This window comes from Flavobacterium sp. YO64, assembly GCF_004119505.1.
GTDB classification, from domain to species: Bacteria; Bacteroidota; Bacteroidia; order Flavobacteriales; family Flavobacteriaceae; genus Flavobacterium; species Flavobacterium oncorhynchi.
In genome coordinates this window covers 57,672-115,342 of sequence record NZ_NRQV01000009.1, presented here as the reverse complement: position 1 = coordinate 115,342, position 57,671 = coordinate 57,672, and the positions used below count along the sequence as shown (strand labels likewise).

Annotated in this window: 52 protein-coding genes (2 of these 52 cut by a window edge); 20 read left to right on the top strand and 32 right to left on the bottom strand. The window is 32.6% G+C overall.

Translation table 11 applies throughout. The annotated features are described in order from the left end of the window. Positions 1–1,800, bottom strand: the 5' portion of a protein-coding gene (gene clpB, locus BOW57_RS08560; protein WP_089055806.1) for an ATP-dependent chaperone ClpB. Its footprint begins 804 nt before the window's first position; the window shows 1,800 of its 2,604 coding nt (coding positions 1–1,800); the start codon lies at positions 1,798–1,800; its stop codon lies beyond the left edge, outside the window. Between the two features lie 204 nt (positions 1,801–2,004). On the opposite strand from clpB, the gene ytxJ reads away from it, so the two are divergent. Next, positions 2,005–2,394: a bacillithiol system redox-active protein YtxJ gene (gene ytxJ, locus BOW57_RS08555; RefSeq protein WP_129053773.1), complete on the top strand. Its 390-nt coding sequence runs from the start codon at positions 2,005–2,007 to the stop codon at positions 2,392–2,394. Positions 2,395–2,496: 102 nt separating this feature from the next. Here ytxJ and BOW57_RS08550 read toward each other — a convergent pair whose 3' ends face one another. The 13 genes from BOW57_RS08550 to BOW57_RS08490 all read right to left on the bottom strand — a co-directional run bounded on the left by BOW57_RS08550 (position 2,497) and on the right by BOW57_RS08490 (position 18,540). Next, positions 2,497–3,660, bottom strand: coding sequence for a hypothetical protein (locus BOW57_RS08550; protein WP_129053772.1), 1,164 nt, complete (start codon positions 3,658–3,660; stop codon positions 2,497–2,499). Next, positions 3,657–4,655 (bottom strand): DUF2157 domain-containing protein, encoded by a 999-nt coding sequence (locus BOW57_RS08545; protein WP_129053771.1) that lies wholly within the window; start codon positions 4,653–4,655, stop codon positions 3,657–3,659. The genes BOW57_RS08550 and BOW57_RS08545 overlap by 4 nt, the downstream gene beginning before the upstream one ends. A 143-nt stretch (positions 4,656–4,798) precedes the next feature. Continuing rightward, on the bottom strand, positions 4,799–6,079 hold the full coding sequence (argH, locus tag BOW57_RS08540; RefSeq protein WP_129053770.1) for an argininosuccinate lyase: 1,281 nt from the start codon (positions 6,077–6,079) through the stop codon (positions 4,799–4,801). A gap of 176 nt (positions 6,080–6,255) precedes the next feature. Further along, positions 6,256–7,326, bottom strand: coding sequence for a M20 family metallo-hydrolase (locus tag BOW57_RS08535; protein WP_129053769.1), 1,071 nt, complete (start codon positions 7,324–7,326; stop codon positions 6,256–6,258). 258 nt (positions 7,327–7,584) lie between these two features. Then, positions 7,585–8,358: an acetylglutamate kinase gene (gene argB / locus BOW57_RS08530; RefSeq protein ID WP_129053768.1), complete on the bottom strand. Its 774-nt coding sequence runs from the start codon at positions 8,356–8,358 to the stop codon at positions 7,585–7,587. A 102-nt stretch (positions 8,359–8,460) separates the two neighbouring features. After that, positions 8,461–9,408, bottom strand: coding sequence for an N-acetylornithine carbamoyltransferase (locus tag BOW57_RS08525; RefSeq protein WP_129053767.1), 948 nt, complete (start codon positions 9,406–9,408; stop codon positions 8,461–8,463). Positions 9,409–9,549: 141 nt separating this feature from the next. Then, positions 9,550–10,311, bottom strand: coding sequence for a glutamate 5-kinase (gene proB, locus BOW57_RS08520; RefSeq protein WP_129053766.1), 762 nt, complete (start codon positions 10,309–10,311; stop codon positions 9,550–9,552). 177 nt (positions 10,312–10,488) lie between these two features. Next, positions 10,489–11,682, bottom strand: coding sequence for a glutamate-5-semialdehyde dehydrogenase (locus BOW57_RS08515; protein ID WP_241687418.1), 1,194 nt, complete (start codon positions 11,680–11,682; stop codon positions 10,489–10,491). A gap of 104 nt (positions 11,683–11,786) precedes the next feature. Beyond that, on the bottom strand, positions 11,787–12,926 hold the full coding sequence (locus tag BOW57_RS08510; RefSeq protein WP_129053764.1) for an aspartate aminotransferase family protein: 1,140 nt from the start codon (positions 12,924–12,926) through the stop codon (positions 11,787–11,789). An 88-nt stretch (positions 12,927–13,014) separates the two neighbouring features. Next, the gene (argC, locus tag BOW57_RS08505) at positions 13,015–13,992 is read right to left on the bottom strand and encodes an N-acetyl-gamma-glutamyl-phosphate reductase (RefSeq protein ID WP_129053763.1); all 978 of its coding nucleotides are present in this window, start codon (positions 13,990–13,992) and stop codon (positions 13,015–13,017) included. Next, positions 13,985–15,178, bottom strand: a complete 1,194-nt coding sequence (locus BOW57_RS08500) for an argininosuccinate synthase (protein ID WP_089055818.1) — start codon at positions 15,176–15,178, stop codon at positions 13,985–13,987. The genes argC and BOW57_RS08500 overlap by 8 nt, the downstream gene beginning before the upstream one ends. A gap of 4 nt (positions 15,179–15,182) precedes the next feature. Further along, a complete protein-coding gene (locus BOW57_RS08495; protein ID WP_089055819.1) occupies positions 15,183–15,800 on the bottom strand; it encodes a GNAT family N-acetyltransferase in 618 nt (205 codons plus the stop codon). Between the two features lie 469 nt (positions 15,801–16,269). After that, positions 16,270–18,540 carry a M1 family metallopeptidase gene (locus BOW57_RS08490; protein WP_129053762.1) on the bottom strand — a complete coding sequence of 757 codons (2,271 nt, stop codon included), beginning with the start codon at positions 18,538–18,540 and terminating at the stop codon, positions 16,270–16,272. A gap of 187 nt (positions 18,541–18,727) precedes the next feature. Here BOW57_RS08490 and BOW57_RS08485 point away from each other — a divergent pair, with 187 nt between their 5' ends. From BOW57_RS08485 to BOW57_RS08475, 3 genes are all read left to right on the top strand, one after another. Continuing rightward, the gene (locus BOW57_RS08485; protein ID WP_129053761.1) at positions 18,728–19,579 is read left to right on the top strand and encodes an aldose 1-epimerase family protein; all 852 of its coding nucleotides are present in this window, start codon (positions 18,728–18,730) and stop codon (positions 19,577–19,579) included. 2 nt (positions 19,580–19,581) lie between these two features. After that, on the top strand, positions 19,582–20,130 hold the full coding sequence (locus tag BOW57_RS08480; protein ID WP_129053760.1) for a GNAT family N-acetyltransferase: 549 nt from the start codon (positions 19,582–19,584) through the stop codon (positions 20,128–20,130). A gap of 125 nt (positions 20,131–20,255) precedes the next feature. After that, on the top strand, positions 20,256–20,810 hold the full coding sequence (locus BOW57_RS08475; protein WP_129053759.1) for a DUF3575 domain-containing protein: 555 nt from the start codon (positions 20,256–20,258) through the stop codon (positions 20,808–20,810). Here BOW57_RS08475 and BOW57_RS08470 read toward each other — a convergent pair whose 3' ends face one another. Together BOW57_RS08470 and BOW57_RS08465 are read right to left on the bottom strand one after the other, a co-directional pair. After that, complete coding sequence (locus BOW57_RS08470; RefSeq protein WP_129053758.1) at positions 20,811–21,038, bottom strand: VF530 family DNA-binding protein; 228 nt, start codon at positions 21,036–21,038, stop codon at positions 20,811–20,813. Positions 21,039–21,139: 101 nt separating this feature from the next. After that, a complete protein-coding gene (locus tag BOW57_RS08465; protein ID WP_089055824.1) occupies positions 21,140–21,778 on the bottom strand; it encodes an outer membrane beta-barrel protein in 639 nt (212 codons plus the stop codon). Positions 21,779–21,918: 140 nt separating this feature from the next. Here BOW57_RS08465 and smpB point away from each other — a divergent pair, with 140 nt between their 5' ends. The 3 genes from smpB to BOW57_RS08450 all read left to right on the top strand — a co-directional run bounded on the left by smpB (position 21,919) and on the right by BOW57_RS08450 (position 24,188). Further along, entirely contained in the window at positions 21,919–22,374 is a 456-nt protein-coding gene (smpB, locus tag BOW57_RS08460; protein WP_089055825.1) for an SsrA-binding protein SmpB, read from the top strand. Between the two features lie 78 nt (positions 22,375–22,452). Further along, positions 22,453–23,094 carry a hypothetical protein gene (locus BOW57_RS08455; RefSeq protein WP_129053757.1) on the top strand — a complete coding sequence of 214 codons (642 nt, stop codon included), beginning with the start codon at positions 22,453–22,455 and terminating at the stop codon, positions 23,092–23,094. An 89-nt stretch (positions 23,095–23,183) separates the two neighbouring features. Next, positions 23,184–24,188, top strand: coding sequence for a helix-turn-helix domain-containing protein (locus BOW57_RS08450; protein WP_129053756.1), 1,005 nt, complete (start codon positions 23,184–23,186; stop codon positions 24,186–24,188). Positions 24,189–24,215: 27 nt separating this feature from the next. On the opposite strand, the gene BOW57_RS08445 is transcribed toward BOW57_RS08450, so the two are convergent. After that, a complete protein-coding gene (locus BOW57_RS08445; RefSeq protein ID WP_089055828.1) occupies positions 24,216–24,857 on the bottom strand; it encodes a protein-L-isoaspartate(D-aspartate) O-methyltransferase in 642 nt (213 codons plus the stop codon). A 144-nt stretch (positions 24,858–25,001) separates the two neighbouring features. Here BOW57_RS08445 and BOW57_RS08440 point away from each other — a divergent pair, with 144 nt between their 5' ends. The 7 genes from BOW57_RS08440 to BOW57_RS08410 all read left to right on the top strand — a co-directional run bounded on the left by BOW57_RS08440 (position 25,002) and on the right by BOW57_RS08410 (position 32,319). Further along, entirely contained in the window at positions 25,002–25,967 is a 966-nt protein-coding gene (locus BOW57_RS08440) for a Gfo/Idh/MocA family protein (protein WP_129053755.1), read from the top strand. Positions 25,968–26,062: 95 nt separating this feature from the next. Beyond that, entirely contained in the window at positions 26,063–26,950 is an 888-nt protein-coding gene (locus tag BOW57_RS08435; protein WP_089055830.1) for a 3-hydroxyacyl-CoA dehydrogenase family protein, read from the top strand. A 12-nt stretch (positions 26,951–26,962) separates the two neighbouring features. Further along, positions 26,963–27,640, top strand: coding sequence for a YggS family pyridoxal phosphate-dependent enzyme (locus BOW57_RS08430; RefSeq protein WP_129053754.1), 678 nt, complete (start codon positions 26,963–26,965; stop codon positions 27,638–27,640). A 62-nt stretch (positions 27,641–27,702) separates the two neighbouring features. Then, positions 27,703–28,428: a gliding motility-associated ABC transporter permease subunit GldF gene (gldF, locus tag BOW57_RS08425; protein WP_129053753.1), complete on the top strand. Its 726-nt coding sequence runs from the start codon at positions 27,703–27,705 to the stop codon at positions 28,426–28,428. Next, entirely contained in the window at positions 28,428–30,113 is a 1,686-nt protein-coding gene (gldG, locus tag BOW57_RS08420; protein ID WP_129053752.1) for a gliding motility-associated ABC transporter substrate-binding protein GldG, read from the top strand. The genes gldF and gldG overlap by 1 nt, the downstream gene beginning before the upstream one ends. A 107-nt stretch (positions 30,114–30,220) precedes the next feature. Beyond that, positions 30,221–31,339: a DNA polymerase III subunit beta gene (dnaN, locus tag BOW57_RS08415; RefSeq protein WP_089055834.1), complete on the top strand. Its 1,119-nt coding sequence runs from the start codon at positions 30,221–30,223 to the stop codon at positions 31,337–31,339. Between the two features lie 350 nt (positions 31,340–31,689). Beyond that, on the top strand, positions 31,690–32,319 hold the full coding sequence (locus tag BOW57_RS08410; RefSeq protein WP_129053751.1) for a DsbA family oxidoreductase: 630 nt from the start codon (positions 31,690–31,692) through the stop codon (positions 32,317–32,319). Between the two features lie 119 nt (positions 32,320–32,438). On the opposite strand, the gene BOW57_RS08405 is transcribed toward BOW57_RS08410, so the two are convergent. Beyond that, a complete protein-coding gene (locus BOW57_RS08405) occupies positions 32,439–34,211 on the bottom strand; it encodes a DNA mismatch repair protein (protein ID WP_129053750.1) in 1,773 nt (590 codons plus the stop codon). A gap of 67 nt (positions 34,212–34,278) precedes the next feature. Next, complete coding sequence (locus tag BOW57_RS08400) at positions 34,279–35,112, bottom strand: universal stress protein (RefSeq protein ID WP_089055838.1); 834 nt, start codon at positions 35,110–35,112, stop codon at positions 34,279–34,281. Positions 35,113–35,296: 184 nt separating this feature from the next. Here BOW57_RS08400 and mnmE point away from each other — a divergent pair, with 184 nt between their 5' ends. Both mnmE and BOW57_RS08390 read left to right on the top strand, forming a co-directional pair. Next, complete coding sequence (mnmE, locus tag BOW57_RS08395) at positions 35,297–36,697, top strand: tRNA uridine-5-carboxymethylaminomethyl(34) synthesis GTPase MnmE (RefSeq protein WP_129053749.1); 1,401 nt, start codon at positions 35,297–35,299, stop codon at positions 36,695–36,697. Then, complete coding sequence (locus BOW57_RS08390) at positions 36,698–37,057, top strand: hypothetical protein (RefSeq protein WP_129053748.1); 360 nt, start codon at positions 36,698–36,700, stop codon at positions 37,055–37,057. It begins immediately after the preceding gene. Between the two features lie 24 nt (positions 37,058–37,081). Here BOW57_RS08390 and BOW57_RS08385 read toward each other — a convergent pair whose 3' ends face one another. The 6 genes from BOW57_RS08385 to BOW57_RS20605 all read right to left on the bottom strand — a co-directional run bounded on the left by BOW57_RS08385 (position 37,082) and on the right by BOW57_RS20605 (position 43,756). Beyond that, entirely contained in the window at positions 37,082–37,540 is a 459-nt protein-coding gene (locus tag BOW57_RS08385; protein WP_129053747.1) for an RNA methyltransferase, read from the bottom strand. Positions 37,541–37,752: 212 nt separating this feature from the next. Continuing rightward, positions 37,753–39,792: a site-specific recombinase gene (locus BOW57_RS08380; protein WP_129053746.1), complete on the bottom strand. Its 2,040-nt coding sequence runs from the start codon at positions 39,790–39,792 to the stop codon at positions 37,753–37,755. Positions 39,793–40,082: 290 nt separating this feature from the next. Beyond that, complete coding sequence (locus tag BOW57_RS08375; RefSeq protein WP_241687417.1) at positions 40,083–40,727, bottom strand: GNAT family N-acetyltransferase; 645 nt, start codon at positions 40,725–40,727, stop codon at positions 40,083–40,085. 241 nt (positions 40,728–40,968) lie between these two features. Further along, positions 40,969–42,243 carry a histidine-type phosphatase gene (locus tag BOW57_RS08370; protein ID WP_129053745.1) on the bottom strand — a complete coding sequence of 425 codons (1,275 nt, stop codon included), beginning with the start codon at positions 42,241–42,243 and terminating at the stop codon, positions 40,969–40,971. A gap of 109 nt (positions 42,244–42,352) precedes the next feature. Then, positions 42,353–43,534, bottom strand: coding sequence for an MFS transporter (locus tag BOW57_RS08365; RefSeq protein ID WP_129053744.1), 1,182 nt, complete (start codon positions 43,532–43,534; stop codon positions 42,353–42,355). 81 nt (positions 43,535–43,615) lie between these two features. Next, on the bottom strand, positions 43,616–43,756 hold the full coding sequence (locus BOW57_RS20605; protein ID WP_164973680.1) for a hypothetical protein: 141 nt from the start codon (positions 43,754–43,756) through the stop codon (positions 43,616–43,618). Positions 43,757–43,773: 17 nt separating this feature from the next. Between BOW57_RS20605 and BOW57_RS08360 the strand changes: the two genes are divergently transcribed. Both BOW57_RS08360 and BOW57_RS08355 read left to right on the top strand, forming a co-directional pair. Next, positions 43,774–44,511 carry a hypothetical protein gene (locus BOW57_RS08360; protein ID WP_129053743.1) on the top strand — a complete coding sequence of 246 codons (738 nt, stop codon included), beginning with the start codon at positions 43,774–43,776 and terminating at the stop codon, positions 44,509–44,511. A gap of 435 nt (positions 44,512–44,946) precedes the next feature. Beyond that, the gene (locus BOW57_RS08355; protein ID WP_129053742.1) at positions 44,947–46,488 is read left to right on the top strand and encodes a hypothetical protein; all 1,542 of its coding nucleotides are present in this window, start codon (positions 44,947–44,949) and stop codon (positions 46,486–46,488) included. A 107-nt stretch (positions 46,489–46,595) separates the two neighbouring features. Here the strand turns inward: BOW57_RS08355 and BOW57_RS08350 are convergent, their stop codons facing one another. The 4 genes from BOW57_RS08350 to BOW57_RS08335 all read right to left on the bottom strand — a co-directional run bounded on the left by BOW57_RS08350 (position 46,596) and on the right by BOW57_RS08335 (position 52,330). Further along, positions 46,596–46,811: a heavy-metal-associated domain-containing protein gene (locus tag BOW57_RS08350; RefSeq protein WP_129053741.1), complete on the bottom strand. Its 216-nt coding sequence runs from the start codon at positions 46,809–46,811 to the stop codon at positions 46,596–46,598. 339 nt (positions 46,812–47,150) lie between these two features. After that, positions 47,151–49,571, bottom strand: a complete 2,421-nt coding sequence (locus tag BOW57_RS08345) for a heavy metal translocating P-type ATPase (RefSeq protein ID WP_129053740.1) — start codon at positions 49,569–49,571, stop codon at positions 47,151–47,153. An 89-nt stretch (positions 49,572–49,660) separates the two neighbouring features. Beyond that, the gene (locus tag BOW57_RS08340) at positions 49,661–50,224 is read right to left on the bottom strand and encodes an AraC family transcriptional regulator (protein ID WP_129053739.1); all 564 of its coding nucleotides are present in this window, start codon (positions 50,222–50,224) and stop codon (positions 49,661–49,663) included. Positions 50,225–50,467: 243 nt separating this feature from the next. Continuing rightward, positions 50,468–52,330 carry a TonB-dependent siderophore receptor gene (locus tag BOW57_RS08335; RefSeq protein WP_129053738.1) on the bottom strand — a complete coding sequence of 621 codons (1,863 nt, stop codon included), beginning with the start codon at positions 52,328–52,330 and terminating at the stop codon, positions 50,468–50,470. Positions 52,331–52,394: 64 nt separating this feature from the next. On the opposite strand from BOW57_RS08335, the gene BOW57_RS08330 reads away from it, so the two are divergent. After that, positions 52,395–53,879 carry a PLP-dependent aminotransferase family protein gene (locus BOW57_RS08330; protein WP_129053737.1) on the top strand — a complete coding sequence of 495 codons (1,485 nt, stop codon included), beginning with the start codon at positions 52,395–52,397 and terminating at the stop codon, positions 53,877–53,879. 25 nt (positions 53,880–53,904) lie between these two features. Here the strand turns inward: BOW57_RS08330 and BOW57_RS08325 are convergent, their stop codons facing one another. The 3 genes from BOW57_RS08325 to BOW57_RS08315 form a co-directional block, all read right to left on the bottom strand. Continuing rightward, positions 53,905–54,753, bottom strand: coding sequence for an SDR family oxidoreductase (locus tag BOW57_RS08325; protein ID WP_129053736.1), 849 nt, complete (start codon positions 54,751–54,753; stop codon positions 53,905–53,907). Between the two features lie 283 nt (positions 54,754–55,036). After that, entirely contained in the window at positions 55,037–55,420 is a 384-nt protein-coding gene (locus tag BOW57_RS08320) for a GreA/GreB family elongation factor (RefSeq protein ID WP_089055036.1), read from the bottom strand. Positions 55,421–55,980: 560 nt separating this feature from the next. Further along, positions 55,981–56,724, bottom strand: coding sequence for a DUF2490 domain-containing protein (locus BOW57_RS08315; RefSeq protein WP_129053735.1), 744 nt, complete (start codon positions 56,722–56,724; stop codon positions 55,981–55,983). A 371-nt stretch (positions 56,725–57,095) separates the two neighbouring features. Here BOW57_RS08315 and BOW57_RS08310 point away from each other — a divergent pair, with 371 nt between their 5' ends. Further along, positions 57,096–57,671, top strand: partial view of an AraC family transcriptional regulator gene (locus BOW57_RS08310; RefSeq protein WP_129053734.1) — the 5' portion only. It continues 318 nt past the right edge of the window; the window shows 576 of its 894 coding nt (coding positions 1–576); its start codon is at positions 57,096–57,098; its stop codon lies beyond the right edge, outside the window.

The following is a 57,671-nucleotide window of genomic DNA, read 5'->3' as shown; positions in this document are numbered from 1 at the left end:
TAAGAATGTTCCAACTGGTTTTTTCAAATCTTGCAAACCTGCACGGCTTCTTCGAACGGCATCACTCACCGCTTCAATGGCCTCTTCTTGTCCTACAACACGTTTGTGCAGCTCGTCTTCAAGATGTAATAATTTTTCTCTTTCAGTTTGAAGCATCTTCATTACAGGAATTCCTGTCCATTTTGCAACAACTTCGGCAATATCTTCTCTTGTCACTTCTTCTTTAATTAAAGAAGTTCCTGATTGAAATTCTTGCAGTTGTTTTTGCAGTGCTTCAAGACGTTCTTGAGCTTCTTTTATCTTTCCGTAACGTATTTCAGCCACTTTTCCATAATCACCATCACGTTCTGCACGTTCTGCTTCATATTTAAAATCTTCAATTTCTAATTTTACAGCTTGAATTCCGTCAACAATATCTTTTTCAGATTTCCATCTAGCATAAATCTCGTTGCGTTCTTCTTTTAAATTTGCCAAATCCATGCGAAGGATTTTCAGCTTACTTTCTTCTTTCTCACGTTTTATCGCTTCAATTTCGATTTCAAGCTGCATAATTTTACGATCCAAAACATCTAATTCCTCAGGTTTTGAATTGATTTCCATACGAAGTTTTGAAGCAGCTTCGTCCATTAAGTCAATAGCTTTATCTGGTAAGAAACGGTTTGTAATATAACGCTGCGAAAGTTCAACAGCCGCAATAATAGCTTCGTCTTTAATTTGAACTTTATGATGCGTTTCGTACTTTTCTTTTATACCACGTAAAATGGAAACTGCACTTTCGGTATCTGGTTCATCAATTAATACCTTTTGGAAACGTCTTTCTAAAGCTTTATCTTTTTCAAAATACTTTTGATATTCATCCAAAGTAGTTGCTCCAATAGCTCTTAATTCACCACGAGCCAAGGCTGGTTTCAAGATATTAGCCGCATCCATTGCGCCTTCTCCTCCACCCGCACCTACAAGTGTATGAATCTCATCAATAAACAAAACGATATCACCTTCGGCAGATGTAACTTCTTTTACTACCGATTTCAAACGCTCTTCAAATTCTCCTTTAAACTTAGCTCCTGCAATCAAAGCTCCCATATCTAATGAGAAAACTATTTTATCTTTTAAGTTTTCAGGAACGTCTCCGTCAACAATTCTGTGTGCTAAACCTTCGGCAATTGCAGTTTTACCAACTCCAGGTTCACCAATCAACATTGGATTGTTTTTTGTTCTACGAGTTAAAATCTGCAATACACGTCGAATTTCTTCATCACGTCCAATAACAGGATCTAATTTTCCTGTACGAGCTAATTCGTTTAAGTTTTTAGCGTATTTATTTAATGAATTATAAGTTTCTTCGGCAGATGCAGATGTTACTCTTTCGCCTTTTCGAAGCTCTTCGATAGCGGCTTTTAAGCCTTTACCTGTAACTCCTTGATCTTTTAATATTTGTGAAACTTTGCTTTTTGAGTCGAAAATAGCTAGAATTAAATGCTCAATCGAAACATATTCGTCGTTCATTTTTTGTGCTATAATTTCGGCTTCATTCAAAGCTTTATTTGCGTCTCTAGAAAGCAGAATATCGCCTCCTGAAACTTTTGGAAAACTCTGAATTGTGCTGTCTAATATTTGTAAAAACAACGGCACATTTACATTGAGTTTTTTCAGAATAAACGGTGCAACATTTTCATCTACTTCAAAAATAGCTTTAAAAATGTGTTCGTTTTCTATTTGCTGCTGACCATTTCGTTGTGCCAACTGTTGTGACAGCTGAATGGCTTCCTGCGATTTAATTGTAAACTTGTTTATGTTCATATTTTTTCGATTTGATTGATTTATTTGCTTGATTTTCAATAGGATTAAAGTTATAATTTATTAAGTTACATTTTTAACCTAAATAATTTAACTTTGCATTTTAACAAACAAATTATATTCCACAGTAAAAAAGCAGACAAAACGACATAAAAAACAATTAAATCGTTTATTTTAAATGTCAAAAAGTCATAAAACAAGTCAAATATGAGTTTTTTAAATTCAATCTTCGGAAGTTCAGAGAACTCAGAAGCACCAAAAAGTAAAGTAAACTGGACAGAATTAACAGATATTCTTCAATTAATGGAGATCGAAGCTATCTCAAATGAAAAGCCAGTAGTTATTTTTAAGCATAGTACAAGATGCAGCATCAGCCGTATGGCTTTGAAACAATTTGAAAAAGAATTTGATCTTGAAAATGTAGTAGATGCTTATTTTCTTGATCTAATTGCCCATCGCGATATATCAAATGAAATTGCTAGCAGATTTGGGGTTTATCACGAATCTCCACAATTGATTTTAATCAAAAATGGAAAAGCCGTTTATGATGTTTCGCACAGTGATATTGATGCTGAAGCTTTGAAAAGTAAAGTATAGTTTTTTTGCCGCGAATTACACAAATTTACACCAATTAATTAGTGAAAATTTGTGTAATTCGCGGCTTGAAAATTGCTTATTTTTTTTTGATAATGGCTAAATTTAAAAACTTCCCCCAGATCCGCCGCCGCTAAATCCACCGCCGCCAAAATCCATAGGAGAATCTGTTTTTACCTCTGGTTTCATACCAAATGTTGAAGCAACAATTAAAGCTTCTGCATTTAAAATTGCATTAGAATTATTGATTCTGTCTGGTTTAAAAGTTAAACCTTCTTCTTTGTTTTTTAATTTTTGAATAGAAAAATAAGCTATCACAAACAGCACTAATCCGCCAAACGTTAATGCCATTTCGATTGGCAAAACAGAATAATAGAATCGTATAGTAAAAATTGAAAATCCTATCGCTGCAAAACTAATCCAAAGCATGATTCTGTCTTTTATTTTTAGAGCTTGAACCAAATAAACGATTGGCACTATAAACGTAAAGGCGTAAAAGAAGAAAGCAAACGGAATGTCTTGACCTGGAAGAACATCTACTCCTAAAAGCTCAAAAGAAAGTTCTCTTACCACTAAATAATTGCAAGAAAGATAGAATAGAATCAAACAAAAACTATTCGCTAATAATAATCCATTGTAATAGTACCATCCTGTTAAACTTTTAATTCTGTTTTTTGTAAAGAGATAAAACCCTGCTGATGCTAACATTGCAACAAAAGGCAAGATTGTTTTTCCTATATCGCCAATTTCAAACATTCCAAAGAATAAAACTGCAGAAGAAGCAAGACAAAAAACAAGCATCGATAATAAGTGCAGGTATCTTCTGTATGTAAGGAAAGAGGTAATAGCAACAAAAACGGCAATAATAATTTCATATCCTTCTGTAGTAATTGCGATTGCAAAACCAATATTTAAAAGGATTCCCAAAATAAAAGCATCATCTAAACCATGCCTGTAATATTTTTGATTAGTCAAAAATTCAGCACCAATAATACCAACTCCAGCAAAAAGATAACAGCAAATCTTAAAATAGAAATCTTCACCGCTGAGTCCAATTAAAGAAATAGCTCCGCAAATCGATAAATACAAAAATGATCCCAGTAGAAAAAAACCTAATCGAACCAAAATATTACTTTGACTTCTAAAGGAAGGCAATACATTCTTAATTATTTTTGCTTGTTCTTTGCTTATAAAACCACCATTTTGCAAAGTTTCAGCTTCTTCGATTAAAGCTAAATTATTCAATAGATTTTTGTCGTGTAGTATCATTCAGCTATTTCTTTATGGAAGTTTTTAATCAGTTTTATAAATAGTACAATTGAACCAATGAAATATGCCGGCAAAAGGAAAATAAAAAGTTCCCAAATATCTGAGAAATCGATGTGTTCAAAAATTCTAAACAAGACAATATTTAGTCCGATATAAGCATAAATAATTATAAAAACATACAATGACATTGCTTTCAAATCATGACTGACTTTATAAAAATAATAAGATGAAGCTGCCAAAATACAAGCAAAAATCATCCAGAAAAATTCATGATTAACTAGATTACTAATCGAAGCAATTGCTATAATATGTAAAGCAAATGTTTGAAAAATAATAGAAAAATGAGTTTTTAAATTGATTCTAAAACTATAAATCGTCCAGAGAATAAGCAAAACTCCGAGCATAATTGCCGAATAGCTTAAGTTTTGATTGTCATAGAAATTATTATTCTCATTAAAAATATCCTGCGGTGTTACGGAAAGTCCAACATAAGCCGCCAAACCTGTAACAGCAATTGTTAATACACTTTTATTATCAAAATAATAGGCACAGACAAAGCTGACGATCGTTGGTACCAAAGTAGCTAAACCGTAATGTGTTCCAAAAGGTTTATATTGAAACTGAAGATATCCAATAAAAATGCACGTCAAAATATTAGCCAATAAAACCAAATATTCTAAAACAGGATTATCAAAAGTAGTTTCTGTTTTTTGAAAGCCTTCTGAATTTTTAAAACAATAATAAAAACAGCCAGTAATAATTATAAGTAATATCGACAAAAGAGCGATATGCCCAATCGTATCAATATTATTATAAATTAAAATTCCAACTCCAGAAGTAAAAAGCAATACTGAAAAATAAAGTAATAGTTTTAATTCAGCATTTAGAGAAAATATATTTAAGCTTCTATACTTATTAATCTCTTGAAACTGATTTTCTGTAATTAGATTTTTCTCATAAAGACCTTGAGTTGCCTGTTCATCAAATTGCGTCATATTTTTAATTTAAAAATGATCAATTCTCAAATGTAAAGAATTAGGTCGAAATTTCTTAAATTCTTAAGAATATATTTCGAAACATAAAAAAACCGATTTGCATAATTTACAAATCGGTTCTATATACTTAAAAGGAAGAGCTATTATAAAGCTGCTCTCATTTTATCTTTAATAGCATCAAGACATAAATTATTTATACTGCCTTCATGCGTATGTTTGGTTTCTTTTGGAGATTTATACGTTCCTGCTTCCAATTGTTCTGCAACGGCTTTGTAAGCATCTCTAAATGGCATTCCTTCAACAACCATTTCGTTTAAAGTATCAACTGTAAATAAATAATCGTATTTTTTATCTTCTAAAATGTGGTCTTTAACTGTAATATCTTTAATCGAAAATATAGCAATATCTAAACAAGATTTTAAAGTTTGAATTGCTGGAAATAAACCTTCTTTTAAAAGTTGTAAATCTCTGTGATAACCGCTTGGAAGATTATTGGTAATTAAAGTAATCTCATAAGGAAGCGCCTGAATTTTATTGCATTTTCCTCTGATTAATTCAAAAACATCCGGATTTTTCTTGTGAGGCATAATACTTGAACCTGTTGTAAGATGTGCTGGAAGACCAATAAAATCGAAATTCTGGCTCATATACAAACAAACATCCATCGCAAATTTTGACAACGTTCCTGCAACGCTTGTCATAGCAAAAGCAACTGTTTTCTCAGCTTTTCCACGGCTCATTTGTGCTGCAACGGCATTGTATTTCAAAGTTTCGAAACCTAATTCCTGCGTCGTAAATGTTCTGTTGATTGGGAAAGAACTTCCATAACCTGCAGCAGAACCTAACGGATTCTGATCTACAATTTTAGAAGCGGCGTTCAACATTGTAATATCATCAATTAAACTTTCGGCGTAAGCAGAAAACCACATTCCGAATGACGATGGCATTGCGATTTGTAAATGCGTATAACCTGGCAATAAAACATTTTGATGTTTTTCTGCCGATTCCATTAACAAATCAAACAATGTTTTTACTTGTTCTTTTATGGCTTTTAATTCTTCTTTTAGATACAAATGAACATCTACTAAAACCTGATCGTTACGAGAACGTGCTGTGTGAATTTTCTTTCCTGTATCGCCTAGTTTTACTGTTAGAAGATATTCGATTTTAGAATGTACGTCTTCGAAACTGTCTTCGATTTCGAAATTTCCAACTACGATATCAGCAATGATTTCGTTTAATGCATCCACTAAAGAAGTTGTTTCTTCAGCAGTTAATAAACCAATCTGTCCTAACATTTTGGCATGCGCTATTGAACCTAAAGCATCATATTTTGCTAAAACCAAATCCAGTTCACGATCGTTTCCAACTGTGAATTGCTCGATTTGTTTATCTGTTGGTATTCCTTTTTCCCAAAGTTTCATAACTTAGATTTTTAGACTTCTTAGATTTTAGACTTCTTAGATTGTTTTCTAATTTAGACCTAATGTCATTGTTTATACTGATGGTATTTCTAGCCCCGATAGTAGTGGAAATCCTTTTGCGCCGGGGTTCGGTACAAAAGATTGGAACGGATAGCGGGATTAGCTCCTAAATAATATTATAATTTAAAGAAATCGGTTAGTATTTTGATGTACAAGTCGACTCCTTCTTCAATTTCATTTACAAAAATAAATTCGTCTGCTGAATGTGAACGCAATGTTTCTCCTGGTCCTAGTTTCAAAGACTGACAGCTTAAAACGGATTGATCTGAAAGTGTTGGCGAACCATACGTTGTTCTTCCTAAAGCAATTCCTGCCTGAACTAAACCGTGTGCAACTGGAATAGATGAAGCGTTTAAATGCATCGATCTTGGCGTTACTTCTGCGTTTACATTTGCTTTTACAACTTCCAAAATTTCAGCATTTGTATAGCGGTCTGTCACACGAATGTCAACCACCAAATCACATTCTGATGGAACTACATTATGTTGTTTTCCTGCATTTATCTGCGTTACGGTCATTTTTACGGGACCTAAAACGTCTGAGATTTTGTCGAATTTATAGTTTTTAAACCATTCCATTACGGGAATTGATTTATATAATGCATTATCCTCGTTTTGATGTGCGGCGTGGCTTGCGGTTCCTTTTACTTTTACGTCCAAAACCAATAAACCTTTTTCGGCAACTGCCAATTGCATTAATGTTGGTTCTCCAACAATGGCGCAATCTAATTCTGGCAAGCTTTTCAAGACGCTGTTTAATCCATTTTTCCCGCTGCTTTCTTCTTCGGCGGAAGCCACAATAACAATATTATGAGAAAGATTTTGATTTTCGTAAAAATGAACAAACGTTGCTAATAATGAAACTAGACATCCTCCTGCATCATTACTTCCTAGTCCAAATAATTTTCCGTCTTTTTCAATCGCTTTAAACGGATCGTTTGTGTAAGCTTGATTTGGTCTTACGGTATCGTGATGTGAATTAAGTAAAAGTGTTGGTTTATTTTCGTCGAAATACTTGTTGAAAGCCCACACATTATTGTTTTCTCTTTTGAAAGGAATCTCGTTTTGATTGAACCAATTTTCGATTAAAAGAGCTGTTTGGTCTTCTTCACTTGAAAATGAAGGGATTTCGATTAAGCTTTTTAATAAACTAATTGCTTCCTGGGTAAGCGTATCTATACTTTTCATAAGTTTGGTTTCTTTGCCACGAAGGCGCGAAGTCACAAAGTTTTTTAATTCAAATCTGTGACATTTTTGATTTGCGCAAATTTCTAAAATTAATATTTAAAAGCACTGCGCAATTCTGTTTTTTTGCCACTAATTGCACGAATTTTCACGAATTATTTTTTTGTAACAGATTTAAAATCAAAATAAACTTTTTACTGTATGTCTAAAATTATTTTCTCTTTTAACAGTAAAATTAGAGTCAATTTGTGGCAACATTTTTTATAATGTAATCGTTGTATGCGGAATATCTGGGTTCTGAAGCATTTTGTGATGCCCAATTTTGATTTTCTGCACGCCTCTTGATAAACTATTGAAGCAATTATCCAGTTTCGGAATCATTCCAGAATGGATTACTTTTTCTTCTTTTAGTTGATTATATAATGTTTCGTTGATTTCTGTTATTACAGATGACTCGTCTTCTGAATCCATCAAAACGCCTTGTTTTTCAAAACAGTAAGTCAGCGTAACATCAAAGACTTCAGACAATGCAATTGATAATTCGCTAGCGATTGTATCTGCATTAGTGTTTAACAATTGCCCATTTTTATCGTGTGTAATCGCACAGAAAACAGGAACAACTCCAGCTTCTAATAAAGTTGCCAATAATTGGGTGTTGACTTGTTTTACATCGCCTACAAATCCATAATCGATTGTTGGGTGATTTCTTTTTGTTGACTGAATCAAATTTCCGTCAGCACCAGAAAAACCAATTGCGTTATTGTCTTTTGCCTGCAATTGCGCTACAATATATTTATTGATTTGTCCGGCGTAAATCATTACCACGACGTCAAGCATTGGAGCATCTGTGATTCGGCGTCCGTCAATCATTTGCGGAACCAAACCTATACTCTGCGCCATTTTTGTAGCCGATTTTCCACCTCCGTGAACTAAAACTTTATGACCTTCAATTTTAGAAAAATCGGTTAAGAATTGCTCTAATTCTGCCGGATTGTCGATGATGTTTCCACCTATTTTTATTACTGATACGTTCATTTCTTTTAAGGTTCAAAGAGGCAGAGGTGCAAAGGTTCAAAGGTTTTTCTCAAGGCTGTAAAACCTCTGAACCTTTGCCACTTTGAGCCTTTGCACCTAAATTTACAATTTCTTAAGAATCTTTTGTAAAACTAATTGTGCTGAATATGTTCTATTATTCGCTTGTTCAATTACGATTGAATTTTCTCCGTCTAAAACTTCATCGCTTACAATCACGTTACGACGAACCGGAAGACAGTGCATGAATTTTCCGTTGTTGGTTAAAGCCATTTTCTCGGCTGTAACTGTCCAATTTGGATCGCTGTTGGTTACTTTTCCGTAATCGTTGAAGTTGCTCCAGTTTTTTACGTAAACGAAATCGGCATTTTCGAAAGCTTTGTTTTGATCGTATTCAATTGTGCAATCTTGTGTGATTTCCGGACTTAATTCGTAACCTTCTGGATGTGTGATTACAAAATCCATATCTTTTTGCATTTGCATCATTTCTACAAATGAATTTGCAACTGCCTGTGGTAAAGCTTTAGGATGCGGTGCCCATGAAAGCACTACTTTTGGTTTATGCTTCGTTTTGAATTCTTCCATTGTAATCGCGTCCGCTAGCGATTGCATCGGATGACGAACAGCACTTTCCATATTTACAATTGGCACAGTAGCGTATTTCAGGAATCCTGAAATTACAGTTTCCTGATAATCTTTTTCTTTATCTACCAAACCTGCAAAAGCACGGATTGCGATGATATCACAATATTGAGAAACTACTTCTGCAGCTTCTTTAATATGTTCTGAAGCGCCGGAATTCATAACGGCTCCGTCTTCGAATTCCAAAGTCCACCCTTCGTTGGTAAAATTCATTACCATAACGTTCATTCCTAAGTTTAAAGCTGCTTTTTGAGTGCTCAAACGCGTTCTTAAACTCGGATTGAAGAATAACATTCCTAAGGTTTTGTTTTTACCTAACTTTTTATTTTTAAGCGGATCTTTTTTAATCTTGATCGCACTTTTAACCCATTTTGATAATGAGTCAATGTCTTTTATTGAAATATAGTTCATTTGTTTTCTGTTTAATCGGTTAATCGTTGATTTGTTTAATCGTTTTGCTACTTAAACAAATCTAACTTTTATCCATTTTGTTTTTTTAATGTTCTTTTTCTAATCGATTAACCGAATTAACGATTAAACAATTAAACCTTTTTACACGATTTTAGTAAACGGAATTTCGTCTTTTAAAGCCTTTAGAATAAAATTATCATTTAATCCATTCACAATCCAGGTTTCGATATTCGCTGTTTTTGCTATTCCGGCTGCTTCTATTTTAGATTGCATTCCTCCTGTTCCGTGTGATGATTTTGAATCTCCTATTTCTTTTTCCAGTGTCTTTAAATCATTAACCAACTTAATCGTTTCCGGATTTTCATCATGAATCGAATCTTTAGTATAAATTCCGTTTGTATTTGTGGCAATGATTAGAATATCAACATTTAACAACACTGCCGTCAAAGCCGCTAATTTATCATTATCTCCAAACCTAATTTCATCTGTGGCAACGGTATCATTTTCGTTGATAATCGGGATGTAATTGTTTTTAACTAATACATTAATGGTATTTACAATGTTCTTTTTGGTCTGCTCTTTTTCGAAATCAGAGTAAGAAAGTAAACACTGAGAAGTGTGCAATCCCAAATCCTTAAAATTTTCATTGTAAATCCGCATTAAATGAGGCTGTCCGATTGAAGCCAAAGCCTGTTTCACAAAAACATCTTTATCCTGATTATCCAGCTTTACAAATTGCTTTGCCGCCGCAATTGCTCCTGAACTCACTATGATAAATTCATATTCGTCGTTTAAAGCCGCAATCTGTATGCCGAGGTCTTCAATCTTTCCCCGCGAAATATGATTGGTTTCTTTGGTTAAAGTATTACTTCCTATTTTTAATAAAATCCTTTTTTTTGACATGCTATCTTTTTTAACCGCAAAGGGCGCAAGGTTTTTTTATATTGCTTGTGTTTACAAACGCTAAGTTCGCAAAGCTTTATCTATAGTTAAATTCCAATAAATAAATTCCAAATTCCAATAATCTCAAATCGAAAATCGTTAATCATCAATCTAAAACCTGAATTCTAAAATCTACAATTATCTTATTTGTCCTTCTCCGTAAACGTACCATTTGTTCGTTACCAGATGCTGAAGGCCAATTGGACCACGCTGATGCAATTTATCGGTGCTTATGGCTAATTCTCCGCCTAAACCAAATTGTCCGCCGTCTGTAAAACGGGTTGAGGCATTTTGGTACACTGCTGCGGTATCTACGGCATCCATAAATTCTTGTGCAGCTTTATCATCTTTTGTTATAATTACAGCCGAATGTCCACCACAATATTTATTAATTTTTTCAATTGCATTTTCTTCAGAATCAATTGTTCCAATCACAATTTTATAATCTAAAAATTCCTCGTACCAAATATCTTCATTTTGAAGTGTTTTCGTATTTTCAAAATCCTCCAATGATTTATCGACAATAATTTCCACTTTTGATTCGTCTAATGTTTCAATTAACATTGCTGCAAAAGCTTCAAAATTGGGCAATTTAGAATCTATTAAAACCTTATCAACTGCATTACATGCTGATATTTTAGCTGTTTTAGCATTCAAAATAACTTTTAAAGCCAAATCAGTATCTGCATCTTTATGAACGTAAACAAAATTATTACCGCGCCCGCTTACAATTACGGGACAGGTGGCATGTGCTTTTACAAATTCAATTAATTTTTCTCCACCTCTCGGAACAATTAAATCAACTTTTTGAGTTGGTTTTTCTAAAAATGCCTGAGTTTCTGTTCTGTTGTAATTCAGATATTCCACCCAGTCTTTTGAAACTCCGTTTTCTTCCAAAGCTTTGTGCCAAAGACTTACAATTTTCAGATTTGATTTTAAAGATTCTTTTCCACCTTTCAACAAAATCTTATTTCCCGATTTAAAAGCGATTCCGCCCGCTTCGATTGTAACGTCCGGACGAGATTCGTAAATAATTAAAATCGTTCCGAAAGCGGCAGTTTTATTCACCACTTTTATTCCATTATCATGAGTAAAGTGAAAACGCTCAACACCAACAGGATCTTCCTGAGAAGCCAATTGGTTCAATGATAAAATCATTTCATCAACTTTTTTATCATCTACTTTTAAGCGTTCTTCCATCGCTAAATCTGAGCCGTTATAATCGGCAAGATCTTCCTGATTAGTTAGGATTATCTCATTCCGCTCCTGCTCGACCAGCTTTGCCATAGCTCGCAAAACCGCATTGCGTTTTTCAATTGATAATGGATTCATAATTTCTAGTTGGTTGGTTGTTTTTTGGTTTGTTTCTTTTTTGTAGAAACCTAAATTTTATACCTGACGGGTTTTAAAAACCTGTCAGGTTTACGTAATGAAAATTAGTTTTTTAATTCTTCTAAACTTTCTTTTAGAGCTTTTACAAACGTATCTATATCAGCTTTTTTCACAGTTAAGGGTGGTAAAATTCTTAATAGATTTTTATTATTCGCGCTTCCTGTAAAAATGTGTTTTTCAATGATTAATTTCTTTCTTAAAGCCGCTACATCAAAATCAAATTCAACTCCAAGCATTAAGCCTTTTCCTTTTACTTGTTTAATGCCTTCTACTTCTTTGATTTTTTCTAGGAAATATTCATAAACTTCATTTACATTTTTCTGTAAATCTAATTTTTCAATTACATCTAAAACTGCAATTCCAGCTGCACAAGATAAATGGCTTCCGCCGAAAGTAGTTCCTAATAAGCCAAAACTTGCTTCGAATTTTGGCGAGATCAAAATTGCTCCAACAGGAAAACCATTACCCATTCCTTTTGCAACTGAAATAATATCAGCATTGATTCCGTGGTGTTGGAACGCGAAGAATTTCCCGCTTCTTCCGTATCCTGATTGTACTTCATCTAAAATCAAAACCACATCGTGTTTTTTACATGCTTTTTCTAAAGCCTGAAAAAATTCTGTCGTTCCTTGATCTAAACCTCCAACTCCTTGAATTCCTTCGATAATTACGGCTGTAACATCGCCTTTAGCCAATTCAGCTTCAACTAATTCGATTTGATTTAATGGTAAAAAGGTAACTACTTGCTGTGCATTAATTGGCGCAACAATTTTTTTGTTATCTGTAACAGCAACGGCTGCAGAAGTTCTTCCGTGGAAAGAATTATCAAAAGCTACAACTCTTGATTTTCCGTTATGGAAAGAAGCTAGTTTTAAAGCATTTTCGTTTGCTTCAGCTCCAGAACTGCATAAAAACAATTCGAAATCTTCAAGACCAGAAAGCTTTCCTAATTTCTGTGCCAATTCCACCTGTAAAGGATTCTGAATTGCATTTGAATAAAAACCTAAATTATCTATCTGATTCTTCAATTTTGCTACATAATCCGGTTGTGTGTGTCCGATAGAAATCACACCATGTCCGCTGTATAAATCTAAATATTCTACTCCTTTGTCGTCAATAATTGTACAATCTACTGCTTTTACTGGAGTTATGTCGTATAATGGGTAAACGTTGAATAAGTTCATGTGTTTTTTTGTTTAAAGTTTCAGGTTTCAGGTTTCAAGTTGCGCACAGAACGTGAAACTTGAAACTTTAAACCTGAAACAAATTTTTCTAAAATCCGCTTGGTTTCAAATGTAAACCTGTGGTTTCTTCTAAACCGAACATTAAATTCATGTTTTGAATCGCTTGTCCTGAAGCACCTTTGGTTAAGTTATCTATAATTGATGTTATGAGAACCCGGTTTCCTTTTTTCAATAAACTAATAATACACTTATTCGTCTGCACCACTTGCTTCATGTTGATGTTTGTTGTGGTAATGGTTACGAAAGGCTCATTTTTATAGAACTCTTCATATTTAGCAACCAATTGTTCCAAACTATCATCACATAATGTATAAAGCGTTGCAAAAATTCCTCTAGGGAAATCTCCTCTGTTCGGAATAAAAAGCAATTCACTGTCAAAATCGTCTTGTAACTGCACTAAACTTTCTCCGATTTCTCCTAAATGTTGGTGTTCAAAAGCTTTGTAATGCGACATATTATTGTTTCTCCAACTGAAATGAGAAGTTTCAGAAAGACTTACTCCTGCTCCTGTACTTCCGGTTGTAGCATTAATATGAACATCATTATTCAACAGATTATGTTCCGCTAATGGCAATAAAGCCAACTGAATAGCTGTTGCGAAACAACCTGGATTTGCGATATAATTTGCTTTTTTGATTTCGGCTTTATTAATTTCAGGCAATCCGTAAATAAAATCTTTTCCTTCGAAATGAGCGTCTTTATTCAATCTGAAATCATTTCCTAAATCAATGATTTTAGTATGACTTGCGAACTGATTTTCTTTTAAAAATGAAATCGATTTTCCGTGCCCTAAACACAAGAAAACAACATTCACATTTGGATTGATTTCATCTGTAAAATTCATTTCAATATCACCCATCAAATCGTGGTGTGCCACAGAAAGTGGTTTTCCAGCATTTGTTGTACTGTAAACAAAATCGATGTTTACTTTGGGATGATACATTAAAATTCTGATGAGTTCTCCGGCCGTGTAGCCTGAACCACCAATAATTCCGACATTAATCATGATCTAATTGATTTACAGATGAAAATATGTTTTGTGCATTTCCAAGAATCTTGATAAATCCTTTTGCATCATCAGATGTCCATGCATTGTTCATTTCTCCGTATTGACCAAAACCTGTGTTCATCAAATCGTTTTTAGATTCGATTCCGTCAAGTGAGAAATGATATGGTTTTAATGAAACCGTTACAGTTCCATTTACTGTTTTTTGAGTGTCTTGCAAGAAAGTTTCGATGTTTCTCATAACTGGATCTAGGAACTGCCCTTCGTGGAATAACATTCCGTACCAGTTTCCTAATTGTTCTTTCCAGTATTGCTGCCATTTTCCTAGAGTATGTTTCTCTAATAAGTGGTGCGCTTTAATGATAATTAACGGAGCTGCAGCTTCAAAACCAACTCTTCCTTTAATTCCGATAATAGTATCTCCAACGTGAATATCTCTACCAATTGCGTAAGCGTTCGCTAGTTTTTCAAGTTCTACAATATTATTAGATGGCTTATCCGTTTTTCCATTGATTCCAACCAATTCTCCTTGTTCAAAATGTAAAGTCACTTTTTCTTCACCTTCTTTTTTTAATTGAGATGGATATGCTTCGCTTGGCAATGGCTGACTTGAAGTTAAAGTTTCTTTTCCACCAACGCTTGTTCCCCAAAGTCCTTTATTGATAGAATATTGTGCTTTTTCCCAAGAATAGTGAACTCCGTTTTGAGCTAAATAATCCACTTCTTCTTGTCTTGACAATTTTAAATCTCTAATTGGCGTAATGATTTCGATTTCTGGAGCAATAGTTTGGAAAATTAAATCAAAACGAATTTGATCGTTTCCAGCACCTGTGCTTCCATGTGCGATAGCGCTTGCTCCAACTTTTTTAGCATATTTAATTGCTTCAATTGCTTGAAAAACACGTTCTGCACTTACTGATAATGGGTAAGTATTATTTTTTAATACGTTTCCAAAAATCAAATATTTTATAGCTTTATCATAATATTTGTCTACGATTGTAAGATTTGCGTGTTGTGCACTTCCTAATTCGTAAGCTCTTTTTTCTATAGCTGATAATTCTTCTGCATCAAACCCTCCTGTATCAACAAGTACAGTATGAACTTCGTATCCTTTTTCGTTCTTTAAATATTTCAAACAATAAGAGGTGTCTAATCCTCCGCTATAAGCTAATACTACTTTTTTCATAATGTTACTTTTTTAAAAATAAGGCTTGTTTAATGGTTCTCAGTCTATTAAGAACTTTTTCGTTAAAAGGGTGTTTTGGCGGTATTTTTTGTTTTTCCTTTGGGTCATACAACATACCGGTGCATAAACACATTTTGTTTTCTTTACTTTGTAAAATTTGATAGTTGGTACAGGTTTTACAGCCTGCCCAAAAACTAGGATCAGTTGTCAATTCTGAGAATGGAACTGGTTTGTAACCTAAATCCGAATTGATTTTCATTACAGCTAAACCAGTTGTAATACCAAATATTTTAGCATCTGGATATCTTTGTAACGAATAATCAAAGACTTTAGATTTGATTTTTTTTGCCAATCCTAAACTTCTATAATCAGGATGAACAATTAAACCAGAATGTGCTACGAATTTTCCGTGCTGCCAGCTTTCGATATAACAAAAACCTGCAAATTTCCCGTCTGCCAGAGCAATCATTGCATCACCATTCGACATTTTTTTCTGAATATACTCAGGAGTTCTTTTAGCTATCCCCGTGCCTCTTAACAAGGCCGATGATTCTATCGTATCGCAGATTTCTTGTGCGAATTTGAAGTGTTCTTCCTGAGTAACAACAATAGAGATCTTCATTTCAATAATTGAAGTTAGAGTTAAAAATTAAAGCATACTGTTTGGTTTGAAATTCAGAATTGAATCCAATAAAATTAAGCAAAATAGAAGTAACATTCTCAAAATCAAAATATTGATTAATAAAATTTACAAAATAATAAATACTTTTAGGATATGTTTGTCCAATGGACAAATTATGTAATTTCAAAATGAAAAGGGAGTATGAATAAATATACGGCTAAAAACTCAATGAATACTATATAGATAGTATCCGTACTTCGGGAGAAGTACTAGGTGAGTTTGTCCGTGACAAAGAAGTTATATGTAAACTTATTTTATTCATCGACGCAAAAGTACATAAAATTTTAATTCACAAAACAAAATTTTAAAAATATAACATTTTTTTATCTCAATGTTAAACCGTATGAAACAAAAAACCCGATAGTTTCAATTAACTATCGGGTTTTAAGTGTTTTAATTCCTTTATTTTTTAGTTCTTATTAAACGGTATTATTTGTCCGTTAGCTAAAAGCGTCATATCAACCGCTGTTCGAGCTTCGTTAAACTTAAATTTTACTCCCGCACCAGTAGACTGAAATGTATCTTTTTCATTTTCAACAGCCGTTAAAGGAAATTTAGGATAGTTGGTGATCTCAACATTTAGAGTGCTGTTTTTTTCGCTAAAAATAAGTTTTAACGGCGCTCTGCTTGTTGAAAAGTTCCCTAAATAACTATCCAAAATCACATCTTTCTCAATTATACCTTTTCCTGCTGTCCAGACATTATTTGCATCGTTATTATCTGGGAAAAGATGTTCTGGATCAAGTGTAATACTCTCAATTTCTTCTGTAGAATTATGTTTAAACGTCCAAACAGTATTACGCTGCCAAACTTCTACGGGTAATTGTACTCTTGAAACTTTACCGCTTTTTGTTTTTACATCTAAAATAATAGGCATTGGCATTTTATCGAAGTTTTCAACAGTAATTGCAACTCCTTTTGAAGGATCGTTTTTGATGTATTTAATTGAATTAATTCCTTGATCAAATCTCCAATTGTTTACAAACCAGCTTCTCCAAAACCAGCTTAAATCTTCACCAGCAACATTTTCCATTGATCTAAAAAAGTCATCTGGCTGCGGATGTTTGTACGCCCAACGTTGTATATAAGTACGGAAAGCATTATCAAAACGTTCTTTTCCTAATACTTGCTCTCTTAAGATAATTAAAGCCGAACTTGGTTTAAAATAACACAACATACCAATATTTGCTTCTTTCATATTATCAGGAGAACTCATTACAGTTTCTAAATCTGTACGTGTAAATGATTCTGCTCTTTTATGAAAATCTGTTGGTTCTTCCTTGTATTCACCATTATTAAATGCTGCTGTACTTAATGAATTAATAAAAGTATTAAACCCTTCATCCATCCAACCGAATAATCTTTCGTTTGACCCAACAATCATAGGAAACCAAATATGTCCGAATTCATGATCTGTAACTCCCCACAAATCTTGTCCTTTCGATTCCCATCCACAAAAAACAATACCAGGATATTCCATTCCGCCTTCATTCCCTGCAACGTTTGTTGCCGCTGGATAAGGATATTCAAACCATTGTTGTGAATAATGTTCAATCGATGCTTTTACATATTCTGTCGAACGCCCGTAAGCATCTTTACCAGCACTTTCAACAGGATAAGCTGATAATGCTAATGCTTTTTTACCACTTGGTAAGTTAATTTTCGCACCATCTAAAATAAAAGCAGGAGAAGATGCCCAAGAAAAATCACGAGCATTTTTAATTTGAAAATGCCATGTTTTTTCACCTACAGCATTTTTATTCGCAGTTGCAGCAACTTCTTCGGCAGATCGAATAGTAACTGTTTTATCGCTCAAAGATGCTTCTTTATAACGTTTAAATTGATCTGCTGATAAAACTTCAGCTCCATTTAATAGTTCTCCTGAACCTACAACATAATGATTCGCTGGTACAGTAAGTTTTACATCAAAATTACCGTATTCCAAATAGAACTCAGAAGCTCCTAAATAAGGCGCAGTATTCCAGCCTTTTACATCATCGTAAACACACATACGAGGGTACCATTGTGCGATGGTAAAAATTTTACCGTTTTTAGTTTCCAAAACTCCCATTCTGTCTGATCCTTCAAAAGGTGAAATGAATGAAAATTCAATCTTAATTTTTACTGTTCCTCCTTTTGATGCTAATGCTTCTGGAAGAAACACTTGCATTCTGGTATCGGTAACTACATATTTTGCATCAACAGTAGTTGGTTTCTTTCCTCCAGTAATTACTTTTACAGACTTAATTTTATTTCCTCCTTCAAAAACCTGACCTTGAGCACCATTACGACTTCCTGTTAAAGGCACAACAGCATTTCCTCTAGAATCTTCTTTAAATAAGTTTTGATCTAAATTTAACCAAACAAATGATAATTTATCAGGGCTATTGTTGGTATATGTAATTTCATCTGTACCAACAATTTCGTTTGTAGTACCGTTTAACTTAGCAGTAATTTGATAGTCAGCTCTATTTTGCCAGTATTCAACTCCGGGCTGACCACTTGCTGAACGGGTTGGAGTGCCGTTTTTGGTATAAAAATTCGGCCCAAATGCATCATGATAATTGTAATTATTAACAGGATTTGCTGCTGTCGTTGCAGGCGTTTGTTGTGCCCAAACAGAAGAAATCCCAACAAATAAAGCCATGGTTAGTAAGGCTTTCGAAGATTGTATTTTCATATTTTTTTGCTGTTTATGCAACAAATTAATGAAAAAAAAAGCTATTTACAGAGAAAACTATATGTCTAAATTTAATTTTAGCAAAATTTTATCAGAAAAAATATTTTACGGTTTTTTCTTAAAAAAACGAATTTTATAAAATACATTTACATAAAGATTAAGTTTAATTTTATTCAATATTACTCCCTTGAACACAATCATCTCAAACTCAATACTTAAAGCTTCTATTAATCATGCAGGAGCTGAATTGTTTTCTTTAAAAAATAATCAAGAAAAAGAATATATATGGGAAGGCAATCCTAATTTCTGGGGCAAACACTCTCCTATTCTTTTCCCAATCGTAGGAACATTAAAAAACAATACTTACACTATCGATCAAAAAGAGTATCAGTTGTCTAGACATGGTTTTGCAAGAGATATGGAATTTCAATTGATTGAAAAAACAGAGAACAGTGCTGTCTTTTCTTTAGAATCAAACAACGAAACTTTAAAAAAATATCCTTTCGAGTTTGAACTGCAGCTAATTTATTCACTTGAAAAAACATCCTTAAATATTGAATATATCGTAATAAATAAAAGCGATAGAAAAATGCCTTTCTCGATTGGCGCGCATCCAGCAGTTGCTTTGCCTGAAAATTTTGAAAACTATTCTTTTAAATTTGAAAAAGAAGAAGTCTTGAAATTTAATCTTTTAGAAAATGATTTAATTTCTAACAAAACAAAGGTTTTAAAAACTTCAGATAATTTAGTTCGTTTAAACTACAAACTTTTTGAAAATGATGCTTTGGTCTTCAAAACGTTAGAATCAAAATCAATAACTATTTTAGAAAATGAAAAACCTTATATAGAGGTTGATTTCGAAGATTTTCCAAGTTTAGGAATCTGGACAAAGGATCAAGCGCCGTTTGTTTGTATTGAACCTTGGTTTGGTTATTCAGACACAGCCGATAATTCTGGAGATTTATATCAAAAAGAAGGCATTGTACTTTTAGATGCAGATCAAATATTTCACTCAAAATTCAGTATAAAAATTTTATAAGAATGTTAGAATTTAATTTTCACCCTTTTCCCATAATTAAAACTGATCGTTTAGTTTTAAGAAGACTTACAAATGATGATGTTAATGAGGTTTTCGAAATACGTTCGAATCCTGAAACTATGAAATATATTCCGAGACCACTGGCAAAAAGTAATGATGATGCGCTAGAGCTCATTGCACAGATTGAAGATAAAATCGCAACCAACACGGGAATTAACTGGGCAATTACTTTAAATGATAACCCAAAACTACTTGGCATTATAGGCTTTTACCGTACTCAATTTGAAAATTATCGTTCAGAAATTGGCTACATACTACATCCTGAATTTCATGGAAAAGGAATAGTTTCTGAAGCTGTAAACAGACTAGTTCAATTTGGTTTTGAAGATCTTAAGCTCCACTCTATCGAAGCAGTAATAGATCCTGAAAATATTGCTTCTGAACGAGTATTACAAAAATGCGGTTTTGTTAAAGAAGCGCATTTAAAAGAAGCCGATTTTTATGAGGGTGTTTTTCTAGACAGAGTAATATATTCAATATTAAACAAATAGCTTTTAAGTATTTTATCGCAAAAATTAATTCTTGTTAAAAGCATCCTATTTCGCAATAGTCAACGATCTATTACGTTATATTTGTGCCGAAAATAAATTAAGCCCTTTTGATCTTAAAAAACACCATGAAAAAAATACTTTATTTAGCCGTTCTTCTCTTATCGATTCAATCTCAAAGTCAAACTTTTATTAAGTTCAATGCTGCAACAGCGTTATTAGCTGTTCCAAACATTGGTGTAGAAACCAGCCTTGGTGAAAAGACTACTTTCAGCTTTGATGTTATGGCTTCTTTTTGGGAGTCATTTAATGGTCACAGCCCAATGAAATTTTACACTTTTACACCAGAAGTTCGTTACCATTTTAAAGAAAAATATAATGGTTTTTATGTGGGTGGACATGCAGGTGCCGATATGTATGACCTTCAAAAATGGAATTATTGGGATACTAATAAATATGAGCACGGATTTGGTTACCGTTTTGGAGTTACTGTAGGATATAATCTAAAATTAAGCGATAAGTTTTTACTTGATATTTTTGCTGGAGGCGGATGGCATCAAGGATTTTATCATGGGTACTATAATGACGGAACTCCAGGTCGATATGAAAAAGCACAACATTGGAACAAAAGTGGAGAATGGCTTCCTTATCGAGGCGGTGTAATGATTTCTTATAAATTATAATTAATTTGAAATTTTAGGAAGTGTTTTTATATACAAATCCTCTACTTTTTTTCGAGCCCAATCTGTTTTTCTTAAAAAAGTAAGGCTTGATTTTATACTCGGATTAGAACTGAAACATTTTATTGGAATCAATTCAGCCAAAGTATCAAATCCGTAAAAATCTACTAGAATTTCTAGAATGTTTTGAAGTGTAATACCGTGCAGCGGATCTTTAGATTTATTTTGCATTTCTATATATTTTAAAACAACAATAAAAAGACCGTACTTAAAAAAGTACGGTCTTTCTTTTTTACAAAACTAATAAATTGATTTAAAACAATTCAATATAATTAGAATACAAATTTAAATCCAACAGAAAGTGGAGTTGTTAAGTTTGGTGCGCTTCCGGCTAATGCTGTATTATAGTAAGAATCAACATTTGCAACATGAGCTAATCCAAAATTTGTAACAGTTGTTTTCTCACCGTTTTCTGGTTTTAGAGTTGTAGAAGTAAAGTTTGCTAAATCATACGAAAACTCTACTGAGAAGTTTTTAGTTACAAAATAATCAAAACCTCCTGATACAGATAATCCAACTTGATTTACTTTTAAGTTACTTTCTTTTTCTTTTCCTGTAATAACTGGTAAAGCTAATTGTCCAAAGAAATATAGAGACCCCGCTACATTCCAATATTTTCTAGCTAATGGCTGAATAACAAATAAGTTAGTATTAGCAGCGGTTTTAACATCTGTTTCTGATTTAATATTAATGTAACCCAATCCTGCTCCAACAGCGATAGATGGTGTAATAAAAGTTCCTACAATAGGTAGTACAGTAAGATTTGTGCCTTTTGTATCTCCACTTTTTGTCTGCTGATAACCAAATTGTGAGGTTGCAAACCAAGCTCCTTTTAACCCTTGACTAGCATCTTGTGCTTTTACTGATAATCCAAATAATACAATGGTTGCGATAGTTAAAATTTTCTTCATTTTTAATGGTGTTTTTAAATTATGAAGCAAACTTATGAGTAAGTTTTTTCCTTAAAACTGATTAAAATCATTGTTTAAAAGAAATCTTTATTTATTTTAGATTGCAGTAAAGTTTTTCAATTTTGTTTACATTTGCACTTATGTTAAAATCAGTCAATATACTTAATAAAAGAGCTAGGTTTGATTATGAAATAATCGATACTTATGTGGCGGGAATTGTCTTGACAGGAACCGAAATTAAATCTATCCGATTAGGAAAAGCTAATATTACAGAAAGCTTTTGCGAGTTTAATAACCTTGAACTTTTTGCCATCAATACTTACATTGAAGAATATTCTTTTGGAAATCAGTTTAACCACAAATCACGCAGCGAACGAAAACTTCTTTTGAATAAAAAGGAACTTAAAACGCTGCATAAAAGTGTTCAAGCAAAAGGCCTTACAATTGTACCTTTAAAATTATTTACAAATGAAAAAGGTCTTGCTAAGCTGCAAATAGGTCTCTGCAAAGGAAAAAAGAATTACGACAAACGTGAATCGTTAAAAGAACAAGATACAAAACGCGACTTAGACCGTATCAAAAAAGCGTACAACTAAACTTTATTTTTATTTTTAATCTGCTTTATTATTAATTTTTTATAGTTATTTTTACTACAAACAATATAACTATACCATATGAAAAAGCACTTAATTATGTTAATCGTTATTCTGTCACTTTCAAGCTGCGGCAGTAATACCTCTATTGTTAACAGTTGGAGAGATCCAAAAATAACTGTAGCTCAAGAACAATTTAAAAAAGTTTTAGTTGTTGCATTAGTTAAAGATGAAGCTTCTAGAAGAGTTGCAGAGAACAGAATTGCTGCCAGTAATCCTATTTTTAAAACTTCTTATCAGTATTTAAACGAAACAACTAAACAGCTTTCGCAGGAACAAAAATTAAAAATTTTACAAGACGAAAATTTTGATGGTGTTGTAACTATGCGATTGGTTAGTACGGAAAAAGAAACCAATTACGTTCCAGGAACTTACACAGGAATGTATTACGGCGGTTTTGATGGCTTGTACAGTGGAATGTATGGTTATGGTTTTGGAAATTGGTACGGAATGTATTCACCAAATTTCTACGATCCGGGATATTATCAAGAAACAACATCTTACATGGTCGAAACCAATATTTTTTCATTAAAGGAAAACAAGTTAATCTGGACAGGAACCACAAAGTCTGATTACGTAACAGATTTAGGACAAACAGTAGATGCAATTATGCAGGCAGTTGTCAAAGAAATGAGAAAAGACGGTTCTCTTCCTCCAAAATAAAAGACACTTTAAAAAGCAACAATTAAATGTTGCTTTTTTTTACGATTAAAAAAATGACTATTTTTGTCAAGACTTAAAATTTCATTTACATGAAATCACTTCTAAAAAATGCACGAGAACAGAAAGAATTAAAAACCCGCGAGGTGGCTCAACTTCTTGGCATTGACCAAGCTTTAATTAGCAAATTTGAATCTGGAACGCGAAAACCTACAAAAGAACAAATTTCAAAACTAGCTAATCTTTTAGAGATTGATTACGAAACTTTGATGATTGCGTGGTTAAAAGAAAAAATTCTTTATGAAATTGGAAACGAAGAGTTTGCCTTAAAAGCTTTACTTTTAGCAGAACAGGAAATTCAAAACAATAATAAAAAACTAAATCCTGAAACTTTCCCATCTATAAAATCTTTATTAGACGAAATTGAGACATTAAAAAATAAGATATTATCTTTTCAGCATTTTGATCTGCATCGGATTTCTAAAATTCTGGAACTTGAATTCATTTCAGAGATTAATAAAATGAATGGAAATTCTTTGACGTTTCAGGAAACAAAAGCTGTAATAAATGAAGGTTTAATGGTTCCTGGTAAAAACATGCAGGAACATCTTGAGGCTGTAAATCTTAATGATGCAATTGGCTATATAAAAGATATAAACCAGAAGAAACTTCCAATATCAGAGAAAGATCTTCTTGCTGTTCATAATCTAATTTTTAGAGGGATTAAAGTCGAAAATTCAGGAAAATATAAAGAGGACCCAATAATTATTAAGGAAATGAATTTGTTTTTTAATTGGTATGAAACCAATAAAAGCAATATGCATCCATTATTATTAGCCACTGAAGCGCACCTTAAAATAATGTCAATCTGTCCTTTTGAAAATGGAAATATTCAAATTGCAAATCTTTTAATGAATTGGATTCTATTAAAAAGCAGTTTTGTTTTTGCAGTAATAAAAGGAAATGACGAAGAGGTAAACAATTATTTAGCAACATTAGAATTGGCTCAAAATAAAAATGATAAATCAGTCTTTATCAATTATATTCTTCAGAAAGAAAAAGAAAATCTAATTCATGCGATAACATTAGTCAATTAAAAAAGCCCGATCAAATCGGGCTTTTTACTAATTTTTATCTTCTAATAAAGGAACAAATCTAAACTCTCCAAACTCATGCTTTTCAAATTGTGTTTCGTTTTTTCTTATCAACAAAGTCATAATCTGAACATCTTCGCCTAACGGAATAACAAGCCTTCCTCCTATTTTTAATTGCGCCATTAATGGCTGTGGAATAAACGGAGCACCTGCAGTAACAATAATACTATCAAAAGGAGCGTAACCTGGTAACCCTTTATAACCATCACCAAAAGACAGATGCTTTGGGCGAATATTTAATTTTGGAAATAAATTAGACGTTTTCTTAAACAATTCGTTTTGTCTTTCTACACTAAAAACTTTAGCTCCCAGCATACATAAAACGGCAGTTTGATAACCAGAACCAGTTCCGATTTCTAGAATTTTGTGTTCTTTTTTTACTTCCAATAACTGTGATTGAAAAGCAACGGTGTAAGGCTGCGAAATAGTTTGCCCCGCGCCTATAGGAAATGCCTTATCTTGATAAGCATAATCTTCGAAACTTGAATTTAGAAAAAGGTGTCTTGGAATTTTTTTTATCGCCTCTAAGACCGCTCTATCAGTAATTCCTTTTTGTTCTAAAGTGCTTACTAATTGATTACGAAGTCCTTGATGTTTGGCAGTATCTTTCAAAATGGGTAGGTTTTATTTTGGCAAAAATAAGAAACTAAATAGGAAATCAAAATAATGATTTTTAAATATTAAATCGGTAAATCTTTATTGCATTAACTTTCACTTTAAACAAATAAATTATATTTTTGTTTAAAATACATTCTCATGTTAAAAGTAGGAGTTTTAGGTGCTGGTCATCTTGGTAAAATACATTTACGCTTATTACAACAATCTGACCAATACGAATTAGTTGGATTTTACGACGAAAATCAAGAAAATGCCGAAAGAATTTCAAAAGAATTTGGCTATACAAACTTCAGCACAATTGCAAAACTTATTCACGCTGTCGATGTTATCGATATTGTAACACCAACACTTTCGCATTATAAATGTGCAAAAGTGGCGATAAAATCTGGCAAACATATCTTTATTGAAAAACCAATTGCCAATACTGTAGAAGAAGCTGAAGAAATTATTGCATTAGCCAAAGAATACAATGTAAAAGGACAAGTTGGTCATGTAGAGCGCTTTAATCCCGCTTTTATTGCTACAAAAGAAATGATCGAAAACCCAATGTTTATCGAAACACATCGTTTGGCGGAGTTTAATCCTCGTGGTACAGATGTTCCTGTAGTTTTGGATTTAATGATTCACGACCTTGATGCAATTCTTAGTGTTGTCAATTCAAAAGTAAAAGATATACATGCAAGCGGTGTTTCTGTAATTAGTGACACTCCGGATATTGCAAATGCTAGAATTGAATTTGAAAATGGCTGTGTTGCAAACTTAACGGCAAGCAGAATTTCGATGAAAAACATGCGTAAAACTCGTTTTTTCCAAAAAGACGCCTATATCTCAGTTGACTTTTTAGAAAAAAAATGCGAAGTAGTCCGCATGAAAGATGCACCAGAAACCCCAGGAGATTTTGATATGATCTTGCAAAATGCCGAAGGTGTAAAAAAGCAAATCTATTTCACAAATCCAGATGTTGAACACAACAACGCAATTCTAGATGAATTAGAATCATTTGCAAACGCGATCAAAACAGATACAACTCCAGTTGTAACACTTGAACAAGCAACTGATGCTTTGCGTGTCGCATATCAAATAATTGATTGTTTCGATAAATAAAATAGTAAATAAATTTTAAAACTTAAATTAGCCACGTAATTTGCTTCAAATAGTGAATTCGTGGCTAAAATCATAAATATAATATCAAAATTCAAATGAAAACGATAGCTGTAATTGGTGCTGGAACTATGGGTAACGGAATCGCTCATACTTTTGCACAAAGTGGTTTTGTTGTAAAACTAATTGATGTTTCAGAAAAATCATTAGATAAAGGAATGGCAACTATTGCGGCCAATTTAGACCGTATGCTTGCTAAAGGTTCTATAACTCAAGAAGACGTTGCAAAGACCATTACTAATATTATTACCTATACTGATATTAAGGATGGAGTTGTTGGCGCCGATTTAGTTGTTGAAGCTGCTACAGAAAATGTAGAATTAAAACTTAACATTTTTAAACAGTTAAACGAAGCTTGTTCTCACAATACCATTTTAGCAACGAACACTTCTTCTATTTCAATCACGCAAATTGGTTCTGTTGTAGCACATCCTGAACGTGTTATTGGAATGCATTTTATGAATCCTGTGCCGATTATGAAATTAGTCGAAATCATTCGTGGATACAACACGAGCGATGAAGTCACTAAAATCATCATGGATTTGTCTGTAAAACTTGGAAAAACTCCTGTTGAAGTAAATGATTATCCTGGTTTTGTTGCCAACAGAATTTTAATGCCAATGCTAAACGAAGCAATCGAAACGTTATACAATAAAGTTGCTGGAGTTTATGAAATTGACACGGTAATGAAATTAGGAATGGGACACCCAATGGGACCGCTTCAATTAGCTGATTTTATTGGTCTTGATGTTTGTCTTGCTATTTTAAATGTAATGTACGAAGGTTTCAAAAATCCAAAATATGCACCTTGTCCGTTATTAGTGAATATGGTTAGAGCAGGAAAATTAGGAGTAAAATCTGGTGAAGGTTTTTACGATTACAGCGAAAGCAAAAAAGCAGAGAAAATCTCTAAGCAGTTTTTATAAAAAAGAATTATCATGTCGATTCAATCGAATTTAAACACAATCAAAGAAAGCTTACCTGAACACGTAACTCTAGTTGCCGTTTCAAAAACAAAACCTGTTTCAGATTTGATGCAGGCTTATGAAGCCGGCCAGCGCATTTTTGGAGAAAACAAAATTCAGGAAATGACTGGCAAATGGGAAGAAATGCCAAAAGATATTCAATGGCATATGATTGGTCATGTTCAGTCTAATAAAGTCAAATTCATGGCACCTTATGTAAGTTTGATTCATGGTGTCGACAGTTTGAAATTATTGCAGGAAATCAACAAACAAGCTTTAAAAAACAATAGAGTTATAGACTGTCTTCTTCAAATATATATAGCTGAAGAAGAATCTAAATTTGGTTTAGATGAAGATGAATTACATGAACTTTTAGCATCTTCAGCATTTAAGGAATTAGAAAATATCCGAATTTTAGGATTGATGGGGATGGCTACTTTTACAGAAGATCAAAACCAAATTAGAAAAGAATTCACTCATTTGAAATCAATTTTTGATTCGATACAAGAGAAAAAGAACACATTGTTCGACGCCTCTAAATTAGATGATTTTTCAAAAATTTCTATGGGAATGTCTGGCGATTACAAGCTTGCAATCGAATGCGGCAGTACGATGGTACGCATTGGAAGCAGTATTTTTGGAGGAAGATAAAAAAAGATTAAAAAAAACGATAATTCTTAACTAAGAAAAACAAACGAATTAAACACAAATAAATGAAATCGATCATTTTACGAGAAATAAAATCTTTTTTCGGCTCACCTATCGGCTATTTGGTTATTGCCATTTTCCTGATAAGCAACGGACTTTTTTTATGGGTTTTCGAGGGAGATTATAATATCTTAAATACTGGTTATGCTGATTTGACTCCATTTTTCACTTTAACGCCATGGATTTTAATCTTCTTAATTCCAGCCATTACAATGAGAAGTTTCTCTGACGAAAAGAAACAAGGAACACTAGAATTACTCTTAACTAAACCGCTATCGATTTGGCAAATTGTAAACGGAAAATTCTTTGGTTCTCTAATTCTTATTATTCTGGCAATCATCCCTACTTTTATTTACGTAAAAGTGATTTCAGGTTTAGGTTCTCCAGAAGGAAATATTGATATGGGAAGCACAATTGGTTCTTACTTTGGACTACTTTTTTTAATTGCTTCTTATTCTGCAATAGGAATCTTTACTTCTACCCTTTCAGAAAATCAAATCGTTGCATTTATCATTGCCGTTTTTTTATGTTTTTTCTTCTATTTTGGATTTCAAGGTTTAGCAGGATTACTGCCAGGTTCTTCGAGCATCATTGCAGCATTTGGTATGCAGGATCATTTTAAAAGTATAAGTCGAGGTGTTATTGATACCCGTGATGTTATTTATTTTTTAAGCATTACAATACTATTTTTATCCTTTACCGTTTACCAATTAAAATCATTTAAAGCGTAATGAAGCCATATACTCAAAAAAACCTCAAAGCGTTAGGCATTACAATTTTTGTTTTAATTGTTTTAAATGTTCTCGGAAGCTTATTTTTTCACCGTTTCGATTTAACTAAAGACAAAAGATACACTTTATCTGAAACCTCTTTACAAATTGTAAAACAGGTTAAAAACCCATTATCTATTAAAATTTATATGCAGGGAGATCTTCCTGCAGATTTTCGTCGTTTACAACAAGAAACCAAACAATTACTAGAAGAATTTCAAGCGTACAACAACAATATTGTTTTTGAATTTGTTAATCCAATGGAAAACGGAGAAGAAAGCATGGATGTTGTAAAATCGCTATATCAAAAAGGACTTACACCAATAAACATTACTGTTGATGACAAAGGAAAACAATCTCAAGCAATGGTTTTTCCTTGGGCAATTGCAGTTTACAATAATAAAGAAGTCAACATTCCTTTATTAAAAAATATAATGGGAGCATCAACTACTCAAAAAGTAATTGGTTCTATTCAGCATTTAGAATATTCAATTGCAGATGCAATTAATAAAATCACTAAAGACAGACAGAAAAAAGTAGCCATTATTAAAGGAAACGGCGAATTATCTGAAATTCATATTGGCAAATTACTAAGACAAATTAAAGAAAGCTATTACATTGGTCCTTTTACTTTAGACTCTGTTGCTAAAGATCCAAACGGAACATTAGCAGCTCTTAAAAAATATGATTTAGCGATAATCTCAAAACCAACTGAAAGGTTTTCTGATGAAGAAAAACAGGTTTTAGATCAGTTTATCATGAACGGAGGTAAAACGATATGGCTTATCGATCAGGTCGCTGCAGATATGGATAGTTTATACAATCAATCCGGCGCTATTTTAGCTTATCCAAGAGATCTGAATTTAAATGATATGTTCTTTAAATACGGATTTAGAATTAATCCTGATTTAGTAAAAGATGAGCAAGGAAGTCCAATAAAACTGGCAACAGGAGAACAAGGAAGTGCAACACAGTACCAAGATTTTATCTGGAAATTTGCTCCACTTGTTCGCCCTAACTCCGAGCATCCAATTGTAAAACATTTGGGAGGTATTAAGTTCGACTTTGCAAATCCTATTGATACTTTGAAGAACGGAATTAAAAAGACTATTTTATTGCAATCTTCTCAATATTCAAGACAAATTGGTTCTCCAGCTGAAGTTAATCTGAACGTTGTTGCTGAAAAAACATCCCCGCAAGATTATATCAATAAAGGATACTTAAACTTATCTGTTTTATTAGAAGGAAATTTCCATTCCGCTTTTGAAAATCGTGTTTTACCATTCAAAGATGATTCGTTTCAGCCGAAAGGAAAACCAACCAAAATGATTGTTATTTCTGATGGAGATTTAGCAAGAAACCAATTAGACAAAAACATGATGCCCGTTGAACTGGGTTATGATCAAAGAACTGGAAATCTTTACGACAATAAAGATTTTATGATGAATTGTATTAACTATCTCCTAGACGATACTGGACTTATTAACATTAGAAGCAAAGATGTTGAACTGCCTTTATTAGATAAAGAAAAAGTTTATGAAAATTATACCACAACACAATTCATAACTATCGGACTTCCAATTCTAATTTTACTGGTTTTTGGACTTATATTTACATTTATAAGAAAAAGAAAATACAGCAAATAGATGTTGATAAAAAAATTGGAAAACTAAGAATGTTTACGATATATTTGTAATCTGTATCTTTAGAATATAAATACTAAAGAATACTCCAAAAAATAAAACAAAAGACGATGAAATTTATAGTATCGAGTTCGTACTTATTAAAACAATTACAAGTTCTAGGCAGTGTTATTAACAGCAATAATACGCTTCCTATTTTAGATAACTTTTTATTTGAACTAGACAATAATGAGTTGACAGTTTCGGCATCAGATCTTGAAACGACAATGTCAGCTACATTAACAATCGATTCTACAAGTAAAGGAAGTGTTGCAGTTCCTGCAAAACTTTTACTTGAAATTTTAAAAACATTTCCTGAACAGCCTTTAACTTTTACAGTTGAAGATAACAATACGGTTGAGATCAGCTCTAACTCAGGAAAATATGCTTTAGCATATGCTGCAGGAGAAGAATTTCCTAAATCTGTAAATCTTGAAGAGCCTTCAGTAACTTTAGTTCCTGCTGATGTTCTAGCAACTGCTGTAAGTAAAACTATTTTTGCTGCTGGAAACGATGATTTACGTCCGGTAATGTCTGGAGTTTTCTTCCAGTTTTCACCAGAAGGATTAACTTTTGTTGCTACAGATGCTCACAAACTTGTAAAATATGCACGTACTGATGTAAAAGCATCTCAAGTTGCAGATTTTATTATGCCTAAGAAACCTTTAAACATTTTAAAGAGTATTTTAGGAGCTTCTGACGCTGAAGTAAAAATTGAATACAACGATTCAAATGCAACTTTCTCATTTGATAATTATATTTTAACATGTCGTTTAATTGATGGAAAATACCCTAATTACGAAGCGGTAATTCCAAAAGAGAATCCAAACAAATTAATGATCGATCGTTCATTATTTTTAAGCTCTGTTAAGCGTGTTGCGATTTTCTCAAATAAAACGACGCACCAAATTCGTTTAAAAATTGCTGGAGCTGAGTTAAATGTTTCTGCAGAAGATATAGATTACTCAAATAAAGCTGAAGAGAGATTAACTTGTGATTATCAAGGAGATGATCTTCAAATTGGTTTTAACTCGCGTTTTTTAACTGAAATGCTTACTAACTTACAATCAGACATGATTATGTTAGAAATGTCATTACCTAACAGAGCAGGAATCCTTACTCCAGTTGATGGTTTAGAAGAAGGAGAAACTGTTACTATGTTGGTAATGCCTGTAATGTTAAATAGTTAACATCAAAACTTCTTTTTGTTACAAGGATTTTTTTTAATTTCAAATTAAAGCCATATCATTGTAAAAAAAAATAATATCGCTATTAACCAACCATTTTTTATACCTAGAAACCGCAGTTCTTTTTGAGAGCTGCGGTTTTTTAGTTTTGGAATATTTTCTATTCAAATTTCACTTTACTAGATTGTATTGATTTAACCGTAAAGCACGCAAAATTTTCTTGAACGCAAAGTTCGCAAAGCTTTGTAAAAAACTTAGCGATCCTTTGCGTAAATCTTTCCGCGCTTTGCGGTTAAATTTCATACTTAACTTAAAACCCGAAACTTAAAAAAAATATTTCTTATTTTTGTAATATGAAAATAGAAATTTGGTCGGACATCATGTGTCCGTTTTGTTATATCGGGAAAAGGCAATTGGAAACGGCTTTAGAACAGTTTCCTAATGATGAAATTGAAATTGAATGGAAAAGCTTTCAGCTTGATCCAACAATTGAACCACAATCAGGTAAAGATGTTTACACATTTCTAGCGGAACGAAAAGGTATTTCTGTAGAACAATCTATAGAAATGCATAAAGGTGTCGTAGAGCGTGCAAAAAGTGTTGGCTTAGATTATCATTTTGATAAAGCAATTATCTCAAACTCTTTAACAGCGCATAGAATTATTCATTTGGCAAAAAAGAATAGTCTTGGCGATAAAATGGAAGAAATTTTCTTCAAGGCTTATTTTACAGAAGGACGAGATTTAAATGATGCTCAAACTCTAATTGAATTAGGAACAAAAGCAGGTTTAAACTCAGATGAAGTTAAAGAAGTTGTTGAAAATGAAAATCTTTATTTAAACGATGTTCATTCTGACATACATGAAGCCAACCAAATTGGCGTACAAGGAGTTCCGTTTTTTGTTTTTGATCGAAAATATGCTGTTTCTGGCGCACAGCCGGTTGAAGCTTTTGTTCAAACGATTAAAGAAGGACTTAAATAATGATTTTAGATTTTTGATTTTAGAATGTAGATTTTAGATTATTTCTCATATGGTAACGTTGCACTCTTCGACTTCGCTCAGAGCAGCAAAATCTAAAATCTACATTCTAAAATTTAAATTTAAATAACTCCCATTTTCTGCATTAAAAAAGTAGCGCTTTTATTTTTGCAGATTCCAGCACGAAGCTTATAATCAAAATGAAGTTCGTTATTTTTAATCTCGACTTCAAAACATTGATTTGTTAGAATCTCTGGATATTCATTTGTAGTTAAACAAACCTCAATATCATGTGTTGCAATTGCACCAATTGCTTTTTTTGCGATTACTTTCTTAACTACCTCAATAGTTCCATTTCGTTTATCATCAGAGTTTGTACCTCTTAAAATTTCATCGAGCAGTACAAATGCAGGACGGTCTTCTAAAGCGTCCATAATTTGTTTTAGTCGCTTAATTTCAGCAAAAAAGTACGATTCGCTGTCTGCTAAAGAATCAGACAATCGCATTGAAACCAAAACTGGAAGTGGATGAATATTTGCCTTTGAAGCACAAACAACTGAACCAATTCCGCCAAGAACCATATTAATTCCTAAGCTTCTTAAAAAAGTACTTTTTCCAGACATATTTGACCCTGTTAAAATCATAAATGATTCAGGATAAAAGTGTGTGTCATTCCCTACTCTGCTTATCGGATTTAATAATGGATGGCTTAAATTTTCGAAACCTATTTTGTATTCTGTATTAATTTCAGGATACACAAAGTCAGGATTATTATGTGCTAAATTTGCTAAGCTGTTCAAAGCTTCAAATTCTCCAATAATCGAAATCCATTTTTCAAGTTCTTCTGAATAATTTTCTTTCCATTTTAAAAGTGATCTCAAAACATGAAGATTAAACAAAAAGGTACCGTTAAAAACAATTGCAGTCACTAAATTATTTATTGTATCCATTCTTGAAAACAATTCAGATAATTGTTTTAGATGCTTGCTTGCAGTTGCATTTTTAAAAACCAACTGTTTCTGCAAATCGATTAGCTTCTTTGATTCAAAAGTTTCTTTTTCTATTTTTTCAACTAATAAACTATATTGTTTTATGATTTTATCAACGTTATCAGCCTTGGCAATTTCTGAATGAATTCGCTTGAAAGATTTTCCCATGACCATCATGTTGAATATAAAAACATAGGTCAAATAGGACAATAAAATGGTTTTAGATGTAATAATATAAGCGATCAAAAAACCAAAAAAAAGAGTTGGAAGAATAATTGAAAGTGCAATTAAAACTTTAGGTAAAGTATTATTTTTAAATGAATTCCAATGAAGTAATGATTCATAAGAACTTTTAGAATCGTTGCTGACGATTGCTAAAGCATGAAATTCCTGACGCCAATCGATCTTTTTATTTAATTCATCAATTGCCTCTTGATTTTCAAGAATTGCTTCATTAGGAAACAGAATTAATAATTTTTCTGCTAACGTTTTCTTGCCAATAAAAGTAGCGGTTCGGTTTAAGTTTTGAAATAACGAATGCTCTCCAAAAATATCTAAATCGTACGCATAAGGATGATGGAAATCATTGAATTCATTTCCGTTTTCAAAAGGAAGTTTTTCCCTTTTTAAAAACGCGATTTCATTTTCATTGATTTTTAATATTGCTTTTGTGAGTTCCTTTTCAATTGATAATTTAGAATGGATTCTCATTAAAATAAGAAAACCAACAAAAGATAAAAAAGCAAAACCAACATAAAATAATTGATTTGTTTTGATGTAATAAAACAACATAAACAAGCATAGAAATACGCTTAACAGTCTTAAAACACTGATGCTGTTGTATCTTTTATTGATTTTATTAAAAACTTTTGTAAAGTGTTCAACTTTATTTTTATATAATTCCATCTTTATATTTTAATGAAATACAAATATAGGTTTTACACTTACAAAAAGCTTGCGTTTAAGAGTGAATTCATTTTTCATGCATGATCAAAACAGGTATAGAAACTTCTTTGGTGATTTTTTTACTAAAACTTGATTCAAAAATCGACTCAAAAAAAGATCTCTTATGCGTGATAGTTGTCAGAATATCAATGTCTTTATAAAGAATAAAATCAAGAATAGTTTCTTTTATTTCGTCGCTTGGCAGTACTAAAAATTCTACATTCTCAGCTGCAAATTCTTTATCCCATTCTTTAATAGTCGCATCATCAACATCGGTATCAGATGATCTTACATACAAGCTTTTTACTTTTGCATCTGTTTTCTTAGCAATTTTTAATATTTTTCTAAGTACTTCTTTATCTTTTTCGCGATAGCGGGTTGTAAAACCAATTGTTTTGATTTTCTTAAATTTAGCATCAGCTGGAACACACAAAACCGGCACATCAACTCCTGAAATTACAGAATTAGTATTTGATCCTGTAAAGAATTTTGTCCAGTCTGAAGCTCCGCTTGTTCCCATTATTACAAAATCTATCTGATCTTCTTCTACTGCATTTTTAAGATTATAAATCAAATCGCCATCCATTAAACGGTGTTTGATAACAATATCTTCTAATTTTCGTTCTGCCGCAATAGCACGAAGCTTCGGAATTTCATCTTTAAACATTTCAAACTTTGCCAATTCTATCGAACTATAAATCGAAGCATAATTCTCTGGAAAAAACTGACTGTCGTAAACCGGAATCTCAAATGTATGAAGCAAAACAAGCTCGGCTTTGACAATCTTAGCAAATTCTAAAGCGTGTACAAACGCATTTGTTGCTGCTTCAGAAAAATCCGTAGGAAATAATATCTTTTTCATTTTATTTGAGTTTTATAGGTTTGTTACTCAAATTTAAACATTATAAAAACAAAAAGACCTGATAATTATCAGGAATTTAACACTTAATAATTTCTTAATAGGATAAATAAAAAGAGTTATTCTCAGCCATAATTGAATCACTAAGCTCTTTTAATGATTTCTCCTTTTTTTATACCTTTGCACTATGATAAATCAAGATTCTATAGTTGCATTGGCTACTCCATCTGGAGCGGGCGCTATTGCAATAATTCGTATTTCGGGTGCTGAAGCCATTACAATTGGTAATTCTGTTTTTAAATCCATTAAAAATAAAGACTTAACGAAGCAAAAAACACATACTTTGCATTTAGGGCATATTATAGATAATGAAAAAACACTTGACGAAGTTTTGATATCTGTTTTTAAAGGTCCCAATTCTTACACAGGCGAAGATACTATTGAAATTTCTTGTCACGGCTCTACTTATATTCAACAGCAGATTATTCAGTTATTATTGCGAAAAGGCTGCAGAATGGCTGATGCGGGAGAATTTACTTTAAGAGCTTTCTTGAATGGAAAACTTGATTTATCGCAAGCAGAAGCTGTAGCCGATTTGATTTCATCAGATAATGAGGCTTCGCACCAAATCGCCATGCAACAAATGCGCGGCGGATTTAGTAATGAAATTGCGAAACTAAGAGAGGAACTTTTAAATTTTGCTTCTTTAATTGAGCTTGAATTAGATTTTGCTGAAGAGGATGTTGAGTTTGCTGATAGAACGCAATTCCATGAGTTACTGAACCGAATTGAATTTGTTTTAAAACGTTTAATTGATTCGTTTGCTGTTGGAAATGTAATTAAAAATGGAATTCCAGTTGCAATTGTCGGTGAACCGAATGTAGGAAAATCGACTTTATTGAATGCTTTATTAAATGAAGAACGTGCAATTGTTTCAGACATTGCAGGAACAACTCGCGATACTATAGAAGACGAATTGGTGATTGGCGGTATCGGTTTTCGCTTTATAGACACCGCGGGAATTCGTGAAACTAAAGATGTTGTTGAAAGTATTGGAATCAAAAAAACTTTTGAAAAAATTGATCAGGCTCAGGTTGTGATTTATTTGTTTGACGGTTTAAAGTTCCAAGTTTCAAGTTCTGAGTTTGTTTCTGAAATTGAACAAATCAAGAATAAATACCCGCTGAAACCTTTAGTAATTGTCGTAAATAAAAGAGATATATTGTCTGCTGACGAAGTTTCAAACATTACAAGTAAGCTTGAAAATTTAAATGCAAAACTTTTATTGATATCAGCTAAAGAGAAAATTGGTGTTGACGATTTAAAGAATGAATTACTTTCTTTTGTAAATACTGGCACTCTTCGTAACAATGAAACTATAGTTACAAATACAAGACATTATGATTCTTTACTTAAAGCTTTAGATGAGATTCAAAAAGTAAAATACGGTCTTGAAACTAATCTTTCAAGTGACCTTATAGCACTTGATATTCGTGAAGCTTTGTACCAATTTGGATTGATTACTGGTCAGGTTTCTAATGATGAATTGCTAGGAAATATTTTTGCTAACTTTTGTATCGGGAAATAAATGACAATACAAGATTTAGTCGGTGATTACTCTATTTCTGGAAAGAATCAAGACGAAAACCATGAAATTACCTATAAAGGTGTTTTGAGTTTGTCTTTAGATAAAAATAACCGAATTAAAGCCAAATGGCTTATTAATAATTCACAAGAACAAAAAGGTTCTGGTTTCTTTAAGGACAATATTCTGGTAATCAATTTCAGCTACAAAGGTGAAGACAACAAAACTTACAAAGGAGTTGCTGTCTATCGATGCCTAACCAAAGATGTTTTGGATGGATTTTGGTCTGAAAAACACGGGAATCCGCTCTACTTAGGTGCTGAACACTGTTTGAGGATAAAAAGTATTGAAAAGCTAAACTAGTACAAAGAATAAGAAATTATCGTTTTATGAACGCGGTTTAGGTAAATTTCTATCGTACATAACAATAGTTCCTGCTACGGCTACATTTAAACTTTTTACTGATTTGAATTTTACTAAATGGTGGCATTTTTCCATTACTTTTTTGGATAGACCGTGATCTTCTGCGCCCAATAAATATACACAACGTCTTGGATGTTCGTAAGTTTCTAAATCAGAAGCTCTTTCGTTTAGTTCAACACCTACTAATCGCGCTCCTTTAGGCAGGTTTTCAAGGAAAGCTTCAAAAGTATCGTAATGAAAATAAGGAATCGCTTTTACGGCATCGTGAGTATCACATGCTTGTTTGGCATATCGATTCCCTATGGTAAATATAAAAGTAGCACCCAAGTTTTGAGCTGATCGCCACAAAACACCTAAGTTTTCGGGTGTTTTACCATTCTGTATTCCTATTCCAAAGTATTCGTTTGTAAAATTATCATTCATAGTTGCAAAAATACAAACTGTCTAAGTATAAATCAATTTTTTATTGAGATACAGCAAATATTATAAAAGGCGCAAATTTCTAATGAAACTAGCGCCTTTTTATAATGTACTTAAAAAAACATTTATTATTTTACTTCTCCTTTTTCGGGTTGCAAGTATCATTTTAATACTCTTGCTGTTTAATTCCTAAAAAGATGCCGCTAAAAAGGTCTTTATGGTGTACTCTTTTTTGGCGGGAAAAAGAAATGCGAAGGTTTATTTAAAAAATATCTAAAGATAGCTCGCGCGACTTGTCTAAGTTCTAAAAGAGGAATATTTCGAGAACGAAATGCAAGTCCTAGTGATAAACTGAAACTTACCATAAAATTAACTAAACCAATAAGCCCGATACCTAAAATAGACCACAAAAATATTTCTTGCGTAAGATAAAAGTCGGCGCCATATAATGCCATTGCAAAATTTCCACTTGCAAAAGTTATATGTCTGATATCAATATTTAACCCAAAGAATATCCCTATGAAAACGGTACTTCCCATAAAAACACCAAACCAAAAATTAGAAACAATTCCTGCCCATTTGTTTTCATATAATGATGCCAGCTTCTTTGTCCATTTTTTACCTAAACTCAACTTTAATAAAGGATGCTCTTGAATACGATAATAAATATGGTTATGCTTATCGCGATTGGCAATACTACCGGCAATAATTCCAGATAGGAATAAAAATACACCTGCTATAGCCGCATGAAATATTGCTGCTGAATAAATAGGATTTAAATCGTAAATTAAAGTCGGCCATTTTTCCTTGGCAATATTATAATGAAATATTTGATCGATAGCCCAGATTCCGAATAATGAAACTGGAAAGGCAATAATCACATTCCCCACAAAAGCTATGAACTGTGAACGAAACACTCGCGCAAAAAATATGGCAAACTCTTTATACTTGTAGTTTTTTTTGTCTTGTATTTTCTGCTTAAATCCTTCTTGCAAAGCTCTAACTAAAGCTGAAGCAGTCATTGCCGGCTGTTTTGTCGCAAGCGTAAAGCCGAGAATATATATAATGATGAATCCAATCGAATAATTCATACTATATAAAAAAATATGACCAAATCCACTGGTTTCAACCTTTCCTAACAAGAGTTTGATAATACATAAAATTCCAACTATAAAACCACCTCCAGCTGCCGAAAAGAACATTTTGTAATATTCCTTACGATCGTTGGTTATATAATGTTCGCCTGTATCGGCCGTATGCTGGGTAATTTCATAAGATAAAAGCTGAGTACTTTCATTGACCAATTTTCGAATATTGTTTTTGTCACAATTGTATTTAATGAGTTTATACGACAGCGAAATTGTATTTCTTGTAGCCTCTTCCTCATTACCTTGTATTAAAATTGGTAAAAGCGATTTCAAACGCTCAAGCTGCTGACGGATTCTTAAAAGACTTTGATTTACATGTAATGAAATTCCAAATTTATTACTGTTTTTAAATGCAGTTTCAATATAATCAACGCATTGCTTGTGCAAAATAATTAACTGTTTGTAGCCTAAATCATCCTCATTTATTGGTTTTTCAGAAGATTCGATTAGTCTTTCATTCATCAGTAATAATTCTCGTTGAAAAGCTATAAAGGGACTTTCGAGATTTTCATACTCTGGAACCATTCGTATTACATCAGTTTCCATTGCTGATCCGCAAATACGATAGGTAATCACCTCCATTGCAAAAATTAGCTCATTAAATGATTCATTATCTTCTTTCAATTCATAAATAGAACGAAATTGCAACAATGAAAATAATTCGAATACTTGTTTTTTAGGTACTTTTTTAATCCATATTGGGTCTGTATTGACAAAGAATATCTGATTTAAAATAAATTGTAAGGTATCTTTTTCTGGCTGTTCCGGAATTAGTTTAGCAAAAATCCTTTTTCGTACTTCAAAAAAGAAATTGGCATCTTGAAGAATACCTGCATCTGAAAGAATTTTATTAAACTTCTTTTTTTCTAGATGTGCATTGATGCAAATCATCAATCCGTTGCGGTAATTTTGATTTTCTCGAAGCAGGTTAATTAACTCTGACAGATCTACAACAACTGCTTTCTTAGGACTTTTAGGGCGAATTAAATTCACTAATTTCACCAGCAATTCTACATTTTCGCTATAAGATTCTACTGTTAAATTGTTACTAAAGTTTTTTTCAAAATAGTATTTCAATGTCATTTTTCTTTTTCTCCTCAATTTCATTCTAATCAAATTTTATTACAGCAAATTCTCTTATATGGTATATAGAAAGAAAGCTTGTTTAGTATTGCAATATACTGTTTAAGAATTATAGTCTTTTTAAATTTTATCTTAAAGTATTTTTCACGAGATTTTATTTAGCCATAAAATCAACGTTTTCATGTGTTTAAATAAAAAAAAATCGTCCGAACGAAACGTACAGACGAAGTATTACAATTAACTAATTATTATAGAATAAAACCTAAAATTCAACACCTAAAACACTCTTAGTAAAGAATGTATACATTTAACACTTAAGATATACTGTCTTGTTTTGGATTATAAAGCATAGCTGTACACAAACAATTTTTTCGATCTTTACTCAATAAAATTGAGCAATTAACACAAGATTTGCAATTCTCCCAGAAAGCATCATCAGTAGTTAATTCAGAATAAGTGACGGGTTCAAAACCAAGTTCATGGTTCATTTTCATTACAGCCAATCCTGTAGTCAGACTAAATATTTTAGCTTCAGGATATTTTTGACGGCTGAGCCAGAAAATTTTTTGTTTAATTTTTTTTGCCAAACCCGTATGCCTAAATTGCGGCGCCACTATCAATCCCGAATTAGAAACATACTCCCCATTATTCCAATTAGAAATAAACGAAAAACCAGCCCACGTTCCATCTGATGCAAAAGCAATAACAGCTTCACCTTTTTTCATTTTTTCTTCCAGTAATTCTGGAGAACGCCCCGAAATTCCTGTTCCCCTAGCTAAAGCTGATGACAACGTAGTATTGCAAATTTCATTTGACCAAAATACATGGTTGACATTAGCAATTTCGATTGTAAAATTTGGTGATTCTTCTGTCTCTTGATTATGGATTGATAAAATCTCTGGTACAGAAAGCAAAAAGCCTTTGTCTAAAAAATCTAAAACAGATTGTTGGGTTTTCATATTTTATTTAGCTTATTGATTTAATTAATAATGCTGATACAAAATAATATTTCCAAAACATATACCAATTCTGACGTTACAACTCTTTTGAACGTGTTACATGCTGTCTTTGTTCAGTTTACACCGATACTAAGATCTTTCTAAATAAGTGAGAGTACTATCAAAATGATACGATTATATCATTTTGATATTGCAGTAAACAAAAAATGATGAGATTAAAAATCTCATCATTTTTTGTTTTTTAAGTCGAAAGTAAACTCTCATAATACTTTTTTACATCTTTCCAATGATAATAAGGCGCTTTATCTGTTTGAATAGTTGGAACCAATATTTCTTTTTCATGCAAAAGAAATTTCACAAGAATATCATCTGATTTTCGTTTTCTGAAAAATACAATTTGTATGTTTCCTGCCATAGGCGCAATTTTAAAACTGCTCCAAGCTTCGTAAAATTTACTCGAATCTGAAATGCTATTGTAACTTCCGTCTAAATGAAGCAGCATTGCCAACGGAATTATATTGCCATCATGTGCAAAACGCAGCGTCGCACCTTTTCCTTTTGATGCAATTATCTTGTTGGCATTTTCAAGGATATTTTTCAGTGTAGGTTTTTGATTTTCAAACATAATTCCATTATTAAGTGCTGCGTTTGCATCATTTACATATATACGATAATTACTGGTCTGCCATAAATCAAACAGTTCTTGTTTTTCGAACAAATCATAAAATGACAACTTTGTTTCGGTATTTTGCATTCCTCCTGCGATCGCAAATAACTTATTCATAAGATCATTTGAATTCACTTTCTTGAGGATATAATCGTTGTTAGAAAATAAGGATTTCATTAAACGATCTGGCTGGGTATGAGCGGCTTCAAATTTTAGAAAATCTTCCTTCCAAGTATTTTTAGCAGCTCTAAAAGCAATCGCTTCTTTTGTATGATAATTCAAATATTGCTGCCATTTTACACCAGCATTTCGAGTAATCTGTAAGTCTGGATTAAACTCTTTTATTCGTTCGCAAAAAGCATCCATACTTAATGCAACTCGCAATACCGATGTGGCGCTTGCCTCTACTTGAGCATCTTTTGTAAATACTTTAGGATAATTTGCATACATACGTTCCGCTATACCTCTCTGCTCTCTTTGTCCTAACGGAGAAAGATCACCTCCTCTAAATTCGACTTCAGTCCAAAGCTGCTGTAAACGCTTCAAAGCATCTTTACCTAAATCGGATAAAGATCCATTTTTATCAGCATCTTCAAATAAATTAATAACCTCTTTATAATCATTATCACTTATTAAATAACGAGAGCCGTGGCGCCCAAAATGACTAATATAAAATGCTTCATATCCTTTTGGAACCGGCGTAAGCGGCACAATATCTTTTGCTGGATAAGCATAATATACCCCTGCAGTTTTTTCCGGAGTATCAAATAATTCCTGCGGGGTTGTTTGAGCTAAAACAAAAGATAGATTAATCAGCGTAAATAATAATGATAAAGTAGTTTTTCTCATTTTGATTTCGTTTTTGAAAAGTAAATATATTCCAAATACCAGAAATCAGAAACAGTAAATTAGATCATTAAATTATCATTAATAATTTTACAATACCAGGATCGTAAAATTAAGCACTTTCAGTTTTTCGCAATCGCATCCATACGTAAGTAAGAGCTAGAAAAACCATTGCAGCGCTGGCGTACATAAGCATCGGGATTTTTGCAATTACATCTTGATACATCCATCCAGCTATAAGAGCACCAAGACCAATTCCTGCCTCAAGTGCAATGTACATTGTCGCCATTGCTTTTCCTCGATGATCTGCAAAACTCATATCAACCGTCCACGCATTAAGAGCTGGTGAGACAATTCCTGTAGAGATTCCGTAGACTGCTGCGCCTATTAAAAGTCCGCTGATCGATGTTGAAAATCCGACAATTACAAGTGATATAATTAAAAAGAAAAGTCCAATACCTATTAAATGCAAACGACCATATTTATCAGATGCTTTTCCTGCTCCAAAACGAATCATTACCGAAGTAATTGTAAAAACCATAAAAAACAAACCTTTATTTGTTATTCCTAAATGCTGACTCCAATCCGGAATTAATGTCAATATTACACCATAAGCCATATAAGACAGAAAAGTTACTATAGCCGCCGGAAGCACTTCTACAGCAATAATGTCTTTTCTCGAAATTCTAAGAATACGCAAACTAAAACGTTGTTTGTGTTTCAACGTTTCTTTCATATTCATTAAAATCACAATAGATAAAAGCGCAAAAACAGAAGACGCGTAAAAAAGCATATTCATAGAAGAATATATTTTAATCGTACTCCCAATCGCCGGCCCCAAAGCCATTCCGATAGAAAAACAAAGTCCGTGTAATCCCAAAGCTTCTCCCCAGCGTTCTCTAGGAACAATATCAGCAACATAAGCTGCCGTTGCTGTAGGCTTAAATCCAGTTGAGAATCCGTGAATTAATCGCAAAAACAAAAAACCGGAAACGGTTCCTAAAACAGGATACAGAATACCACAAACAAAACATACAATTGAGCCTACTGCCATAACGGGAACTCTGCCTAAAGTATCCGTCAATCGACCGCTGAATGGTCTTGAAATCCCTGCTGTTAATGTAAAAAACGCTACAATTAATCCTTTATATTCTGCTCCGCCCATTTTACTCAGATATTCAGGGAGTTCGGGAATCAGCATATTGAAACTAGCCGAAAAGAGCAATGAACTTAAACAAACTAATCCAAACTGAAGATTATATATGGGATGAACGGCTTTAACAGGGGAATTCATGAAGTATTTTTAAAAATGCAAAGATAGAGAAAACTCACGCTTCAAGCTAATCGATAATTCTTAATTAAAAAGAAAGACCACTTATGCAAACGAAAATAATCCTAATATTTTCATAATTTGTCCGTTTCTATAAGGGTTAGAAAAGTTCAAAATCCCTATATTTACTTTTTTGGTACTGAAACCAAATGGCACGAATGTAAATTCCTGCTGGTTTATGTCCATTATTTTAAGCACTCAAGATGAAAGAATATACCATAGCAGCAGGATTATCAGCTGTAGAAAATAATCCTGTATCAAATAATAAAATAGTAAAAGCCGATTTATTACCTAATCCAAAATCCAGATTAGATTCGATGGAAATGAAGGAAACTCCTCTTTCTGATTCTGACATTCCATATAGAGATTTAACAGATGCAGCGAGTAAAAAAGAAAGTATTACACGACTGATAGATAAATTGGATGTTGAAAAAAACATTAGATATCAAAGAACTGTAGAGGACACTTATTGCAATGTCTATTCTTATGATTATTGCTGGTTTTCTAAAGTGTATCTCCCAACGGTTTGGTGGACTGATGAAGCTCTCGAAAAGATAATGAATGGACAAGAGGTTGAAGCTGTTTTTGAAGAAACGGTTGATCGTATTTACTCTAGCGCAATACACGATTGGTTTTTGCAATGGGGCTCTAATTTTGGCTGGGAAAGAATGTATAGTCCCGATGAAATTCAAAATAAGGTAAATACTAATGGCGGAATTGGAATAATTTGCGCCAAAAGAAGAGAAAAAGGACTTTCCGGACATATTGTTCCCGTTGTTCCCGAAACTGATTTACACAAAGCTTATCGAGAAAATGGTGCAGTTGTTTATCCGCTGCAATCGCAAGCTGGAAAGCTGAATTACAACTACTTTTCGGAAATTAGAAAAGATTGGTGGAATGACGAGTTGTACTCTTCTTATGTTTTTTATTATCACGAATAAAAAGCATTTGAGTTTTATTTTAAAACCCTAAAAAAACATATTCATTTCCATTGCACTAACAGCTTGGAAATAATCTAATTATTCACTACTTTTGCAGCTTAGAAAAAAACAAGTATTGCAAAAGTTCCGTCTACGCTATACTACAGCTTAAATTATTGATATAAAAGCGATTAATAACGATAACTATTTTATAACCCAATTGTAAAATTTTATTTTTTTATTACTCTTTCAGTCGATATAAATGCACAATTTCTAAACGATAATTTCCTATATTTTTAAAAGTAAACGAAAAACTTTTATAATGGAGGCAACAATAATGCTTAATCCGTTACAAGGTTTCTTGTCCCTAATTTTAACAGAATTAGGTTCGCGTTTACGGATAAAAAGTATCAATCTAAAAAAGTTTTATCAACCATAAAAAAGAAAAAAGTATAAATGAAAGACAATCAGACAAAAAAGTATTATTGGGGAATTGGATTAGAGAATGAAACCTATTTGCAATTTGCAGATCCCTTGATAGTCTCTGGTGAATTTATACAAGAAAAAATTGGTTTTGAGAAATACAGTATTGATTATAGAAAATGTTACAAACCAGAAAGCCTTGCTCCTGTTTTAAAAAAAGCTTTTAACTTGAATGAAAGCTATACCGTAAGCAGAATGATGAATAGTCATTCTTTGGAAAAACTCGATATAAATTATCAGCATAAAACATTATCGCCGCTAAAGTCATTAAGCAATACAGAAAATGGCGAGGTAAACACACAGCCACTTGAGAATCCTGATTATCTTGGAAAATCTATTATGGAACTTTTCCTGGAAGATCAGCCCTATAATATTCAGAGTATGATTACTCAAAGAAACAAAACGATGGGATCTGTTCATTTTGATGGTGATTCTATCGAATTTGTAACTAAATATTTTGAAAACAGAACGGTAGTTGATTCGTGCAAAGAACTAAAAGCAACCAAAAAACTTTTTATTGATAAAATAAACGAATCGCGCATATTGAACGGAAAATTAGATTTTCCAGATTATAACAATGGTCTTAATATGTTTATGACAAATCAGGAAAATCTGGTTTTGTTTAATAATGGAACGTATCATTTTCATATTACTTTACCATCATTAACTGAAGACAGCAGAATTGTAGATTATAATAATTTTGAAAAAACACATTCAAACGCTATTTATCTATTGCAATGGTTTGAGCCGTTTTTTATAGCTACTCTTGGAAGCCCCGATATTATGGGAGTAATAAGTGACACTTACAGCATGGACAAAAAATTTACTTTGGGTTCTATGCGCAACGCAATGTCTCGCTACATAGGCGTAGGCACGTACAATAAAGCAATGCCAAAAGGAAAAATCCTAACTTACAAAGTTGATGATTTTAGAAAATTACTGAAGTTTACAAAAGAAGAAAACATTTGGTGGCGTGATCAAGTTGAAGCCGAAATGGAATACGAGATGCTCTCGGAAATTGGTCTTGATTTTAATCAGGAAAAAATGTACCAAAGCGGTTTTGAATTCAGAAGTTTTGATGAGTTTCCGGCACAATACTTAAACGATGTTCTTTTCTCGATTATTTTAATTTGTGAACATTCGTTGAACTTACCTGATGTACAATGGGCGCATGACAGCAAAGCGTGGAATAATCTCGTTTTTAAAACTTTAAAAATGGGCTATTCAACTGAAATCAATAAAGAAGAGAAGAATGAAGTTTTAAATTTACTACAGCTTTTAAATGCTTCAGATGAAAACTACAATACATTAAAAACTGAATTTGAAACCATTGTAATGCTGGATGAATTCTTCTTTAAAATTCTAGAAGTTTTGCATCATAAATACAAAGAAAATAATATTTGTTTGGACGCTATGTACGGACAAAAAACAAACTTTCCACCTAAATGGGATAACTTTAATAAATATCAAACAGAGAGACATTTAAAGCAAATAAGTTCCTTCTGCGAAAATTAAAATTCTATATGAATAAAAAAAGCGTCAATTTTCTATTGAAAACTGGCGCTTTTTGCATTTAAACAATAACGAAATTGTATTTTAAAAAGACAAGAAAAAGTCTAAGTTTATAAAGGCTCTGCTTTAAAACCTTTACTTTTAATAATTGCAACTATTTCGTCCTCTGTTGCTCCTTCTGATTGAACCGTAAGTATTTTATCAGCATTATCAGTATCTACATTCCATTGAGCAATACCTTTAGCATTGTCTAAATCAGATTTTACTTTAGCTACACACCCGCCGCAATTAAGGGTTGTTTTGAATTGAAGATTTTTATTTTCCATTTTGTATGATGTTTTATAATTATTTGATACAGCAAATTTCCGCCATTTTTTCCTCAATCTGCTTATAATATTCCGTATTTGATTTGTGATATTTACTGATTGTTTTATAAAAAGGTTCTGAGGTTCTGAGATACTGAGGTTCTAAGAGACAAAGGTTCAAAGGTTTTTTAGATACTTTGTTATTATAGAATTTTATTTCAAAAAAAAGACCTCATTTAAACTGCTTCAAAAATCGCAATGAAGAGGAAAAATGAGGTCAATAAATCAATTAAACTAAAATTAATTTAAAACGGCGGCATATAAATTAGGAAACCACCGTTTTAGCAAACGCATCAAGGTTTACTTTTTCCATTTTAAGCGCAAACTGTTGCTTACTACACTTACACTGCTCAAAGCCATTGCAGCTCCGGCAATCATTGGGTTTAGCAAGAATCCGTTTATTGGATATAATACTCCTGCAGCAAGAGGAATACCAATTAGATTATAAATAAATGCCCAGAATAAGTTTTGCTTTATGGTTGCTACTGTTTGTTTAGACAAACGAATAGCTTGAGGTATTTTATTAAGATCTGATGAAATAATAGTCATTTTTGCTACATCCATCGCAATGTCACTTCCCTTGCCCATTGCAATACTTACATCAGCAGTTGCTAATGCAGTACTGTCGTTTATACCATCACCAACCATTGCTACAACTTTACCTTGCTGCTGTAATTCTTTTACAAAATCAGCTTTATACTGAGGCATTACCTCTGCTTTATAATGTTTTATTCCTGTTTGTTCAGCGATAGCTTTTGCAGTAGCTTCATTATCACCTGTAAGCATATAGAGTTCTATACCCATATCTTGCATTTGTTTAATCGCTTCTACAGATGTCTCTTTTATTTTATCGGAAATTGCAATAACCGAAAGCGCTTCTTTACTACTGGCAAACCAAATTACAGTTTTAGACTCTTTACCCCAAGCATCGGCTTGCTCTACTAATGAATCAGCAATCGTAATATTATTTTCAGCCAATAATTTTTTATTACCTACAAAATAGGTTTCGTTATTATAAACTGCTTTCGCTCCCTTACCAGTAATACTGTCAAAATCTGATAAAGACACACTTTGCACACCATCTAAATTTTTCACTACGGCTTCTGCCAGAGGATGTTCAGATTGCTTTTCGATACTAAGCAGTATATCTTTTGTTACATCATTATTATCTAACCATTTGACACCTGTTACTTGTGGTTTTCCTTCGGTAATAGTTCCAGTCTTATCCAAAACAATAGCAGTAACTTTTCTGGCTAATTCTAAACTTTCGGCATCTTTAATTAGTATACCATTTTCAGCACCTTTACCTACTCCAACCATTATAGCCGTAGGTGTTGCAAGACCTAAGGCACAAGGACAAGCAATTACTAATACCGTAACAGCAGCCAATAAAGCTTGCGCTACAGCATTATCACCTCCTAAAACTATCCAGACAATAAAAGTCAATATTGCTATACCAATAACAATAGGAACAAAAATACCTGCAATTTTATCTACTAATTTTTGCACAGGAGCTTTGCTTCCTTGCGCATCTTGCACCATTCTAATGATTTGCGCAAGCATGGTTTCTCTACCAACTTTAACAGCTTCAAACTGAAAACTTCCTTTTTGATTTATTGTTCCAGCAAAAACCTTTTCATTCTCTTTTTTCAACACAGGAACTGGTTCACCGCTCAACATACTTTCATCAACGTATGAATTTCCCGAAATCACCATTCCGTCTACAGCAATTTTTTCACCAGGTTTTACCAAGATAATTGCTCCAGCATGTACATCCTCAATAGCGGTTTGTTTTTCAGTGCCATCAGGCTGAATAACCATCACGGTTTTGGGCTGTAAACCCATAAGTTTTTTTATTGCTGATGAAGTATTTCCTTTGGCTTTTTCTTCTAATAATTTACCTAAAAGAATAAATGCAATAACTACCGCTGCAGCTTCAAAATATACGTGAGCATGTAATCCTCGTTGATGCCAAAAATCCATGAATAACATATTGAATACACTAAACAAATACGCAATTCCTGTACTTAAAGCCACCAGCGTATCCATATTGGCAGAACCGTGTTTGGTTTGTTTCCATGCGTTTATAAAGAAGTCTTTCCCTAACCACAGAATTACCGGTGTAGAAAAAAGCCACATAATTTCATTACCATAAGGCATATCCATAAAAAACATACCAATAGTTACCACAGGCAATGATAATAGAACTGCCCAAATGGTTTTATTTTTTAATTTTTTGAAATTTTCAGCATGAATAGCTTCTAAAGATTCTTGCTGCTTAGCTTCGTCTTCAATAAGTAAATCGTAACCAACAGCTTGAACCGCTTTTTGAAGTTTATTTGCATCTGTTAGATTAGGAAGATATTCCACCGTTAAATTTCCAGTTGCAAAATTTACCGATGCATCAACTACTCCTAATTCATACGATACAATGCTTTCTGCGCTGCCTGCACAAGATGCACAAGTCATGCCTAGAACAGGAAAAGTTTTTTTTACGGTTGGTACACCATATCCTAAGTCTTTGATAGCTTTTACAGCATTGCCAACGGTTTCATTTCCTTTTACGGTAATAACAGCTCTGCGATTGTTTACTTCTACTTTATGAGTTTCAACACCTTTGACCTCTGCCAATCCTTTATCTACGATTAAAGCACAGTGCTCACTCTCTACGTTTTCCAGCAGAATGAAAATTGTTTCCTTAGTATTATTATTTGTTGCCATAATTCACTTGTTGTAACTTATTATGCAAAGTTGGCAACAATAGCAGTAAGTTTTATTGCGTAATTATGGATTTGATTTGTAAAATTTACTTAAACCTTGTCCAGCGGCTTTCTTTTTTCTGATCGAATCTGCTTAAAATGACTTGGCGTTAATCCCGTTACTTTCTTAAATTGATTGCTTAAGTAAGCAACACTTGAATAGTTTAAACGCAAAGCTATTTCGCTCAGCGATAATTCATCATAAACCAAAAGTTCTTTTATTTTTTCGACTTTTTGAGCAATAAAATATTTTTCTATCGTAGTCCCCTCAACCTCAGAAAACAAATTTGAAAGATAATTGTAATCATGATTGATTTTTTCGCTTAATATATCTGATAAATTATTCTTTGTGTCATTGTCCTGATGATGCACTAAATCGATAATAATATTTTTTATCTTTTCAATTATCCTGCTTTTTTTATCATCAATTACTTCAAAACCTAAAGGAACTAAAGCTTCTTCAAGCAAATTTCTTTCGTCAGAGCTAAGTTCTTTTGTCAGGCTTACTTCTCCAAGTTTAATATTTGTAAAGTCTAAACCGAGTTTTTCGAGTTCATTTTGAACTACCATTATACAGCGATTACAAACCATGTTTTTTACGAATAATGTACTCATAGCCTTATTAGATCAGGATTTTATTAAATTTATAGTAATAACAAATCTACCACTAAAATTCAATTAATCATTCTATAAATAGCAAGTGTTTCAATATCCATCCCAAATGTTGACGGATTTAATTTCTTGAGATACTATTGTGAAGGATTTAACCGCAAAGAGCGCAAGGGATTACGCTAAACTTTGTGTTCTTAACGTAATCCCTTGCGCTCTTTGCGATTTTAAAAACTTAATCTATGATATTTAAAAAGTCACAAATTTTACTCCCAAACTAAACCATCTTGAAGGAAGCGGAATTGCTCCAACTTCATAATATTTAGCATTAAAGATATTTTGTGCATCAACATAAATTGTTAGTTTGTTTATGGCTTGACTTACTCTGAAATCATTAATCCAGTATGATGGACCAGTTATTCTTTTATTAAAACGAGTAGCAAATAACGCTGTAAATTTTTTATGCTGAAAATCTATTGTATTTGTTATTTGATGTTCGAGAGATGAAACCAAATATTTAGCATACAGATCATCAATAACGTCTTGAAATTTAAAATCTAAATATGAGTATGCCAAATTAATGTTTAGCCTAGAATCAATAGAAAAATTAACTCTATAGTTGGTACGCAAATTAAAACCATTTGTATTCAGATTTCCGTAGTTGTTACTTTGCCACGGCTGAGTGGTAACATCTCTCGTCCAATCTATAAAATTGCTGATCTTTCTATAGAAATAATTGGCATTAAAACTAAAATTCTGCTTTGTATATTTGAATCCAATTTCGCTCTGAAATGCATTCTCGGTTACCAAATTCGGATTGCCAATATTCCCTGGACGTTGATTCAAATACAAATCGGTAAATGATGGTATACGTTGACTTGTTCCAATATTCCCAACAATTTTAAAAGCATTTGTAACCGCATAACTTGCATCAAGCCCCGGATAAACCTGCCATTTGTAATCTGAATTATAATTAAGATAAGTACCTAAATTCACATCTAACTTCTCAATAAAAGTAGTTCTGTATTGCAGATAAACTCCAAAATTTTCTCTGTTGTGATCACCAATATTAGACGAGCTGATGTCTTCTGAGCGCACTTCGGCACCAAAACCCAATTCTCCCTTTTCCATCTTGTAAGTTGTATTAACTTCAGCAGCTAATGAATTGGTATAATGCTGGCTCCTGCCCGCTTTTAAATTAGAAATTCCAAAATAACGATAATCATCATAATTATATCTATAACTCACTCGAGGCATAAGCGCCCATTTATTCGATAATTGATGTTTTGACTGTACGGATGCAAATGTGGTTTGTACAACCTCGCTCGAATTTCTATCACCTGGAGCAGCATAAAATCCGTTTGCACCAAATCCGTTATTAATATAACCAAATGAGCTTAAGATTTCATTGTTGTCGTTAATCTGAAAATTACCTTGATAAAATATTTTATTATTTTCGAAAGCTGTATTGTATCGATATCCGTTACTCTTATCATGTGAAGCAAAAAGCGAATGCTGTTGTTTTTCTTTACTAAAAACTCCTCCAGCCTGAATTCCTGTTCCGTAAAATGTATCTCCAGTATCTTGAGTGTCTTTTTCAAAATTAGAGCCCGCATATGTATTAATCAAAAAACCAGATTGAGTTGGCTTTTTGGTTATAATATTTATCGCTCCCGTTAAACTATTTATTCCATAAGTAAGTGCCGCTGGTCCTCGAATTATTTCAATTCTTTCGATCACTTCAACCGGAATTGGCAAATTAAGCATATTGTGCGCCGTTTGAGAATCGATAATTTTAGTTCCGTTTATAAGTACGACAGTCTGTTCAAAACTTCCACCATCAATACTCACATCCGCCTGACTTCCAAATGGGCCCCTTTGTCTTAAATCTACACCATTGGCATATTGTAAAACTTCTTGAATCGTTTTCCCTGGCAATTTTTCAATCGCCGCTTTATCAATTACATATACATTTCTATTTTTTTTAGAAATAGGCGTACTAAATCTATTTTCGTTAATTATTACTTCGTCAATTTTAATAGTGTCTTTTTGCACCTGAGCATATCCGCCAATGCTCATAAAGGCAAATAAAGCAAAATAAATCTTTGTCATTTCTTTTAATTTTTTGCAAAAGTAGTATCTTGCCGTACTACTAATGTGTACCAGTTTTATAAAAATGGATAGTCCGGTTCAAATTCCCTTCAAAAGTTTCATTCAGCTTAAGCCTGAAGAATCAACAGCTATATATTTACAGATTGTTTTTGAGTTTATAAAAGCCATACAAACAGGTTTACTTCCTGAAGGCACGAAACTTCCTGGAACGCGCATATTATGCACATTATTAGAGGTTAATAGAAATACACTTATCAAAGCTTTTCAGGATTTAGAACTGCAAGGCTGGATAGAAATTTTGCCAAATAAAGGGACGTTTATATTGTCAGAGAAAAAACAAAAAAACAAAGCTGATTTTACTCCAAGTGATACTCAAAATGTTTTAAAAACAAGTCAGCCTTTTACTTTTAAACGCTCTACAATTCTTGAAAACCCTAAAGAAACCAGTACCTTACCTTATCAATTTAACGACGGTTTACCTGATTTGCGACTCGTTCAAACTGATGTTCTGGCAAGGCTTTATGTTTCTAAATTAAAAAGAAAAAAGCATACAGAAACTTGGGAACAAATTCAGACGTTATCTCATTTAAATTTTAAAACACAGTTTTCTAATTTTTTAAATTTAACACGAGGCATACGCATTTCTACGTCAAATTTACTCACAACGTCAAGTCATGAAATCAGTTTGTATCTGGTTACAAAATTACTTATTTCTCCCAATGACAAAGTTGTTGTTGCTTCTCCGGGGTACTATATGTCGAATATGACATTGTCTGACAGCGGAGCACAAATAATCTCAATACCTGTTGACAAGGACGGAATCGATACAGAACACTTAAGGCAAATTTGCGAAACTCAAGAAATCAGATTATTGTATCTTACATCTAATTATCATTATCCAACGACAACTTCTCTTAGTGCTAAAAAAAGAATGGAAGTTCTTGAACTAGCTAATACATACGGATTTGTTATTGTTGAGGATGATTACGATTTCGATTTTCACTATGATAATAACCCTGTATTACCTTTGGCAGCTTTAGGTTCTAATGAAAGAGTCGTTTATATTGGATCATTTGGAAGGTCTTTACCGGCAGGCTTTGGTTACGGTTTTATCGCCGCCCCTTCGGAGTTTATTCAGGAACTGGAGAAACATCAAAATATCCTTGAACCCGACATTGATGTTATCAAAGAGCAAGTTTTAACAGAGTGGATTACAGAAGGCGAAGTTCATCGTCTTTCAAAAAAGAATAAAAAAATCTATAAAGAACGCCGAGATTATTTTGTCTCATTATTAAAGGAAAAATTAGAGGGAAAAATTAAATTTCAGATTCCTGTGCGAGGTTTGGCGATTTGGGTTGAATGGCTTGACAGCTTTAATTTAATAAAGCTTCAAAAGCAATGTATTGCAAATGGATTATTCCTGCCAAAAACAATTTTGTATCAAACGAAAGATTTAACCGCTACTCGTTTAGGTTTCGGGCATTTAGAGAAAACAGAAATGGAAAATGCTGTTGCCATTTTAAGCCAATCTCTCGAAGAGATTATTTAAGATGATATACCAGTTTACCTTTATTTTACCCTCCAACCATTTCGCCCCCATTAATGTGAATAAACTGCCCAGTAACATAACTACTGTCTTCACTAGCTAAGTAGACATAAGCGGGCGCAACTTCTGATGGCTGACCTGCTCTTCCCATTGGAGTTTTTGTACCAAAATCAGACACTTTATCAAAAGTAGCAATAATCAATGGTGTCCATATTGGCCCTGGAGCTACACCATTAACTCTTATTTTTCTTTTTGCCAGCATCGTGGCCAATGATCTTGTAAAACTTACAATTGCTCCTTTTGTACTAGCATAATCAACTAAATGTTCACTTCCTCGATAAGCTGTAACCGAACTGGTATTGATAATACTTGCCCCTTCTTTTAGATATGGCAGCACCAATTTTGTGATATAAAAATAGGGATACACATTAGTTTCGAAAGTAGTTTGCAGTTGCTTTACCGTCACGTCCTCAAGTTCTTTTTCAGGAAATTGCACTGCAGCATTATTCACTATAATATCTAATTTTTCAAAGGTCTGAATACTCTTTTTTACAACGCTTTTACAAAATTTAATATCTTTTAAATCACCACTAATTATTAAACATTGTCGTCCCTCTTCTTCAATCAATTGTTTTGTTCTTTTTGCATCGGCATCTTCCTTTAAATAAACAATGATAATGTTTGCTCCCTCTCTTGCAAAATGAACTGCCACACTACGACCAATACCACTATCGCCGCCTGTTATTAAAGCAACTTTATCTGCCAATTTTCTGCTGCCCATATAATTCTCGCGTATTATTTCAGGTTCAGGATTCATTTTATATTCATATCCTGGCAAAGTTTGTTTTTGCTCAGGAAATTTGCTTCTCTTTTGCATACACTTTCCTTATTAATTTGACAAAATCAATTTCCTGCCTAAACTTTATATTTTTAAGCTATTCAAATTTCAGAAGTAATCAGGCAAACCTGTTATATATTTTCGTATTTTAATTTCATAATTAATTAGTTAACAATAACATATTATCAATAAAACTATGCACCCTTATCTCAAAGAATTTTAAAAAACTTATTCTTTAGTTTTAATAAGACAATTAAAAGCAAAAAAAATATCCCATAAAGAAAGACTCCTTATGGGATATTTTTTGATTAAAAAAGAAGTTTTAAGCTACTTCTTCTACTTTTAGGATTTCGAATTTCAAATCGCCTTTTTTAGCCGGCCACTCTACTAGATTTCCAACTTTGTATCCTACCATTGCAATACCTTCATCAGAAAGAATTGAAATTTTGTTTTTACTAACTTTGGTTTTCTCAGGACCTACAAACACAACGGTTTTCTCTTCATTCGTTGCATGATCTTTATAAGTTACTCTTCGGTTTACAGAAACAATATCTTCTGGTAAATCTCTTCTCAGTACTTGTGTTGCTTTTTTAAGTTCATCTAGAAGTAATTTTTCTTCTTGTATGGTTACCTTTTTTCTTCTTACGTGATCTTTAATTAAATCGTATATTCCTGTTGTTAAAATGATATTTTGTAATTGTGACATAACTTTCTGTTTGCTCCATTTTTCCTAGGTATGATATATAACTCATCATTGAACCATTTTATGGCTCTTAAGCGTGTAAATTCAATGATATCCTAATCCTAAATAAAAATTGAAGATTAAATAAATGAGCCGTCTGAATGAAAGAATCCCTGTCTAGAGTTTTGACAGGGCTTAATTAATAAACTCTTTGGAACTTTTTAAGAAAGTATCATCATGCAAATATAATAACGTGCCCATTAGGCGCATCAAGCTGTTATTTTTTAAATAAAAATTTGAAATAGTCATTATTATAAGTGCTTTTAACTTTGTGCAAGATACCTCTTTTTTTGAAAGAAAAAAAATCAAAAACCCAAAATAGAATTTACTTAAAATAAAAGTATAAATGATTGCATCTAATTTTTTATTTTACAAATATTTAAGAAAATTTAAACTAGTATAACCAAGTTTAGATTTATAGAAATTTACTTGCTGCACGTGATAAAAATAATTCGGTAAAAAAAACATCCCAAAAAGAAAAATTCTTCTTGGGATGTTTTTAAATTTATAAGTATTGAATACCTTTAAAGCCTTACATAAGCTGCTACTTGAACTATATTATTTACGGTATTAACATTTTTGCCAAGAATGTACTGATTCATATATCCTGCTTCAATATCAAACTTAGGATTTAATCGCCATCCTAACGCTAAATAAGCTCTGTTTTGATCAAAAAAACTATCGTTTGGAGCGTTTTGAATATTTACAAAAACTTCATTTTGTAATGCTAAAAATGCTCCGTTGGTAAAATTAGCTGTTTGGGATAACGGAAAAATAGAACGAGCAAAGTAGCGTAATCGCTGTGCAAACTCAAAATTGTCAGTCACAAGTTCGTTTTGATCAATCACCGGCTGTCCCATAAAGCGCTGCTCTAATCTAAAACGATGCTGCAAAGTAACTGGGCGATTAGACAATGTAAATTTCTGATTGTAAATAAACTGCTCCCATATTCTGTGTTCAGTTATCCAGCCATCAACATCCATAACACTTCTATAATTGCCTATATAAGCATAACCTACTGTTGCAATCATATTATCCTTTACATGATAGTTTAATCCTGGACGAATAATATAAGACTGTAGATCTTTTAGTTCATCTGTAGATCTTGCTTGTCCGTCAAAATGAATGCTGAATTTATTATTTAGCTTATAACTCGAAAATAAAGCGCCCCACCCTGTAAAAGTGTTTTGTGTCTGGGCATTTACAATTGTACTTAAGAGTAGAAAAAACAGGCTTAATAAGCTAATGAAAGGTAATCTAAAAATCATTTTTTATCAAATTATATGAGGAATTGCTAATTTATATAATTTATAATTTAATCAGGCTTTATACAATGTTAATTCTCATTTTATTTGTAAAAATCAAACTTTATGAGTTTTTCTTTATCAAAAATAACAAACTCCAATTCCTACTATTAATTTCTATAATTGACGATCCAATTAAATCCTTTTCTTGATTCTATTCTTTTGCAATTTTGCACTAAATCTATCAAATAAAACACTAAAAAACTATCACTTAAGCACTAGTATTTAACTGCTTTATTTAGGGGATATTTCCATAAATTTCTTTTCAATCTACACCTATCAATTTACATCAATTTTGCTATCTTTAGGAGTTATATTGACTTTACAAAAATAACATGATTGAAATTCTTACCCTTGACAAAAAACACTTCCCTAGCGGTTACAGCGTACATTTAATTAAATCTCAAGAAAGTCCACTCCTGAATACATCTCTTAGAAGTTCATTCTATCAAATGTTCTGGTTAAAATCTGGAGAGTTAACTCTAAATATCGATAATAATTTAATCGATATAAACAAATTTGAATGTGGTTTTGTAGGTATAAATCAAGTATTCAGTATTGATACCAAAACTAGTTTTGAAGTGCTTCTTGTTTGTTTTGATGAAGACTTTTACTGTCGAACAGATCTTGACAGACAGTTTTTGACCTCTTGCGTTTTTTTTAATTCAGAACATGCTTTAAAATATAAACTGCACAACTCTTTAAGAAAGATCATTGAGCAATACTATCAATCGCTTTCGCATTTATGCAGAAAACCATTTGATGACTTAATGTATCATTTTGCTCATAATACTGTAGAACGTTTGTTGCTGTTCTCTCAGAAAGAATTATTAGACAGAGCTTACAGTCCAATCGAAACCTTTAAGAAAGGAGATGTCAATATCGCCAATCAATTTAGAAAATTGGTAAAA

Bases quoted from the DNA above. Each gene is read 5' to 3' on its own strand.
- BOW57_RS08330 (WP_129053737.1), top strand. From the start codon at position 52,395: ATGGATAGTCCGGTTCAAATTCCCTTCAAAAGTTTCATTCAGCTTAAG.
- BOW57_RS08325 (WP_129053736.1), bottom strand. From the start codon at position 54,753: ATGCAAAAGAGAAGCAAATTTCCTGAGCAAAAACAAACTTTGCCAGGA.
- BOW57_RS08385 (WP_129053747.1), bottom strand. From the start codon at position 37,540: ATGAATGATAATTTTACAAACGAATACTTTGGAATAGGAATACAGAAT.
- BOW57_RS08360 (WP_129053743.1), top strand. From the start codon at position 43,774: ATGAAAGAATATACCATAGCAGCAGGATTATCAGCTGTAGAAAATAAT.
- BOW57_RS08490 (WP_129053762.1), bottom strand. From the start codon at position 18,540: ATGAAAATACAATCTTCGAAAGCCTTACTAACCATGGCTTTATTTGTT.
- BOW57_RS08390 (WP_129053748.1), top strand. From the start codon at position 36,698: ATGACAATACAAGATTTAGTCGGTGATTACTCTATTTCTGGAAAGAAT.
- BOW57_RS08440 (WP_129053755.1), top strand. From the start codon at position 25,002: ATGTTAAAAGTAGGAGTTTTAGGTGCTGGTCATCTTGGTAAAATACAT.
- BOW57_RS08470 (WP_129053758.1), bottom strand. From the start codon at position 21,038: ATGCAAAATAAATCTAAAGATCCGCTGCACGGTATTACACTTCAAAAC.
- BOW57_RS08535 (WP_129053769.1), bottom strand. From the start codon at position 7,326: ATGAAAAGTATAGATACGCTTACCCAGGAAGCAATTAGTTTATTAAAA.
- BOW57_RS08480 (WP_129053760.1), top strand. From the start codon at position 19,582: ATGTTAGAATTTAATTTTCACCCTTTTCCCATAATTAAAACTGATCGT.
- BOW57_RS08435 (WP_089055830.1), top strand. From the start codon at position 26,063: ATGAAAACGATAGCTGTAATTGGTGCTGGAACTATGGGTAACGGAATC.
- ytxJ (WP_129053773.1), top strand. From the start codon at position 2,005: ATGAGTTTTTTAAATTCAATCTTCGGAAGTTCAGAGAACTCAGAAGCA.
- BOW57_RS08400 (WP_089055838.1), bottom strand. From the start codon at position 35,112: ATGAAAAAGATATTATTTCCTACGGATTTTTCTGAAGCAGCAACAAAT.
- BOW57_RS08345 (WP_129053740.1), bottom strand. From the start codon at position 49,571: ATGGCAACAAATAATAATACTAAGGAAACAATTTTCATTCTGCTGGAA.
- BOW57_RS08525 (WP_129053767.1), bottom strand. From the start codon at position 9,408: ATGAACTATATTTCAATAAAAGACATTGACTCATTATCAAAATGGGTT.
- BOW57_RS08370 (WP_129053745.1), bottom strand. From the start codon at position 42,243: ATGAGAAAAACTACTTTATCATTATTATTTACGCTGATTAATCTATCT.
- BOW57_RS08475 (WP_129053759.1), top strand. From the start codon at position 20,256: ATGAAAAAAATACTTTATTTAGCCGTTCTTCTCTTATCGATTCAATCT.
- BOW57_RS08355 (WP_129053742.1), top strand. From the start codon at position 44,947: ATGAAAGACAATCAGACAAAAAAGTATTATTGGGGAATTGGATTAGAG.
- proB (WP_129053766.1), bottom strand. From the start codon at position 10,311: ATGTCAAAAAAAAGGATTTTATTAAAAATAGGAAGTAATACTTTAACC.
- gldG (WP_129053752.1), top strand. From the start codon at position 28,428: ATGAAGCCATATACTCAAAAAAACCTCAAAGCGTTAGGCATTACAATT.
- BOW57_RS08410 (WP_129053751.1), top strand. From the start codon at position 31,690: ATGAAAATAGAAATTTGGTCGGACATCATGTGTCCGTTTTGTTATATC.
- dnaN (WP_089055834.1), top strand. From the start codon at position 30,221: ATGAAATTTATAGTATCGAGTTCGTACTTATTAAAACAATTACAAGTT.
- argB (WP_129053768.1), bottom strand. From the start codon at position 8,358: ATGAACGTATCAGTAATAAAAATAGGTGGAAACATCATCGACAATCCG.
- BOW57_RS20605 (WP_164973680.1), bottom strand. From the start codon at position 43,756: ATGGACATAAACCAGCAGGAATTTACATTCGTGCCATTTGGTTTCAGT.
- gldF (WP_129053753.1), top strand. From the start codon at position 27,703: ATGAAATCGATCATTTTACGAGAAATAAAATCTTTTTTCGGCTCACCT.
- BOW57_RS08545 (WP_129053771.1), bottom strand. From the start codon at position 4,655: ATGACGCAATTTGATGAACAGGCAACTCAAGGTCTTTATGAGAAAAAT.
- BOW57_RS08335 (WP_129053738.1), bottom strand. From the start codon at position 52,330: ATGACAAAGATTTATTTTGCTTTATTTGCCTTTATGAGCATTGGCGGA.
- BOW57_RS08350 (WP_129053741.1), bottom strand. From the start codon at position 46,811: ATGGAAAATAAAAATCTTCAATTCAAAACAACCCTTAATTGCGGCGGG.
- BOW57_RS08340 (WP_129053739.1), bottom strand. From the start codon at position 50,224: ATGAGTACATTATTCGTAAAAAACATGGTTTGTAATCGCTGTATAATG.
- BOW57_RS08495 (WP_089055819.1), bottom strand. From the start codon at position 15,800: ATGAAGATCTCTATTGTTGTTACTCAGGAAGAACACTTCAAATTCGCA.
- smpB (WP_089055825.1), top strand. From the start codon at position 21,919: ATGTTAAAATCAGTCAATATACTTAATAAAAGAGCTAGGTTTGATTAT.
- argH (WP_129053770.1), bottom strand. From the start codon at position 6,079: ATGAAACTTTGGGAAAAAGGAATACCAACAGATAAACAAATCGAGCAA.
- BOW57_RS08405 (WP_129053750.1), bottom strand. From the start codon at position 34,211: ATGGAATTATATAAAAATAAAGTTGAACACTTTACAAAAGTTTTTAAT.
- argC (WP_129053763.1), bottom strand. From the start codon at position 13,992: ATGATTAATGTCGGAATTATTGGTGGTTCAGGCTACACGGCCGGAGAA.
- BOW57_RS08500 (WP_089055818.1), bottom strand. From the start codon at position 15,178: ATGAAAAAAGTAGTATTAGCTTATAGCGGAGGATTAGACACCTCTTAT.
- BOW57_RS08455 (WP_129053757.1), top strand. From the start codon at position 22,453: ATGAAAAAGCACTTAATTATGTTAATCGTTATTCTGTCACTTTCAAGC.
- BOW57_RS08365 (WP_129053744.1), bottom strand. From the start codon at position 43,534: ATGAATTCCCCTGTTAAAGCCGTTCATCCCATATATAATCTTCAGTTT.
- BOW57_RS08380 (WP_129053746.1), bottom strand. From the start codon at position 39,792: ATGAAATTGAGGAGAAAAAGAAAAATGACATTGAAATACTATTTTGAA.
- BOW57_RS08515 (WP_241687418.1), bottom strand. From the start codon at position 11,682: ATGAATCCATTATCAATTGAAAAACGCAATGCGGTTTTGCGAGCTATG.
- BOW57_RS08450 (WP_129053756.1), top strand. From the start codon at position 23,184: ATGAAATCACTTCTAAAAAATGCACGAGAACAGAAAGAATTAAAAACC.
- BOW57_RS08315 (WP_129053735.1), bottom strand. From the start codon at position 56,724: ATGATTTTTAGATTACCTTTCATTAGCTTATTAAGCCTGTTTTTTCTA.
- BOW57_RS08510 (WP_129053764.1), bottom strand. From the start codon at position 12,926: ATGAACTTATTCAACGTTTACCCATTATACGACATAACTCCAGTAAAA.
- BOW57_RS08430 (WP_129053754.1), top strand. From the start codon at position 26,963: ATGTCGATTCAATCGAATTTAAACACAATCAAAGAAAGCTTACCTGAA.
- BOW57_RS08375 (WP_241687417.1), bottom strand. From the start codon at position 40,727: ATGAAAACCCAACAATCTGTTTTAGATTTTTTAGACAAAGGCTTTTTG.
- BOW57_RS08550 (WP_129053772.1), bottom strand. From the start codon at position 3,660: ATGATACTACACGACAAAAATCTATTGAATAATTTAGCTTTAATCGAA.
- BOW57_RS08465 (WP_089055824.1), bottom strand. From the start codon at position 21,778: ATGAAGAAAATTTTAACTATCGCAACCATTGTATTATTTGGATTATCA.
- BOW57_RS08320 (WP_089055036.1), bottom strand. From the start codon at position 55,420: ATGTCACAATTACAAAATATCATTTTAACAACAGGAATATACGATTTA.
- mnmE (WP_129053749.1), top strand. From the start codon at position 35,297: ATGATAAATCAAGATTCTATAGTTGCATTGGCTACTCCATCTGGAGCG.